This window comes from Collinsella aerofaciens (genome assembly GCF_009876115.1).
Lineage (GTDB): Bacteria > Actinomycetota > Coriobacteriia > Coriobacteriales > Coriobacteriaceae > Collinsella > Collinsella aerofaciens_N.
Genome location: NZ_WWSY01000003.1, coordinates 1 through 57671, shown reverse-complemented (window position 1 = coordinate 57671; position 57671 = coordinate 1). Strand labels below are relative to the sequence as shown.

Annotated in this window: 46 protein-coding genes; 34 read left to right on the top strand and 12 right to left on the bottom strand. The window is 59.3% G+C overall.

Features of this window, described 5'->3' with window-relative positions; genetic code table 11:
* Positions 1 to 186: 186 nt before the first annotated feature.
* Positions 187 to 819 (bottom strand): MOSC domain-containing protein, encoded by a 633-nt coding sequence (locus tag GT571_RS02920; protein WP_204987189.1) that lies wholly within the window; start codon positions 817 to 819, stop codon positions 187 to 189.
* A gap of 221 nt (positions 820 to 1040) precedes the next feature.
* On the opposite strand from GT571_RS02920, the gene GT571_RS02915 reads away from it, so the two are divergent.
* Complete coding sequence (locus tag GT571_RS02915; RefSeq protein WP_161155367.1) at positions 1041 to 2297, top strand: carboxylate--amine ligase; 1257 nt, start codon at positions 1041 to 1043, stop codon at positions 2295 to 2297.
* 84 nt (positions 2298 to 2381) lie between these two features.
* Positions 2382 to 3128 carry an aspartate/glutamate racemase family protein gene (locus GT571_RS02910; protein ID WP_192934617.1) on the top strand — a complete coding sequence of 249 codons (747 nt, stop codon included), beginning with the start codon at positions 2382 to 2384 and terminating at the stop codon, positions 3126 to 3128.
* Between the two features lie 124 nt (positions 3129 to 3252).
* Here the strand turns inward: GT571_RS02910 and GT571_RS02905 are convergent, their stop codons facing one another.
* The 5 genes from GT571_RS02905 to GT571_RS02885 form a co-directional block, all read right to left on the bottom strand.
* Positions 3253 to 3999: a CbiQ family ECF transporter T component gene (locus GT571_RS02905; RefSeq protein WP_161155363.1), complete on the bottom strand. Its 747-nt coding sequence runs from the start codon at positions 3997 to 3999 to the stop codon at positions 3253 to 3255.
* A complete protein-coding gene (locus tag GT571_RS02900; RefSeq protein ID WP_161155361.1) occupies positions 3992 to 5743 on the bottom strand; it encodes an ABC transporter ATP-binding protein in 1752 nt (583 codons plus the stop codon). Before GT571_RS02900 ends, GT571_RS02905 begins: the two co-directional genes overlap by 8 nt.
* 207 nt (positions 5744 to 5950) lie before the next feature.
* Positions 5951 to 6523 carry a hypothetical protein gene (locus tag GT571_RS02895; RefSeq protein ID WP_161155358.1) on the bottom strand — a complete coding sequence of 191 codons (573 nt, stop codon included), beginning with the start codon at positions 6521 to 6523 and terminating at the stop codon, positions 5951 to 5953.
* Positions 6524 to 6929: 406 nt separating this feature from the next.
* The gene (locus GT571_RS02890; protein ID WP_161155356.1) at positions 6930 to 8732 is read right to left on the bottom strand and encodes a C69 family dipeptidase; all 1803 of its coding nucleotides are present in this window, start codon (positions 8730 to 8732) and stop codon (positions 6930 to 6932) included.
* Between the two features lie 410 nt (positions 8733 to 9142).
* Complete coding sequence (locus GT571_RS02885; RefSeq protein WP_161155354.1) at positions 9143 to 10060, bottom strand: diacylglycerol/lipid kinase family protein; 918 nt, start codon at positions 10058 to 10060, stop codon at positions 9143 to 9145.
* 98 nt (positions 10061 to 10158) lie between these two features.
* Here GT571_RS02885 and rnd point away from each other — a divergent pair, with 98 nt between their 5' ends.
* The 9 genes from rnd (at position 10159) to GT571_RS02840 (ending at position 19342) form a co-directional block, all read left to right on the top strand.
* A complete protein-coding gene (gene rnd, locus GT571_RS02880) occupies positions 10159 to 11292 on the top strand; it encodes a ribonuclease D (RefSeq protein ID WP_118373026.1) in 1134 nt (377 codons plus the stop codon).
* A gap of 230 nt (positions 11293 to 11522) precedes the next feature.
* On the top strand, positions 11523 to 12227 hold the full coding sequence (locus GT571_RS02875) for a zinc metallopeptidase (protein WP_138112154.1): 705 nt from the start codon (positions 11523 to 11525) through the stop codon (positions 12225 to 12227).
* Between the two features lie 115 nt (positions 12228 to 12342).
* On the top strand, positions 12343 to 13794 hold the full coding sequence (xseA, locus tag GT571_RS02870) for an exodeoxyribonuclease VII large subunit (RefSeq protein ID WP_422110308.1): 1452 nt from the start codon (positions 12343 to 12345) through the stop codon (positions 13792 to 13794).
* A 42-nt stretch (positions 13795 to 13836) separates the two neighbouring features.
* Positions 13837 to 14103 carry an exodeoxyribonuclease VII small subunit gene (xseB, locus tag GT571_RS02865; RefSeq protein ID WP_006234311.1) on the top strand — a complete coding sequence of 89 codons (267 nt, stop codon included), beginning with the start codon at positions 13837 to 13839 and terminating at the stop codon, positions 14101 to 14103.
* A 49-nt stretch (positions 14104 to 14152) separates the two neighbouring features.
* Positions 14153 to 14488 carry a histidine triad nucleotide-binding protein gene (locus GT571_RS02860; RefSeq protein ID WP_035137921.1) on the top strand — a complete coding sequence of 112 codons (336 nt, stop codon included), beginning with the start codon at positions 14153 to 14155 and terminating at the stop codon, positions 14486 to 14488.
* 41 nt (positions 14489 to 14529) lie between these two features.
* Complete coding sequence (locus GT571_RS02855) at positions 14530 to 15420, top strand: LysR family transcriptional regulator (RefSeq protein ID WP_161155352.1); 891 nt, start codon at positions 14530 to 14532, stop codon at positions 15418 to 15420.
* Between the two features lie 119 nt (positions 15421 to 15539).
* Complete coding sequence (locus GT571_RS02850; RefSeq protein WP_161155350.1) at positions 15540 to 16700, top strand: MFS transporter; 1161 nt, start codon at positions 15540 to 15542, stop codon at positions 16698 to 16700.
* Positions 16701 to 16820: 120 nt separating this feature from the next.
* Positions 16821 to 17999 carry an acetate/propionate family kinase gene (locus GT571_RS02845; protein WP_006234305.1) on the top strand — a complete coding sequence of 393 codons (1179 nt, stop codon included), beginning with the start codon at positions 16821 to 16823 and terminating at the stop codon, positions 17997 to 17999.
* A 164-nt stretch (positions 18000 to 18163) separates the two neighbouring features.
* Positions 18164 to 19342 (top strand): acetate/propionate family kinase, encoded by a 1179-nt coding sequence (locus tag GT571_RS02840; RefSeq protein WP_118256462.1) that lies wholly within the window; start codon positions 18164 to 18166, stop codon positions 19340 to 19342.
* Between the two features lie 353 nt (positions 19343 to 19695).
* Here GT571_RS02840 and pta read toward each other — a convergent pair whose 3' ends face one another.
* Positions 19696 to 20676 (bottom strand): phosphate acetyltransferase, encoded by a 981-nt coding sequence (gene pta, locus GT571_RS02835; protein WP_161155348.1) that lies wholly within the window; start codon positions 20674 to 20676, stop codon positions 19696 to 19698.
* A 232-nt stretch (positions 20677 to 20908) separates the two neighbouring features.
* On the opposite strand from pta, the gene glf reads away from it, so the two are divergent.
* A complete protein-coding gene (glf, locus tag GT571_RS02830) occupies positions 20909 to 22111 on the top strand; it encodes a UDP-galactopyranose mutase (RefSeq protein WP_055252340.1) in 1203 nt (400 codons plus the stop codon).
* Positions 22104 to 23135 carry a glycosyltransferase family 2 protein gene (locus tag GT571_RS02825; RefSeq protein ID WP_161155346.1) on the top strand — a complete coding sequence of 344 codons (1032 nt, stop codon included), beginning with the start codon at positions 22104 to 22106 and terminating at the stop codon, positions 23133 to 23135. The genes glf and GT571_RS02825 overlap by 8 nt, the downstream gene beginning before the upstream one ends.
* 373 nt (positions 23136 to 23508) lie before the next feature.
* Here GT571_RS02825 and GT571_RS02820 read toward each other — a convergent pair whose 3' ends face one another.
* From GT571_RS02820 to GT571_RS02810, 3 genes are all read right to left on the bottom strand, one after another.
* Positions 23509 to 24510, bottom strand: coding sequence for a P1 family peptidase (locus GT571_RS02820; RefSeq protein ID WP_161155344.1), 1002 nt, complete (start codon positions 24508 to 24510; stop codon positions 23509 to 23511).
* 101 nt (positions 24511 to 24611) lie between these two features.
* Positions 24612 to 25193 carry a Maf family protein gene (locus GT571_RS02815; protein WP_161155342.1) on the bottom strand — a complete coding sequence of 194 codons (582 nt, stop codon included), beginning with the start codon at positions 25191 to 25193 and terminating at the stop codon, positions 24612 to 24614.
* Positions 25190 to 25732 (bottom strand): DJ-1 family glyoxalase III, encoded by a 543-nt coding sequence (locus tag GT571_RS02810; RefSeq protein WP_118935286.1) that lies wholly within the window; start codon positions 25730 to 25732, stop codon positions 25190 to 25192. The genes GT571_RS02815 and GT571_RS02810 overlap by 4 nt, the downstream gene beginning before the upstream one ends.
* 206 nt (positions 25733 to 25938) lie before the next feature.
* Between GT571_RS02810 and GT571_RS10245 the strand changes: the two genes are divergently transcribed.
* The 3 genes from GT571_RS10245 to GT571_RS02795 all read left to right on the top strand — a co-directional run bounded on the left by GT571_RS10245 (position 25939) and on the right by GT571_RS02795 (position 29764).
* Positions 25939 to 26232, top strand: coding sequence for a zinc-ribbon domain-containing protein (locus tag GT571_RS10245; RefSeq protein WP_161155340.1), 294 nt, complete (start codon positions 25939 to 25941; stop codon positions 26230 to 26232).
* Positions 26233 to 26412: 180 nt separating this feature from the next.
* Entirely contained in the window at positions 26413 to 28056 is a 1644-nt protein-coding gene (locus tag GT571_RS09975; protein ID WP_204987188.1) for a zinc ribbon domain-containing protein, read from the top strand.
* 4 nt (positions 28057 to 28060) lie between these two features.
* Positions 28061 to 29764, top strand: a complete 1704-nt coding sequence (locus GT571_RS02795) for a DUF6020 family protein (protein ID WP_161155338.1) — start codon at positions 28061 to 28063, stop codon at positions 29762 to 29764.
* Between the two features lie 48 nt (positions 29765 to 29812).
* On the opposite strand, the gene rlmD is transcribed toward GT571_RS02795, so the two are convergent.
* Positions 29813 to 31141, bottom strand: coding sequence for a 23S rRNA (uracil(1939)-C(5))-methyltransferase RlmD (rlmD, locus tag GT571_RS02790; protein ID WP_161155336.1), 1329 nt, complete (start codon positions 31139 to 31141; stop codon positions 29813 to 29815).
* A 98-nt stretch (positions 31142 to 31239) separates the two neighbouring features.
* Positions 31240 to 33636 carry a polyphosphate kinase 1 gene (gene ppk1, locus GT571_RS02785; RefSeq protein ID WP_161155334.1) on the bottom strand — a complete coding sequence of 799 codons (2397 nt, stop codon included), beginning with the start codon at positions 33634 to 33636 and terminating at the stop codon, positions 31240 to 31242.
* Positions 33637 to 34188: 552 nt separating this feature from the next.
* Between ppk1 and arcA (GT571_RS02780) the strand changes: the two genes are divergently transcribed.
* From arcA (GT571_RS02780) to murG, 18 genes are all read left to right on the top strand, one after another.
* Positions 34189 to 35430, top strand: coding sequence for an arginine deiminase (gene arcA, locus GT571_RS02780; protein WP_099431519.1), 1242 nt, complete (start codon positions 34189 to 34191; stop codon positions 35428 to 35430).
* A 149-nt stretch (positions 35431 to 35579) separates the two neighbouring features.
* Positions 35580 to 36704: an aminotransferase gene (locus GT571_RS02775; RefSeq protein WP_161155332.1), complete on the top strand. Its 1125-nt coding sequence runs from the start codon at positions 35580 to 35582 to the stop codon at positions 36702 to 36704.
* Positions 36705 to 37284: 580 nt separating this feature from the next.
* The gene (gene arcA, locus GT571_RS02770; protein WP_099431519.1) at positions 37285 to 38526 is read left to right on the top strand and encodes an arginine deiminase; all 1242 of its coding nucleotides are present in this window, start codon (positions 37285 to 37287) and stop codon (positions 38524 to 38526) included.
* A gap of 105 nt (positions 38527 to 38631) precedes the next feature.
* Positions 38632 to 39627, top strand: a complete 996-nt coding sequence (argF, locus tag GT571_RS02765; RefSeq protein WP_006234279.1) for an ornithine carbamoyltransferase — start codon at positions 38632 to 38634, stop codon at positions 39625 to 39627.
* Positions 39628 to 39765: 138 nt separating this feature from the next.
* On the top strand, positions 39766 to 41253 hold the full coding sequence (locus GT571_RS02760; RefSeq protein ID WP_372541154.1) for a YfcC family protein: 1488 nt from the start codon (positions 39766 to 39768) through the stop codon (positions 41251 to 41253).
* Positions 41254 to 41786: 533 nt separating this feature from the next.
* On the top strand, positions 41787 to 43268 hold the full coding sequence (locus GT571_RS02755) for a DUF1846 domain-containing protein (protein WP_161155330.1): 1482 nt from the start codon (positions 41787 to 41789) through the stop codon (positions 43266 to 43268).
* Positions 43269 to 43517: 249 nt separating this feature from the next.
* Entirely contained in the window at positions 43518 to 43856 is a 339-nt protein-coding gene (locus GT571_RS02750) for a helix-turn-helix domain-containing protein (protein ID WP_161155328.1), read from the top strand.
* A gap of 178 nt (positions 43857 to 44034) precedes the next feature.
* Positions 44035 to 45696 carry a CTP synthase gene (locus tag GT571_RS02745; RefSeq protein WP_161155326.1) on the top strand — a complete coding sequence of 554 codons (1662 nt, stop codon included), beginning with the start codon at positions 44035 to 44037 and terminating at the stop codon, positions 45694 to 45696.
* A gap of 2 nt (positions 45697 to 45698) precedes the next feature.
* Positions 45699 to 46640, top strand: coding sequence for a site-specific tyrosine recombinase XerD (xerD, locus tag GT571_RS02740; RefSeq protein WP_338400631.1), 942 nt, complete (start codon positions 45699 to 45701; stop codon positions 46638 to 46640).
* A gap of 462 nt (positions 46641 to 47102) precedes the next feature.
* Positions 47103 to 47537, top strand: a complete 435-nt coding sequence (locus GT571_RS02735; protein WP_161155324.1) for a division/cell wall cluster transcriptional repressor MraZ — start codon at positions 47103 to 47105, stop codon at positions 47535 to 47537.
* Between the two features lie 20 nt (positions 47538 to 47557).
* The gene (rsmH, locus tag GT571_RS02730) at positions 47558 to 48523 is read left to right on the top strand and encodes a 16S rRNA (cytosine(1402)-N(4))-methyltransferase RsmH (RefSeq protein ID WP_117636014.1); all 966 of its coding nucleotides are present in this window, start codon (positions 47558 to 47560) and stop codon (positions 48521 to 48523) included.
* A gap of 90 nt (positions 48524 to 48613) precedes the next feature.
* A complete protein-coding gene (locus GT571_RS02725) occupies positions 48614 to 49084 on the top strand; it encodes a hypothetical protein (protein WP_117840378.1) in 471 nt (156 codons plus the stop codon).
* 182 nt (positions 49085 to 49266) lie between these two features.
* A complete protein-coding gene (locus tag GT571_RS02720) occupies positions 49267 to 50967 on the top strand; it encodes a peptidoglycan D,D-transpeptidase FtsI family protein (RefSeq protein WP_338400630.1) in 1701 nt (566 codons plus the stop codon).
* 125 nt (positions 50968 to 51092) lie between these two features.
* A complete protein-coding gene (locus GT571_RS02715) occupies positions 51093 to 52517 on the top strand; it encodes a UDP-N-acetylmuramoyl-tripeptide--D-alanyl-D-alanine ligase (RefSeq protein WP_161155322.1) in 1425 nt (474 codons plus the stop codon).
* Between the two features lie 3 nt (positions 52518 to 52520).
* Positions 52521 to 53540 carry a phospho-N-acetylmuramoyl-pentapeptide-transferase gene (mraY, locus tag GT571_RS02710; protein ID WP_117746963.1) on the top strand — a complete coding sequence of 340 codons (1020 nt, stop codon included), beginning with the start codon at positions 52521 to 52523 and terminating at the stop codon, positions 53538 to 53540.
* A gap of 9 nt (positions 53541 to 53549) precedes the next feature.
* Entirely contained in the window at positions 53550 to 54956 is a 1407-nt protein-coding gene (murD, locus tag GT571_RS02705; protein WP_161155320.1) for a UDP-N-acetylmuramoyl-L-alanine--D-glutamate ligase, read from the top strand.
* 36 nt (positions 54957 to 54992) lie between these two features.
* The gene (gene ftsW / locus GT571_RS02700; protein ID WP_161155318.1) at positions 54993 to 56486 is read left to right on the top strand and encodes a putative lipid II flippase FtsW; all 1494 of its coding nucleotides are present in this window, start codon (positions 54993 to 54995) and stop codon (positions 56484 to 56486) included.
* Positions 56476 to 57591 carry an undecaprenyldiphospho-muramoylpentapeptide beta-N-acetylglucosaminyltransferase gene (gene murG, locus GT571_RS02695; protein ID WP_161155316.1) on the top strand — a complete coding sequence of 372 codons (1116 nt, stop codon included), beginning with the start codon at positions 56476 to 56478 and terminating at the stop codon, positions 57589 to 57591. Before ftsW ends, murG begins: the two co-directional genes overlap by 11 nt.
* The last annotated feature ends 80 nt before the right edge of the window (positions 57592 to 57671 follow it).

Below are 57671 nucleotides of genomic sequence, written 5' to 3'. Positions count from 1 at the left end.
CTACTGCTTTCGACCTCAACTTGAACCTTAAAGGTTCTAAAGGGTCAAGTTGAACTTGAGGCTTTGGCCTTGACCTGCGGGAATGGTGAATTGTTGAGAAACCATAGAGTTCAACTTTAACGTTACGGCACCCTGTTGCAACGGGATTCTTGGCTGTAAAAGCTATCTCAACGTGGGGTTTTGCAACTACAGGGTTCCTTCGCGACGAGCCTGCTCCACCTCTTTGAGTGCCTCGGCGGGAGTGAAGGAACAGGTGCCATCGCCGAGCTTGACCACCTGCATGTCGTCACCGATATGGACTTCTCCGCCCTGCAACACGACGCCAAAAATGCCCTCGTGGGGGAAGATGCAGTCGCCGGCGAGATAGTAGATGGCACAGCGGGTGTGGCAGACTTTGCCGATCTGGCTGATTTCGACGAGTACTTCGCTGCCGATCTTGAGCTGCGTTCCCAGGGGGAGCGAGAGCAGGTTGATGCCCTGGGTTGTGAAGTTCTCGCCAAAGTCGCCCTCGTGCACATCGAGCCCGCGCGCCTGCGCCGTCTGGATAGACTCTGCAGCTAAAAAGGAAACCTGGCGGTGCCAATGCCCGGCGTGCGCATCGGAGGCGAGGCCAAACTGCTCGATGACGGTGTCGTGCCCGTCGGCGACGGGTGACTTACGCGTGCCTTTGTGCTCCGACGTGTTGATTGAGACGATGCGGGCAGGCCCGTTGTAAGCGTCGTTAGCGGTGCGTAGGGGAGCTGCCGTCTGGGCACGATCCGCAAGTTCGCGCTTTGCGGCGTCAATGATGGGGCTGTTGATCGGATAAGCCTGGGGCACGGTGCATCTTTCGACGGGGCGGGCAACATGTTGAATCCTACAACAACGGTGGGTTCATTGCCCCGTTGTCGTACACCGGTGATTGCCGCCTTCGTGCTGGATAATTACGCCGATTGCCATAGATACGGTGGAGCTTTGGGTGCCGGCGGCTCGGCACGCTAGAATAAATCAGTTGCACAAAGACCGCCCGTCGTGTGGGCAGTTCATGATAGGAAGTTTCCATGGCATTGCAGTTTACAGAGCGCGAGTTTATTCCCGTGCTGCTCGGCGGCGACATCAACGCGTATTCGGTGGCGCGCGCCTTCTACGAGGAGTATCAGGTCAAGAGCCTGGTCTTTGGCAAGTATCAGACGGGCCCTGCGTATCGCAGCCAGATTATCGACTACACGCCTAACGTGGATATCGACACCATGCCCGTGATGCTTAAGACCGTCAACGGTATCGCTCGGGCACATGCCGACAAGACGATTGTCCTGATGGGCTGCGGCGATAACTATGTTGCCCTGGTGGCCCAGGCCAAGGATGCCAACGAGCTGGCGGATAACATCGTTGCGCCTTACGCGCCCTATAGCATGCTTGAGCAGTGCCAGAAGAAGGAGATCTTCTACGAGCTGTGCGAGAAGCACGGCGTGCCCTATCCGCATACGTTTACCTTTACTGCGCAGATGCTCAACACGCAAGGAGAGGCGCCTGCCGAGGTGCTTGACCAGATTGACTTCCCCTACCCGATGATCCTGAAGCCTTCCGACGGCATCATGTGGTGGCAGCATGAGTTCGAGGGTCAGAAGAAGGCTTATGAGATTGCCGACCGCGCCGAGCTGGAGCAGGTTATCCGCGATTCCTATGCCAGTGGCTACACCGATGACCTGATTTTGCAGGATCGCGTGCCCGGCAACGACGAGTACATGCGTGTGCTTACCAGCTATTCTGATCGCAACGGCAAGGTTCGCATGATGTGCCTGGGTCACGTGCTGCTCGAGGAGCATCAGCCCCACGGCGTCGGTAATCACGCCTGCATCATCACCGAGCCCAATGATGAGCTTATGAGTGGCGTGCGCAAGCTGCTCGAGGACCTTCACTTTGTGGGCTATTCCAACTTTGACGTCAAGTATGACGAGCGCGATGGCTCGTTTAAGTTCTTTGACTTCAACACCCGTCAGGGCCGCAGCAACTACTACGTAACCAACAGCGGCTTTAACGTTGCCAAGTACGTGGTGGACGAGTATGTGTTCAATCGCCCGTTTGAGCCGGAGTTTGTGACGGCGCAGGACGAGGCGCTGTGGATGGTCGTTCCCATGGGCGTCGTCGACAAGTACGTCAAGGCTCCCGAGCTGCGTGCGAAGGTACATCGTCTTGCCAAGGAGGGCAAGGGCGCCGATCCCTCGTTTATGAAGGGAGACTTTGTCTTTAACCGCTGGTTGCGCATGTGGCACACCAAGCTGCGTCACTATAAGCTGTTCAAGACGTATTACAAGTAGACGAGCGTGGCGCCCGTCCGGTATGTATCGGGCGGGCGCGGGTATGATACGCGCAATTGCGTGGGCGTCACCAAGGAGGCGGCGATGGAAAAGCTGGGAGTTATCGGCGGCATGGGCGCCGAGGCCACGTCGTATTACTACGACCAGGTAGTACGCCATACGGCGGCTACGTGCGACCAGGAGCATATCGACATGGTGGTGCTTTCCAAGTCGACCATGCCCGACCGCACGCTGGCCATCAAGACCGGTGAGCATACCGAGCTGCTGGCGACCATGAAGGAGTGCGCCCAAGCGCTCGAGTCGCTGGGCTGCTCGCACATAGCGATTCCCTGCAACACGTCACACTACTTCTACGACCAGATCCAGTCGTTTACGAAGGTGCCGATTATCCACATGCCGCGCGAGTCGGTGCGCTATGCTCTGGCCGGCGCGGTGATGGGGGAGTGCGAGTTCGACCCAAACCTGAGCATGCCGGCCGAGCCGGTGCGCAAGATCGGCATCATGGGCACCGACGGTACCGTGAGCGCAGACGTCTATGGGCGCGAATGCGAGACCGCGGGCGTTGAGGTCGTCTATCCCAGTGAAAAGCGTCAGGCCGATGTGATGTCGCTCATCTACGACGATGTGAAGGCCGGGCGCGAGCCCGATATGGATAAGTTCGACCGCGTGATGTGGGAGTTCGCCCGTAGCGGCTGCGACCGCGTCATCCTGGCCTGCACGGAGCTTTCGGTGTTGCAGAAGTATCGCGAGATGCCCGAGATCACCCTCGATGCGATGGATGTCCTGGTACGCGAGTCCATTATTCGCAGCGGCGTCCCCTACCGCCTCTAGTTCTTCCGCCTGCCAAAAAGGGACAGATTTATTTTGGTAGGTTTTATCTGGGAAAACAGTAAGGCCTCGGCTCGTTTGGTGCGAGCCGAGGCCTTTTGCATTTGCCGGTTGCTGCCAGCGATTGCTAGAACAGGAAGCCGATGGCGATAAGGGCGATACTGACGATAAGTACGGCGATATCCAGGCTTTTGATGGGGTAACGCTTATACGAACTCGCACGCGTGCGCAGGTAGAAGCCGCGCTGCTCGGCGGCAAGCGCGGTGGCATCGGTCTTGCCCACGCTCGAAATAAGCAGTGGCACGCACAGCGGCAGCATGAGCTTGAGTTTCTTGACGGGATTCTTAGTGTCGTATTCGACGCCGCGTGCAGTCTGCGCCTCCATGATGGCGTTCATTTCCTGACCAAATACCGGCACAAAGCGCAGTGCCGTGGTAAAGGTGAAGGCATAGCGATATGGCACGCGCAGCACCTCGACGCAGGCGTTGGCGAGGTCGTTGAGCTTGGTCACCATAAGCATGAGGATGAGCGGCAGCGCCACGCCCAACAGGCGTAGGCAGGCCTTCGATCCGGTAATGAGGCCCGTGTCGGTGATGAAGCCCCACACTATGTTGCCGTCGCGCATAAAGGCCAGCTGAAGCACCAGCATGATAAGCGCGAGCGGAATCAGCAGCTTGAGTAGCGAGAGCAGACGGTCGACGACGCCGGCGTAGGCGCCCAGTGCAAGGGTGAGTGCCAAAAAGCCCAACAGCGCCACGTAGGTATCGGACAGGAAGATGCCGATGATGATGGCGGCGGCAAGGCCCAGTTTGACGACCGGGTTCAAGCGGTGCAGCAGTGTATCGCCCGGCATATAGTCGATGACGTTAACCACGGTGGACCATCTCCTCGGTAATGCGAACGATATCGGTGACCTCGCTCACCTGTGCAAAGGCGGGAGAGACGGAGGATGCCAGACGACGAGAAAGCTCTATGACCTGAGGTGGCTCAACGTAGGCTTGCTGCATGAGCTCGATGTTCGAGAACAGCTCGTGCGTGCGGCCGCGCTCGAGGATGCGGCCGTCGGCCATCACCACGATGCGCTCGGCAAAGTCGGATACGACTTCCATGTCGTGGCAGACCATGATGACGGCGCAGCCGCGCTCGGCCATGGTGCGCACGGTTTCCATGACGGTCATGCACTCACGGTAGTCAAGGCCGCTCGTGGGCTCGTCGAGCACCACGATTTTGGGCTCTACGACCACGACGGAGGCGAGTGCCACCATCTGGCGCTGACCGCGCGAGAGCGAGAAGGGCGCCTCGTCGGCCGGCAAGCCAAAGCGGTCGATGACGAGCTGGGCGCGACGCAGCGCCTCGGCTCGGTCGATGCCGGCAAGCTCCAGGCCAAAGGCGACCTCGTCGAGTACGGTGTCCTTGCAGATCTGGCGGTCGGGGTTTTGGAAGAGGGTTGCGACTTCGCGGGCGATGCGGCTCGTGGGAACGGCTGCGGTATCCAGTCCCGTGACGCGCACGCTGCCCGAGGCAGGCTTAAGCAGGCCTGTGAGCAGCTTAGTGAGCGTGGTCTTGCCGGCGCCGTTTTGGCCGACGATGCCCACGAGCTCACCGGGATAGAGGGTCAGGTTGAGGTCGTGGACGGCGGCGCCGCCATTGGGATAGGCAAACTCAACGTGATTGAAGGTGAGCACGGGCTCGGCGTCCTTGGCGTGCGGGCGCAACGACGGTGCGTGCGGTGAGCCGGCGGGTGCCTGAATGTCGCTGCTTACGTGTGCGGGGTCGACGATGCCCGTAATCAGGCGCTCGGCCTCATCAACATCCAAACAGGGAGTGCCGCTGGCTAGGCCATCGGCTTCGAGGCTGTTAAAAATGCGCGTGACACGCGGGCAATCGACGCCGATGGCGCGGAGCTCATCGGCGTGCGCGAAGACCTCGTGCGGCTCGCCCTGTAGCGCGATTTCGCCATGATTGAGCACGAGCACGCGGTTGCAATACTCCGAAAGCAGGGCGACTTTTTGCTCAACGACGACGATGGTGATGCCGAGTGCACGGTTGGCCTCACGCAGGGTCTCGAAGACCAGCGTGGAGCTGGCGGGGTCGAGTGCCGCGGTGGGTTCGTCGAGCACGAGCACGCGCGGACGCATGGCGAGGATGGCGGCGATGGCAACCTTTTGCTTTTGGCCGCCCGAAAGCGTGGCGATCTCGCGGTCGCGCAGGTCGCTGATGCCGACGGTCTCGAGCGTCTCGCTTATACGTTGCTCGATCTGGTCGTGGGGAACGCCAAAGTTCTCCAGGCCAAAAAGCATCTCGTCCTCGACGACCGAGGCAACCATTTGTGTGTCGATGTCCTGCAACACGCTGCCGACGATTTGCGACACATCGGTGAGCGAAACTTCACAGGTGTCGTTGCCATCGACAGTGACGGAGCCAAAGAACGTGCCGGTGTAATGGTGGGGTACGGCTCCCGACAGGCAGGCGGCAAGTGTGGACTTGCCGGCGCCCGAAGGCCCGATAATGCCGATAAAATCTCCCCTGTTCACGCCGAGCGAGATATGCTTAAGCACCTGCTCTGTCTGCGTGCCATAGGAGAACGAGACATCGTCGACGTTGATGATCGTTTCCATGGATACCTTTCATAGTCATCGGAGTTTCTTGAATGACGAACCATATAAGAACGTCCATGAACCCGTTGTTTGGGACAGTCTTTGGTGGTGAAGCACGGAGACGGCTTTACGAGGGGCCCAGGTTGGCGCGAAAGAGGAGTGAAGCGTACTTGGGTACGCGAGTGACGAATGAACGCCAAGATGGGGTGGTTCGTAAAGCCGAGCGGGTTAGTTGAGCTTCAGGGCCTTCTGGATGGGCAGGTAGAGAGCGCCGACCAGGATGGCGTTAAAGACGGCGGTCGTGGCGACGACGGGCAGCATGGCAGCGGCGAGTTCGCCCACCACGCCGAGCATGGCCATCTTGATGACCATGAAGATGGCGCCCGAGACAAAGGTGGTCACGAACGTTGCGACGATGGCGACGGCGGGCTTAACCTGGCCGTCCTTGGCAGCAGCGTTGACAATGACGGCCATGAGCATGGCGGCGATGCCCTCGGCGGCAAAATCGACGAACGGCGAGGTGGTGGTGATCTGGATCACGGCGGCCGAGATCAGGCCGATAACGAGCGCCTGACCGATGTTGGGGCGCACGACCAGGATGGTGAGGCAGAAGGCCGAGATAATGAACTCGGGGCTGATCATGCCGCCCGAGATGCCGGAGATGGCCTTGCCGACGGTGAAGTTGAGGATGAAGCCGGCGGCAAGCAGGATGGCGAGCAAGACGAGGGCGCGGACGTCGAGTTTGCCGCGGTCGGCGGTCTGGACGGTGCGGGGCTGGGCGGCGGTGGTGTTCTGAGACATGGTGAAAATCCTTTCGGAGGGGAAGTGCAAGAGAAGAAAGCGGAGGCGCGTGATGCGAATGCGATCGGGCTCGAGATAGAAAAAGGCCCCCGGTCGAAACCGGAGGCCTTTCAATCACCTAGAGCGCAAAAACAGGCGTGAGGGACTCACTGTCGACCGATCGTATTCGCATCACGCCACCACCAGTTGTTGAGAGACTTCATCGTGTTCTTCATGTCGGTGGCTCCTTTCGTGATGCCGTGGCGCGGTCGCACCTTGTTGCTGTTGCGCTGCACTATAACACAGCAAAGTGTTTGCAGGAAATCTTTTTTGAAAAGATTTCGGCGATGTTTCCCGCCGGTCGGATGACAGGCGAGGAGGGCAAGACCGCTCGCACTGTCTTGCCCTCCCTTAGAGCGTGAGGGCCTTAGGCCTTCTTGCGACGATAGAGCACGAAGCCGCAGACACCGATGATGACGACGGCACCAACGGCCATGGCGGCCATGTTGTTGCCCTCGGACTTCTCCTCGGTGGCCTCTTTCTTCTCGACCTCGGGCTCGGCTACGTCCTCATCGGAGAGTGCCTCGTCGGCGTAGGTGATGGACTCGACCAGGCAGTCGTTGTCGGCATCGTAGTCACTCGGGACGAACTCCTCGTAGAAGTCGCCCTCCTTGAGGTAGTCACGCATCTCCTCGAGCATGGCCTTGCATTTGAGGTAGGTGTTTTTGGTGGCAGCCTTGCCGGCCTTGTTGGCCAGGGCGGTGCGGGCCTCGGTGCCCTCGGCGGCCTGCATGGCCTCGTCGACGGTCAGGTTCTGCTCGATGAGCTCCTTCTGCAGGGCGTCGAGGTAGGCGCGGACGCCGGAAGCGCAGTGGTCGCGGTTCTCATAGGCGAGCGTGTTGATGTCCATGAGGACGTAGTTGATGGAGTTCTTGGGCTCCTCGTTGTTCACGACGTCTTCCTCTTCGCAGTGGTCGAAGGAGACATCCTGATCGCTAAAGTAGGGGCTGACCTCGGTGAGCAGTGCGGAGTAGAGGGGGATGGCGACGGAGAACTCGGCGTTGGAGAGCATCTCCCACTGGATGGTCGCGATCTCGGGATCCATGCCCTGACGGATCTGGAAGGTGTGGATCTCGGTGTTGCGGTTGGAGCCGATGGCGTAGGCGCCGTCGGTGTTGGCGTTGAGGCCGGCAACATTTTCGCCGCGGGCGGCGAAGCTGCGGATCATCTCAAAGGTGTTCCAGTCGGACTTGCCGGGCTGGAAGAACAGCGGCTGCATCTCGTGGACCAGGGCGCCGGTCGTGGCGCGAGCCTCTTCGCCCTCGTCCTTAACGATCTCGTAGTCGGTGCCTTCGGCAAGCGGAGCCATGAAGTAATCGCGTCCCTGGACATAGCGCGACCACTGGTGCATACCGGCCTCGCTAATCTCCTCGCCGTAGGTCTTGGCGACGTCGAACTTGCCGTCGGTGTACTCGGCAAAGCCTTTCTCCTTAGGCATGGACTCGATGCCCTCGGAGTGGAGGCAGTTCTCGGTGTCGTCGAGGTCGACGTCATAGGTGAGGTTGCCGATGTTGGGGTTGAGCGAGGCGATGTCGTCGGCGAGCTTCATGGCAATCCACTGATGGCCGGAAAGCGCGGCGAACAGCCAGGTCTCGGTGCTGTCGGCGATGATGATCTGGTCGTTGGAGCAGACGCCCTGCTCGTCGATCAGGCTGCCGAGGAGCTCGACACCCTCGCGGGCCGTGGCGCTCTCGCCCAGAATGACGCTGGCGTAGTTGTACTCGCCGATGCCGGTCTCCTCGGTGACGGGATCGGCCTCTTCGGCCTTCTCGTTATAGGAGGTGCTCAGCGTGGCAGAGCAGGAAACGCCCTTCTCGTTGATGCCAGCCTCGGAATATGCGTCGTAGCGATCTTCCCACTGCGAGGGGTTGTCGCGAACGAAAGTGTAGCGGTAGGTTGCACCCTTGGACTTGTACTCAAAACCGGACTCGACCGATGTGTACTCGTTGCCGTCCTTGTGTGCGGGCTCAATGCCAAAGTGCTTGACATAGCGTGGACCGAAGTCCTCGGAACGGCCGTAGTACGTGTTGCCGTCTGCCGTGAGCTTGCTGCCCATGTAGATCTGGGTGCAGGCGAGTGCCGAGGTCGGCATGGCCATGATGGCTGCTGCTCCAAACGCAAGGCCGCAGCCGAGCTTCTTGAGCGTGTTGACGGGATGAGTAAACCTCATAATCCCTCCCAACTGTTGAGACCCCGCAAAGCCATGTGGAATCTCAGCTAATAAATACATCTATTAGCCTATAGGAAGTCTAAAGAGTATTCATCTATTTCGATGAAATACTCGATGAGCGTCCTAAAATATGCGATGAGCGGATAAGAATACTCATTATGTAGCTTTACTTAAATAAAGACACCCTGCAATTACTGTATCTGAATAAAGCGCCTTGCACGGGGCGCAAAGAAAAATCCCCCGCTGTTTGGCAAATGCATAAACAACGGGGGAGACGATAATTGGATGAATATCATACCAATGTGGAATTACTTCTTCCGGCGGTGGATCACGTTAATCGCATAGCCGATGAGCATGGCCAGAACGATGACGATAAAGCCGAGCAGGGGATTGTCGTTCATGGGGTCCTCCTATTTTCCGAGTGGGGAGAATTCGTCGACGATGAGGTCGAGGCATTGCGGAAGCGCGCGGGCTCCAAAGACGCCCGAGTTGCTGGAGATGATTTCGCCATCGAACTGCATGCCCAGCGACGGGGTGCAGGTGATCTTGGCTTCTTTGGTCTGGATGATCTTGAACTGCGGACGGCCGAGCACCTTGCCGGCGGGGTCGAGTGCGGCGGTGATCACGGTCGGGAGCAGCTGCACGGTTTTTACGGGCTCGATGACCGCGATGTCGACCATGCCGTCGTTCATGCGGCAATCGGGGAACAGGTTGATGTCGTTTTGGATGACCGAGGTGTTGCCGGCCATGCAGCAGATGCCATCGAGCTCCTCGACAATGCCGTCATGCTCAATCGTAAAGTGCGCCACCGTGGGGTTGGGTGTGGCGAGCGCCGACAGGAAATAGGCGATCTCGCCGATATCGTTTTTGGTGGGGGCGGCCTTCATCATGATCTCGGCGTCGTAGCCCGAGCCGGCGATGATAATAAAGCCGTGGCGCTTTTCGTTGCCGTTCTCGTCGAGCCAAAAGAGCTCACCCATATCCGCCTTGACGGTGCGGCCGACGCGGCAGGCCTTGGCGAGTGCCGCGGCCTCAGGGGCATTGCCGATGTTGTTGAAGAACAGGCAGGCCGTGCCGGAGGGGAAGACGAGCGTGGGGACGCCGCATTCGCGCATTTGGTCGAGCACGTTGGAGACGGTGCCGTCGCCGCCCGAAATCACCACGCGATCAAACTCGCGCACGTCTGCCACGGCGTCCTCGGGTTCCATGCCATCGCCGATAAAACGCATCACGACCTCGTCGCCACCCTGTGCAAGGGCGTGCGTGAATGCGAAGATTTCATCTGAGCTGGGGCCCGATGCCGGGTTGTGGATGATAAGGCAGCGCATACTTACGTTCCCGTTCTGTGACTAACCGAGTATAGTTGTAGGGCAATGCCGATATCCTACCCGTGTTTTTCGGGCCTAACCTTATTCGATGGGTTGATATGTACATTTCCACACATCAGGCTCTACTCGACTTTTGCCAGCGCGCCCGCGAGTTCGAGGCGATTGCCGTCGATACCGAGTTTTTGCGCGAGCGCACGTTCCACCCGCGCCTGTGCTTGGTCCAGATTGCCACCCCCGCCGAGAGCGTCGCGGTCGATCCTCTGGTGATCGACGACCTGTCGCCGCTCGCCGAGCTTATGGGCGATGAGAGCGTGACCAAGGTCTTCCACGCCTGCTCACAGGATATGGAGGTTATGCTCCATACCGTGGGCGTGCTGCCGCGTCCCATTTTTGACACGCAGGTGGCCGCCGCCTTTTTGGGCGAGCGCCAGCAGATTTCCTACGGCGCGCTCGTGCAGACGTTTTGCGGCGTCTCATTGCCCAAGACCGAGTCACTGACCGATTGGTCGCGCCGTCCGCTGACCGATAAGCAGATTGAGTACGCAATCGATGACGTCAAGTATCTGATCGTTGCCTATACCGAGATGATGAGCCGCCTACGCGAGCTGGGTCGTGTGGATTGGGTGCTCGATGAGCTGCGCCCGCTGGCCGACGAGTCGCACTACCGCGCCGACCGCCATGAGGCATTCCGCAAGGTCAAGCGCATTAACTCGTGCAGCCGCCATCAGCTGGGCATTGCGCGCGAGCTCGCCGCCTGGCGCGAGGACCGCGCCGAGCGCCGCAACATCCCACGCAAGTGGGTCATGTCCGACGATACGCTGCTGGCGCTCGTCAAGCGCAATCCCGTGCGCGTTGAGGAGTTCCGCAGCATCCGCGGCACCGACCAGCTGGGGGAGCGCGATGTGGACGGCGCGCTCATGGCCATCAAGCGCGGCGCGAGCTGCCCGCACGATCGCCTGCCGCTCATGGTGCGCGGACATCGCCAGATCTCGCCGGAGCTGGAGAGCGTGACGGATCTTATGTATGCGCTTATTCGCTTGGTTGCCGAGCGCTCGGGCGTTGCGACCTCGGTTATCGCCTCGCGCGATGACTTGGCCGATTACATCGAGCATCCTGAGCAAAGCCCCCTGCGCGAAGGCTGGCGTTTTGAGCTTGTGGGCTCGCGCCTGGACGATCTGCTGTCGGGCAATATGGGGTTGACGGTGAAGGACGGCAAAATCGAGCTTTTATAGTTACGCGGTTTTACCAAACCGCGTAACAGCTCGACGCTGCAAACGGCCGAGAGCGGCAATCTGACGTTCAATCGTCGTTTGCGTACCAAAGTACGCGTCGCTTCTCTTTCACGTCACCTTGCTCGCCCTCGGCCGTTTTCGCTGACAATGCCTAAACATCGATGCTGACTTGCCTGCTGGGCGAGTGGGTAGAATGCCTCCGACGTGTAACTCGATTCGGAGGAATTCGCATGCCCTATTACTATGGTTACGGCTTTGGCATCGACCCGCTGTACCTGCTGGTTGTTCTTGTTTGTACAGTGCTTGGCCTTGCTGCGCAGAGCTATATCAACTCGACGTACAAGACCTGGTCCAAGGTTCGCTCGGACGGCGATACGGGTGCCACGGTTGCTCGCCGCATGCTCGACGCCAACGGCTGCAATGCCGTGGGCATCAAGGGCGTTGCCGGCGAGCTCACCGATCATTACAACCCGCAGGACAACAACCTGTATCTGTCGGATGCCAACCGTTCTGGCGGGTCGGTCGCAAGCGTTGCCGTCGCCTGCCACGAGGCGGGCCATGCCGCGCAGCGTCAAAGCGGTTACGCCATGATGAAGGTACGCACCGCTTTGGTCCCCGTCGTCAACTTTACCCAGAACACCTGGACGATCGTGCTGCTCATGGGCCTGTTTATGAACATAGCAGGGCTCACGACCCTCGCGCTGGTCTTCTTCTCGTTTAGCGTGCTGTTCCAGCTGGTTACGCTGCCGGTCGAGATCGATGCCAGTCGCCGCGCCGTGGCGTATATCGAGCAGTCGGGCATGAGTTCCAAGCAGGTCAACGGTGCCAAGAAGGTGCTGACGGCAGCCGCGCTCACCTACGTGGCTGCGGCGCTCACCTCGATTATTCAGTTGCTCTATCTTATGGCTCGCTACAACAGAAACTCCAACCGATAACAAATGGGACCGACGGGCGCCGTGGGGATTTGTGTCCCTGCGGCGCTGTACTATGTGTTGAACTTGAATTTGCGCAGGGCCGGAGCTCATGCGCACGACGACGAAAGGGGGCTGCGTGGCAGGCTGGAATCTGACCGGCAATACCGTTTCCGCCGAGTTCGACGGATCGGACGAGCAGGAGCGCAAAGAGCTCAGCGTGAGCCAAGCGGTGGAGATCGCCGCCGGCGCGCTCGATGCCATTCCGCAGCTGAGCGTTTTGGGTGAGGTCACTGGTTTCCGCGGTCCCAATGCCCGAAGCGGCCACTGCTACTTCCAAATCAAGGACGACTCGGCGGCCGTCGACTGCATCATCTGGAAGGGCGCCTACCTTAAGCGTACCTTCGATCTGCGTGATGGCATGCAGGTGAGCTTTAAGGGCAGCTTCAATCTCTACAAGCCCACGGGCCGCATGAGCTTCGTCGCCCGCTCGTTTTCGCTGGCGGGGGAAGGCTTGCTGCGTCAGCAGGTGGCTCAGTTGGCCGAAAAGCTGCGTCGCGAGGGCCTGGTGGACGAGGCACGCAAACGTCGCATTCCGGTGTTTTGCTCGCGCGTGGCAGTCGTCACCTCGCTTTCGGGTGCCGTAATCGACGACGTCAAGCGCACCTTGCGTCGCCGTAACCCGCTCGTCGAGCTTGTCTGCGTGGGCGCAAAGGTCCAGGGCGAGGGTGCGCCGGCGGAGCTTATTGAAGGCTTGCGCCGCGCCGCTGCCATTACGCCGGCGCCCGATTGCATTTTGCTCGTGCGTGGCGGCGGTTCCTTCGAGGACCTCATGACCTTTAACGACGAGGAGCTTGCCCGCGCGGTGGCGGCTTGTCCTGTGCCCGTGGTGACCGGCATTGGGCATGAGCCCGATACCTCGGTTTGCGATATGGTGAGCGACCGCCGCGCCTCTACGCCCACGGCGGCGGCAGAATCGGTGGCGCCGGCTATGACGGAATTGGCCGATGTGCTCGAGGCGCGCCATCAACGTCTGGGCGCCGCGATGGCTTCGATGATCGGGTCGGATCAGGTCGATCTGGAAATGCTCGACCAGCGCGGTCGTCGTGCCTGGGACACCTATACGGCTCGTCTGGGCGATGCGCTCGATGCGGCCGCGTGCCGCCCGTGCCTCAACGACCCAACGTTTATGGTCGAGCGTCGCGAGTCTGAGCTTGCCTTAACGGCCGATCGTCTGTCCGGCGCCATAACGCGTTCGGTTGGGGCCTTCCGCTCCAACTTCGAGCGTCTGCCCGAGCGCTTGATTGCAAGCACCTCGGGGCTCGATGGCAAGCGCCATGCGCTCACGCTCGCGAGTTCCCGTCTGGAGCATCAGGGACGTACGATGCTCAGCAAACCCGCGTCCGACCTGGGCCGTGCGGCAGCCTCGCTCGATGCCCTGTCGCCGCTCAAGGTGCTTGCCCGCGGTTACTCCATCGCGTACAGCGATGATGGTGTGGCTACGAGCGCCAGGACCTTTAAGCCCGGCGACGCCATTCGTGTGCGCATGGCAGACGGCAACGTGGCGGCAACGGTCGATACGGTCGAGTAAGCCGCGTTTCATAGCGATAAACCTTTAGGAAAGGAAACAGATATGGCAGAGAAGACCCCGGTCGAGCAGCTTACGTACAAGCAGGCCTCGCAGGAGCTGGAGCTCATCATCCGCAGCCTGGAGTCGGGCGATATGGAGCTCGAGGAGTCGCTCGAGAGCTATACCCGCGGCGTCGAGCTCCTCAAGAGCCTGCGCACCCGCCTGTCCGATGCCGAGCAGAAGGTCTCGGTGCTCCTTAAGGACGTCGACGGCAACGACGTGCTCGCCGACGGCGAAGCCGCCAACACCGACGACAACCTCTCGTTCTAACCATTCCGACCAAATATAATTACCTTGGTCTGTGAGAAAGGAACCAACCATGTGCGATTGCATCTTCTGCAAAATTGCCAACCACGAGATCCCCTCGACCGTTGTCTATGAGGACGACCAGGTCATCGCCTTCGATGACCTCAACCCCCAGGCGCCGGTCCACACGCTCGTGATCCCCAAGAAGCACTACAGTGACATCGCCGACAACGTACCTGCCGAGACCATGGGCGCCATGGCCCACGCCATCCAGGAGGTCGCCAAGGCCAAGGGTCTGGAGGACGGCTTCCGCGTCATCTCCAACAAGGGCGTCAACGCCGGCCAGACCGTCATGCACTTCCACATGCACGTCCTCGGCGGTAAGAACCTGGGCGAGAACCTCATCTGAGGACGCGTAGCCCGTCGACTTGGCTGCCTTTGGAGTAATCTATGCAGCTTTCTCAACTCGAATACCTTCAAGCGGTAGCGAACTATGGCGGCGTGCGCAAAGCAGCTCGCGCCGTTCATGTGAGTCCGCAGGCCGTTTCGTCGGCAATCAAAAAGTTGGAATCTGAGTATCAGATTGTTTTGCTCGACCGATCGGCGGGGGAGGCTGTTTTGTCTCCGGCGGGCAGAGAATTTGCGCGTCGTGCACGCGTGATCCTGGCACAAGTCGACGATCTCAAAAAGTACGCTCAATCGAGGGACGACGGCGTCTCGCCCGATGGTCACTTTCGTCTTTACGCCCCCTGCCTTCATGGGCGGGGGCGTCTTTTTGCCGAAAACTGGTATGACTCGTTTGAACGCTCGTACTCTCAGATTCACCTTGATGTGTGGCATCAGCCAACGGCTACATGCTTTGAATCACTTATACTTGGAATTTCGGACGCGGCTATCTCATTCGAGGAACCACGGGACAGCGTCCTTTCTTCAAAATATTTGGGTGAAAAGGAGCTCAAGGTTCTTTCATGCCCAGCGGGTCATCAATCTGTTGACGCTATGACCGTTCGTGAGTTACTGGGCGGCAGGCTCGCTGTTCCCATTAATTTGTCACCCTGTCTCAATGCAATCAATCAATGCCCCGAAGCTCAGCTGGTTAATTTCCGTTTCCGCGATGTCGAATATGGAAACAGGGCGCAGACTGAGTTTCTTCAAGCCGGGGGATTGATATTGAGTTTGTCTGGGTCCTCTCTCGCATCGGATGGGTCAGAAGTGAGTGAGTACTCCATTGAAGGTTCGCGTGATGTAACCTTGCCTATCTACTTTTGCTATCGGCAAAATTCCTGGACTGATCGACACCAGACGGTTTTTCTGCACCTATTGCGTCATCTTGCTTCGTGAAATTAATTGGCTTCGAGACGTCAAGTGATTATTGACGCCTTGTAACACATAGCTGACAGCTTTGCCCTCATGCTTTTCCAAGATTCCGATTTAGATTGCTGACTCTTGGAGGGCGGAACATGAAAAACCGTACGGTTTTGCTTTATATGACGTTCGTTTTTCTGTCGAACTTCAGCACCATTTTGTATTTTTTGACGGTTTACCTTGAGTTCGTCGGGCTTTCGATGGTAGCGATTTCTAGCATGATGATTGCATATCAAGTGAGCAAGTTCATCCTTGAAGTTCCCACTGGCTATATTGCGGATAGGTTTGGACGAAAGACTAGCGGTCTCGTTGGCGTTGTGGGAATGCTTGGATACTACGCCGCCCTGCTTCTCGTCCGTTCTCCTCTGCTTTTAATCGGCGCGTTTGCTCTCAAAGGTTTTGCCGTTGCATGCGTGAGCGGATCCATAGAAGCGATTTACATTGACAGCGTCTCTCAGGACCAGCTCGTAAGACTTAATGTCGTTGAGCGATTTGTTTTCTATGCCTCTTATGCCATCTCCGCTTGTGTGGGCGGCTTCATTTCGTCTGTCGGTGCATACCTCATTGGTCTTTCGGCAGATATCATCGCAATGGTGTTGACGTTGGTTGTCGTTATCTGCATTCCTGAGATGCGAAGAGGGGGCACTGCGGCGACACCTGAGCGTGGAATGAGCCCGAAGATGATCGGTGCTGCTATTACGGGTAATGGCGTTCTTCGGTCAGCGTTCATCATGGACTGTTCTCAGGCATTTGCCTTCGTCGCTCTGGAAGACTTTTTCTCACTGTTGCTTGCGGGCCGCGGAATGAATGCCGTCGCTTCGGGCGTGACCATTGCGGTCCAGCTCCTTGCCTCCGCCTCCATAGGGTTTATTGTGCCCAGTGTGATTGCTCGTGTCGACAAGGGCCGTTTTGCGCGTATTTGCGGCATCATTCGCTTAGCATTGACAGCTTTGTTTTTGATTCCCCTTACTCCGGCTAATTTGCTGCCCGTGTTCTATGTACTGCAGACGGTTGCGTACTCATTGTTTGCCCCAATCAAATACTCAGTTTTCCAAAATGCTGCCGATTCAGCGATGCGCTGTTCGCTGATTTCGGTTCAAAGCCAGATGGTGGCGGTGGGTGCCGTTCTTTTCTATCTGCTCAACGCTGTGTTGAGTAGCGTTGCGGGCATTCGTGTCGTATTGCTTGTTGCGCTCGGGATTTCTTCCCTGGTGTATATCCCCGCGCTATTTCGTCTTACAAGTCAAAGGCCGTGAGTATTTGGGCACCGATAACTTATATATCAACGCAATAAACCCGAGCGCGAGGGCGTTTGGGTTTATTATTGAAGCGTATGTAACCTGGCGGCGCCACACCGCCTGTTAGTAGGGAGACACATGAACGTTCTGGTCGTCAACGCAGGATCTTCGACCCTTAAGTATCAGGTCATCGATACCAAGTCCCACAAGGTGTCCGCAAAGGGCTCCTGCGAGCGCGTCTGCTTTACCGGCGGTACCTTCACCCACGCTGCCAACGGCTCCAAGAAGGTGACCGAGAACATCGAGTTCCCCGACCACAAGGTCGCCATCGAGGTCGTCCTGAAGGACCTTGAGGCCAACGGCGTCAAGATCGAGGGCATCGGCCACCGTATCGTTCAGGGCGGTTGGTACTTCGGCGATTCCTCCCTCGTCGACGAGGACGTCCTCGCCAAGATCCGCGAGGTTGCCCCGCTCGCCCCGCTGCACAACAACCCCGAGGCCAACGTTATTGAGTACTGCCTGGAGCAGTATCCCGACCTGCCCAACGTCACGGTCTACGACACTGCTTTCCACTTCAATATGCCCGAGGTCGCCAAGACCTACGCCCTGCCCAAGGACGTCTGCGACAAGCTGCACATCCGTAAGTACGGCGCCCACGGCACCAGCTACCGCTACATCTCCAAGAAGGTTGCCGAGATGACCAACGGCGAGGCTCGCAAGGTCGTCGTGTGCCACATCGGTTCCGGCGCTTCCCTGTGCGCCATCGAGGACGGCAAGTGCATGGACACCACCATGGGCCTGACGCCGCTCGACGGTGTCATGATGGGCACCCGCTGCGGCTCCATCGACCCTGCTACCGTGTGCTACCTGCAGCGCGAAGGCGGCTACACCTTCGACGAGGTCGACGAGATGATGAACAAGAAGTCCGGCCTTTTGGCTGTGACCGGCGGCAAGACCAACGACTGCCGCAATGTCGAGGAGCTCGCCGCTGCCGGCGACCCCGAGGCCCAGCTCGCCTTCGATATGTTTGTCTACAAGATTGCCGCCAAGGCCGCCGAGATGGCCACTTCCATGTGCGGCATGGACACCCTGGTCTTTACCGCCGGCATCGGCGAGCACGCTCCGGCTGTCCGCGCTGGCGTGGCCGATCGTCTGGCCTTTATGGGCGTTAAGATGGACCATGCCCGCAACGCCCTGCGCGGCGACGGCGCTTGGTGCCTGTCCGCCAAGGATTCCAAGGTCAAGATTTTCGTCATCCCCACGGACGAGGAGTTCATGATCGCTTCCGACGTCGAGCGCATCGTCAACGGCAAGTAATTGATGCAAGGGGAGGGGACTGGATGGCCTTGTGCCGTTCAGCCCCCTTTTACGCTCTTTGGGCGAAGAGTTTAATAGATATTTATTGGATTCTGATAACTTCTTATTAAGGGTACGGCCGCCTTATAGGTTTGCCGACCGTACTGTAATCACGAAGGAGTCTCATGAACGTACTTGTTGTCAACGCCGGCAGCTCGAGCCTTAAATATCAGCTTTTGGATACCGATACCCGCGAGGTTTTCGCCAAGGGTAACTGCGAGCGTATCGGCTCGGAGATGGGCATCTTTGGCCACTCCGAGAACGGTGGTGCCAAGCAGACCGAGGAGATTCCTTTCCCTGATCATCGCTGCGCCATTGCGCGCGTGCTCGAGGAGCTCGAGAAGACCGACTTTACGATCGATGGCATCGGCCACCGTATCGTTCAGGGTGGCTGGCACTTCGATGATTCCGCGGTCGTCGACGATGAGGTCATGGCTAAGATCCTTGAGGTGGCCCCGCTCGCCCCGCTGCACAATTACGGCGAGGCCGCGGCAATCGAATATTGCCGCGAGAAGTATCCGGAGCTGCCCAACGTGGCTGTTTTCGACACCTCGTTCCACATGACCATGCCCGAGGTCGCCTACACCTACGCCCTGCCCAAGGACGTGTGCGACAAGTACCACGTGCGCAAGTACGGCGCCCACGGTACGAGCCACCGCTACGAGTGGATGATGGCCAAAGAGATCCTGGGCTCGCGCTGCCACCGCCTGCTCTCGTGCCATTTGGGCAACGGCGCTTCGCTTGCCGCCATCGAGGACGGTGTGTGCCGCGACACCACGATGGGCCTCACGCCGCTTGACGGTCTGATGATGGGTACCCGTTGCGGTTCCATCGACCCAGCCACCGTGTGTTACCTCCAGCGCGAGGGCGGCTACAGCTACCAGGAAGTCGACGACATGATGAACAAGCAATCCGGTCTGCTTGCCATCTCGGGCATCTCCAACGATGCCCGTGACATCCGTACGCGCGCCTCCGAGGGCGACGAGCGCTGCCTGCTCGCCTTCGATATGTTCGCATACAAGGCCATGCAGCAGGCCGGTTCCATGATTGCCTCCATGGCGGGCGTGGATACCATCACCTTTACCGCCGGCATCGGCGAGAATGACTGGTCGATCCGCAAGGCCTTCTGCGACTGCTTTGAGTGGCTGGGTGTGCGCATCGACAACAACAAGAACCGCGAGGCCGTGGGCAACGGCCCGCAGGTCATCAGCGCCGCCGGCTCTTCCGTCACGGTCATGGTCATCCCCACCGACGAGGAATACATGATCGCTCACGACGTCGAACGCCTGACCAAGAACAACTAACGTATTCGTCTGTAATTGACAAAAAGGCCTCCAGAGCAACAGCTCCGGAGGCCTTTTTACTAGCAGGCGGAAATTCCAGTCCCAAAGTGATCGTCACCAGCAACGCCTGCTCTTTCAGCAATGACACCCATTCGTTCAGGATTCTCAGCCCCAGCTCGTAGCCAAGCAGCCGCCCACTCCAGATGCCCTGAATGCTTCGTAGCAGTAGAAGGCCGTACGGGCTAACCCCTGAAAACACTCCGCAGACCAGAAACGCCCTCGTTCGTAGCTCCGGAGGAGCAGAACGGGGGCGTTTCATTGGTCGAGGACGTTTTCAGGGGTTAGCCCGTACGGTCTTCGGGCGAGTGCGTCCGCTACTCAGCCATCTGAGCCTGGACGGCGGTGATGGCCACGACACCCACGATGTCGTCGGCGGAGCAGCCGCGCGACAGGTCGTTGACCGGCTTGGCGATGCCCTGCAGGATGGGGCCGTAGGCGTCGGCGCCGGCGAAGCGCTGGACCAGCTTGTAGCCGATGTTGCCGGCCTCGAGGTCGGGGAACACGAGCACGTTGGCCTTACCGGCGACGGAGGAGCCGGGAGCCTTGAGCTGGGCGACGGTGGGGACGATGGCGGCATCGAGCTGCAGGTCGCCATCGATGGCGAGCTCGGGAGCCTTCTCCCTGCAGAACTTCACGGCCTCCTGGACCTTCTTGGCGACCTCGCCACCGGCGGAGCCCATGGTGGAGTAGGAGAGCATGGCCACGTGCGGCTCAACATTGCCCATGAAGGTGGACCAGGAGTGGGCCGAGGCGATGGCGATCTCGGAGAGCTCGTCGGAGGACGGGTTGATGTTGAGGCCGCAGTCGGCGAAGATCAGCGTGCCGTCGGTACCGAACTGCGGGGTGTCGGTGCACATCACGAAGAAGGCCGAGACCAGCTTGGTGCCCGGGGCGGTCTTGAGGATCTGAAGCGCGGGGCGCAGGGTGTCGGCGGTGGAGTGGCAGGCGCCGGAGACCAGGCCGTCGGCGTCGCCCATCTTGACCATCATGGTGCCAAAGTAGGTGGCGTCCATCACCTGGGCGCGAGCCTGCTCGATGGTAACGCCCTTCTTGGCGCGGAGCTCGGCAAACTTCTGTGCGTACTCCTCGTGCTTCTCGGCGTTGCGCGGATCGATGACGGTGGCGCCGGGGACGTTGATCTCGTTGGGATCGCCCAGGATGACGATGTTGGCCAGGCCCTCCTCGATGATTTTGTTAGCCGCGACGATGGTGCGCGGATCCTCGCCCTCGGGCAGGACGATGGTCTTAAGGTCGGCCTTGGCGGCAGACTTCATACGGTTTAGGAAATCGCTCATGATACTCCTTACAAGCGTTTCGCTAAGCTCCAGGCCCTCGGCTGTACACGAATAAACCCGCTGCTAGCGGGTTTACCTTTCAATAATGTACGCCGCGGTGCTTGAGCTTTCCTTGTGTGGCAAGCTCATTATAGGACGCATTAGCGCTATAATCGCTCTGATAAATATGTCTCGACGTATGTTCGAGAAAAAGCCCAGTTAAAAAGCGTGTGGCTTTTGACAAGGAGTATCGATGCAGATTACCTCAGGCCTGCCTGAAGGCTTTAATGCCGGTGCGTACGACATGATCGTTGTCGGCGCCGGTTATGCCGGTGCCGTTTGCGCCCGCCGTCTTGCCGAAACTATCGGCTATCGTGTTGCCGTTTTGGAGCGTCGCGGCCACATCGCGGGTAATGCCTACGACTGCACTGACGAGGCCGGAATCCTGGTCCACGAGTACGGTCCGCACATCTATCACACTTTTAATGAGCGCGTCCATAACTTCCTGTCGCGCTTTACCAAGTGGACGGACTACCAGCACAAGGTGCTCGCCAACATCAACGGCACCCTTATGCCCGTGCCCTTTAACCATGCGAGCCTCAAGCTCGCCTTTGGCGATGAGCGCGGCGAGGAACTGTACCAAAAGCTCGTGGAGACCTTTGGCAAGGACGTCAAGGTGCCCATTATGGAGCTGCGCAAGAAGAACGACCCGGATCTTGCCGAGGTCGCCGATTATGTCTATGAGAACGTCTTTTTGCATTACACCATGAAGCAGTGGGGCCAGACGCCCGACCAGATCGACCCCTCGATCACCGGCCGCGTCCCCGTCTTTGTGGGCGATGACGATCGCTACTTCCCGCAGGCTCCTTTCCAGGGTATGCCGCAGGACGGCTATACCGCGCTGTTCGAGCATATGCTCGATCACGATTTGATCGACGTATTCTGTGACGTAGACGCCCGTGACCTCTTTGAAATCGACGAGACCACCGTCAAGATCGACGGCAAGGTCTATGGTGGCGAGATCGTCTACACCGGTCCACTCGACGAGCTGTTCAACCTCGACCTGGGCGCGCTGCCGTACCGCACGCTCGATATGAAGTTCGAGACGCTCGATATGGACCAGTTCCAGCCCGTGGGCACCGTCAACTACACCACGAGCGAGGACTATACGCGCATCACCGAGTTCAAGAACATGACCGGTCAGGTTTTGCCCGGCAAGACCACCATCATGAAGGAGTACTCCAAGGCCTATACGCCCGGCTCGGGCGAGACGCCGTACTACGCTATCCTGGAGCCCGAGAACCGTGAGCTCTACGAGCGCTATCTTGAGCGCGTCCAGAACCTGACGAACTTCCACCCGGTGGGTCGTCTGGCCGAGTATCGTTACTACGATATGGACGCCGTGACCAATTCCGCCCTCGATCTTTCGGATGAGATTATCGCCTGCCATGCATAAAGTCATAACATTCGGTATTCCCTCATATAACGCCGCCAAGGATATGGACCATTGCATCACCTCCATCTTGGAGGGGAGCAATTACGCCACCGATATCGAGATCATCGTAGTAGACGACGGCTCCAAGGACGAGACGGCCGTCAAGGCCGACGAGTGGGAGGCCCGTTATCCCGGAATCATCCGCGCGGTGCACCAGGAGAATGGCGGCCACGGTATCGCCGTCCTCTCGGGCCTGCGCGAGGCGCATGGCACGTACTACAAGGTCGTTGACTCGGATGACTGGCTCGACGGTGCGGCGCTTTCGACCATGCTGTCGATTCTGCGTGGCTTTGAGGAGCGCGACCAGCGCGTCGACCTGTTTATCTCGAACTACGTGTACGAGAAGGTTTACGAGGGCACACATACCGCTATTGGCTACAAGTTTGCCCTGCCGCGCAAAAAGATTTTCTCTTGGGACCAGATCGGACACTTCCGTCCCGATCAGAACCTGCTCATGCACAGCCTGTGCTATCGCACCGATGTGCTGCGCGAGTCCAATCTGCCTATGCCGGCACACACGTTCTACGTGGATAATATCTACGCATACGTACCGCTGCCGCGCTGCAAGACCATGTACTACGCCGACATCGACCTCTATCGCTACTTTATCGGTCGCGAGGGCCAGAGCGTCAATGAGGCCACGATGGTCAAGCGCCTGGGTCAACAGTTCCGCGTAACGCGCATCATGATGGAATCGTTCCACCTGTACCAGGACGTTGAGTCCTCGCGCCTGCGTTCGTACATGATGGGCTACTTCACCATGATGATGGCGATTTGCTCGGTGCTCACCAAGCTTTCCGAGGAAGATTGTGCCGATGAGCGCCTGAAGACGCTGTGGAAGGACCTGAAAGAGTACGACGAGCGCATGTATCGTCGCGCTCGCTACGGCGTGGTCGGATTCTTTACCAACCTGCGTGGACGGGCCGGAGACAAAACCACACTCGGCCTATACCATCTTGCCTCAAAGATCTTTAAATTCAACTAGCTGCTGAGTAATCGCTGCTGATAGGTTGACTGGGCCCCTTGGCCTTTAGTTTGCTACTGCGAACAGTCCTGCTCGCACGGAAAGCACATTAAGTGCTTTCCGGCTCATGCGGAACTTGTATCAAACTAAAGGCCAAGGGGCCTTTGCTATAAGAATCGATTGTCAGGCTACCTGAATTTGAAGATCTTGGACGCGCGGTACACAGGGGCCTGGGCTGAAAGGGATCTTGTTGAGTAGGTTGCCCGGTGGAGCTTGGTTATGTTTGTCGCGAGTTCCGCACGAGCCGAAGAGCACTTAATGTGCTCTACGTGCGAGCCAGGACTGTAGAGCAGCAAACATAACCAAGCCCCACCGGGCAACCGGTCAGGTTAGGTTACTTTGCGGCGCCGGGGATGCCGTGGGAGGTTTTGGCGGTTTTGGCTCCGTTTACGATGGCGGTCTGTAGGGCCCTTACGGCGAGCATGCCCAGTAGGTCTAGGGGTACGGCGGCGCTTGTCTGAGTGTCTAGTTTGCCGCTGGCGAGGGTGTAGATGGTGTCGCCGTCGTTCGTGGTGTGCGTGGGGCGGATGGCGTGCGCATAGGCGTCTGCGGCCATCTGGGAGACCTTGGTGGCCTGGGCCTTGGTGAGCTCAACGTTGGTGACGATGCAGCTGATGGTGGTGTTGGTGCGGTCGAGCGGCATCTGCATAGAGCCGGCGGCGGCAAAGGCTGCGAGCTCCATGTCGACGATCTGGTCGCTATCTGCTGCAGCGCGCATACCAGCGACCCATTCACCGGTGGAGGGGTCGACGACATTGCCGCAGGCGTTGACCGAGACCACGGCACCCACCTTAACAGGGCCGAGCGCCACGGCGGCAGCGCCAAGGCCGGCCTTCATGCAGGTGGCGGGGCCCATGAGTTTGCCCACGGTGGCACCGGTGCCGGCACCTACATTGCCCTGCTCGAGCGTGGTGGGGGTGTTGTCGAGTGCCTCGCGCGCGGCGGAGATGCCAGCCTCAATGTCGGGGCGTACGGTGGGGTCGCCAAAGGCGAGGTCGAAGATGCAGCTGGAGCACACGATGGGCACCTGCGTGGGGCCGACGGGAAGGCCGATACCGCGGCTCTCAAGCTCGCGGGCGACGCCGCTTGCGGCCTCCAGACCAAAGGCCGATCCGCCCGAAAGGCAGACGGCGTGGACCTTGTCCACGGTGTTCTCGGGACGCAGCAGGTCGGTCTCGCGCGATGCCGGGGCACCGCCGCGAACGTCAACACCGCCGGTGGCGCCCTCGGGTGCCACGATTACGGTGCAACCGGTGCCGGCCTCCTCGTCCGTATAGTTGCCAAAGCAAAAGCCATCGACATCGCAAACGTCAATGGCCTCAAGCAGTGTATCCATGTTTTACTCCTATCGGTTTTCCGCCGGGCCTTATGCCCGGTCGGGATCCGTACGGTACGCCGAAATTGTAGGCGCTGGGGGATACCCAGCGCCAGATGCAATTACGATACTTTTTGAATCTCGCGCGCGACGCGAGCGATGGGCAGGCCCACCACGTTGTAGAAGTCGCCCGAAATATCATGCACGAGCATGCGCCCGCCGACGCCCTGGATGCCGTAGGCGCCGGCTTTGTCCATGGGCTCGCCTGAGGTGACGTAGCGCTCAATCTGCTCGTCGGTGAGCTCATAGAACGTTACGTCGGTCACATCGACAAACGACAGGCTCTCGGCGGCGTGCGGGGCTGTGGCGTCTCCGGCTCTGACGATGCAGACGCCGGTTGCGACCTGGTGCGTGCGCCCCGAGAGCTCGTGGAGCATGGTGCGGGCTTCGTCCTCGTTTGCCGGCTTACCCAAAATCTTGCCATCGAAGGTGACGATGGTGTCGGCCGCGATGGTCAGCTCATTGGGCTCGGCGTGCTCGGCGGCAACGGCGGCAGCCTTCGCGCGAGCTAAGCGCTCGACAAGCGTAAGTGGGGCCTCGTCATCAAAAGGAGTCTCGTCGATGTCAGCGGGAATGACGCGGATGTCGTAGCCCGCTTCGCGCATCAACTCGATGCGGCGCGGTGATTGCGAAGCCAAAATCATAGCTGAATGCCCTCGGCAACCTTCTCGACAGCCTTGTCGCCGGCGAGCGTACGCAGCAGCTCAAGCGCAAAGGGGAGCGACTGGGCCATGCCGCTGGCGGTGATGATGTTGCCGTCGTGCGTGACCTTGTCGCCGGTATAGGCGCCCTCGGGGAAGCTCTTCTCAAAGCCGGGGAAGCACGTGGCATGGCGTCCCTCGAGCAGGTCGAGCTCGCCCAGGATAAACGGGGCGGCGCAGATGGCGGCAACATGCTTGGTCGCGGCGAACTCACAGACTACGTCGCAGACGCGCTGGTCGGCGCGCAGGTTGGTGGCGCCGGGCAGACCGCCGGGCAGCACGACGCAGTCATACTCGTCAAAGTTAATCTCGTCAAAGAGTGCGTCGCAGGTTACGGGAATCTGCAGCGAGCTTACGACCTCGCGCGTGGGCATGATCGAGACGAGCGTGGCACGCACGCCGCCGCGACGCATGACATCGACCATGGTCAGGCATTCAATCGTTTCAAAGCCATCGGCGGCAAGAACGGCAACGCTGGGCATAAGGGTTCCTTTCATAGGGCGGCATACAATTAGCCGTCTTATACCCCGAAGACCCCCGCTTGCCACGCACCATTCCCCAATGATTTAAATCCCCGCCCCAGAAAATCATGCAGGGTGGATGGGTGTTGCGCACTAGGAGGGGCTTGCGGCGCGGCGATAAAATCTCGGCATCCGTCATCTTTCGCTACATGAGGAGCTGATGTGCGATGATTAGTGTATTCGATCTTCTCGTTTTGCTCGTTGTATTTGGCGGCGTCGCGGCTGTCGCCTTTGCTGTTATCTTGAACAAGGAATCGTCGAATAAGCCTCAGCCTCCTCAGTCCAATCCGTACCAGCAAATGCCTCCTATACAGCAGGTCCCGCCGGCACAGCAGGTGTCAACCATGGTCGATGATGCTCAGCCAGTTGAGCCCGCTCATTTTTGCGCACAGTGTGGCTCAATGTTGGAAGCAAACGCATCCTTCTGCCAAAACTGCGGCGCTCCGGTCAACCACCGGTGATTTTTCTGGGACGGGGATTAAATAATCATTGGGGACCGAATGATTATTTAATCCCCGTCCCATTTTCATCAGGCGTTACCGACTTTTTTGCACGCTGAGAATTGTTGCGCAACACATTTTGATTTTTCGGGCTTAGCGTAGTCTCAGGTCATACTCACCTCTCAATCGAAAGGGGCAACCATGCCAAGAACGAGAAAAATGAAATGGGGGATGCTCCTTACGGCCGGCCTTGCACTGGCTGCCAGTCTTGTCGTGGCGCCGCTCGGTGCCTACGCTGCCGACGTTCCCACGCCCGAGCTCAAGGACACGTATGAGCTTGAGAATTCGATATATGTAAACCGTTCGCCCTCTGGAAGGTATGTGCTGTACGGGGATACATCTGAAGAAAAGTTCTATTTACTAGACACCGAGGATTGGTCTCGCACCATAGTGGATATTGATTCCGAGAGTGATGACTATAAAAATGCATACTGCTTTTCAGCCGACGAAAAGACCTTTTACTGTTTCAATAGAGCGAACGATTCCGTAATTGCATATGATCTGTCCAATGACAAGTCAGAAGAATATCCGCTGGGCTCCGCGGTTCCATCTGACGTGCTTGATGACGATGATGGCGATGTCAGGCTTCAAATATCTAAGGACAATAAATCACTGTTTATAACATCCCTAGTATATGATTCGCGTTCAGAGGATTATTACGCGGTTTTTAGCGTAGTTGATTTTGAGAACAGCAATACAACGACTAAATACGAATTTACGTCATCCGATGACTACTCTTTGGATGGCCCTGCTTGGATTTCTAATGACGGCAAATACGGCTACGTTATACGAGATTATTGCGGCGACGATTACGATTCACATTCGTACTACGACGTGGTAACGCTCGACCTGAAGGACAAGGAAGCCGTCAACACGTCTGAATTTGACAGGGCGGGCAATACGGTTGTCGTTAACGATGACGGCGCTGCTGTCGGTTCGAGCTGCTATGTCTCGAAAAAAGGCGACGCAACCTCTATCTACTACAGCAACCTGGAACATAACTCGCTTAATCAGGACGGATCGCTCGTTCTTGGCTTGTATAACGAAAACTGTGATGGACTTGGCTCCAGCTCTTCTGAGCTCGAAAGCCTTGAAATGATTGTCGTCGATAACAAGACAGGCGAAACAAAATGGAGGACTAAGTACCCTAATGATCTCCCCTTTATGAGTGAAGATGAATATGGTGCTCTATCGAATGACGGCAGGTTTGCATTGGCCAATGGTTCGGACGACAACGATAACAATCTGTTGTATCTGATCGATACAAAGACGGGCGCTCATTCTCAGATCAATTTGAGGGGTTCGCTGGAATACGACCGCGTAGGCGACGACGGCTACTTGGGATCTGCGTGGTTCTCGAAGGACTGCTCATTGATTTATGCCGTTCAAGATAATAAGGATGACGGCTTTAGGATCGATGTCTACAAGAGTGGCATCTCCCAGCAATCCCTTTTGGCCGATTCGCAAAAGGAAGACAGCTCATCCTCGTTCAACCCAATTATCATTGTCGTTGTAGTTGCGATTCTTCTTGCTGCGGGCGTTGGCGGCTTCTTTGTCATTCGCATGCGCAAACACTCTAAGGCATATGGGGCGGTTGCGAATAACACCGCATATACAGCGTCTCAGCAGACGATGCCGCAGAATTTCGTCGGACAGCAGGCTCAGGCCCAGCCGCAGCAGGCTCCTGCGCCCTCGGATGCGCCGCGATTCTGTAGCTCGTGCGGAAGCCCGCTTACGCCCGATTCTCAATTCTGCCCACATTGCGGCGCACCGGTAAAGCACTAAGCGCATGCCGGTGGAGCGATTAAAACAGAATCGCGACATGCTGATGGTCGCGGGCATCTTGGCGGTGCTCGCGACCATTGCGGATATGTTTCGCGATACTGTGGGATTCTCTTGCAACCCTATCTACTTGGTCCATGTCTTGGGGTATATCGCCTTTTTCTGCGCAGCGTTTATGCTTGGCGACTATCTGATCGATCGGTTCCTGGTGGGACGCAAAGGTGCTGTTGACGTCCCTCGGCAAGACCATGCTGGATGGTTTGATAGCTTGTGCGACATGGCGTTCTCTGGCATCCCGAAGACGTACGCATTCGGCGGAATCATAAAACTGGGCGCAATCATCTACGCCTGTTGGGCCCCGCTGCTGGTCTTGCTGTTCCCGGGCGTGATCTGGTGGGATACTCGCCAGCAACTCTTACAGTACAACGGACTGCCCAACGCGTTGTCGGAGGGCGCCGTTACCGATCACCATCCAATACTTGATACCTATCTGTACGGATGGTTTACCGACCTGGGCCGTATGCTGGGAAGCGTTGATGCTGGGGTGTACGCCTTCTGCCTGGTACAGGCGTTTCTGACGGCGTGTGCCTTGGCGTGCTGCCTTGTTTTGGTACGCCGCATGGGCGGCGGACGTGGCGTTTGCCTGGCACTGCTAGCGCTTCTGTGCCTGTATTGGCACCTTCCCATTTATGCCTCGGCCGTGGCGAAGGATTCCACCTCCCTGCCGTTTTTCCTGCTGTTCTCGGTTGCTTCCATTGAGGTCATGCGTTCGAAGAGGCAACTCCTGAGGGCTCCCGGTTTCCTTGCTGTATACGTTGCACTTCTGCTTCTGGTTTCGCTGACGCGTAAGACCGGCCTGATTCTCGTGCTGATTGTCCTGGTTGTCGTGTTCTTCAAGGTAACGGATCGGCGCGGGCGAGTTGTCGTTGCGGCAATGGCAGTCGGCGCTTCTCTGTTTATGACGGTCCTTATGCCCAGGGCCGTGCTTCCAGCTTTGGGGTGCGAGCCGGGTGGCAAGCAGGAGGTCTACGGTCTCATGTTTCAGCAGTCCGCGTTGCTGATGCGTGACCACGGGGACGAGCTTCCGGAATGGCAGCGTCAAGAGATCGAGCGCGCCATCGGGGAGGATGGTAAGAACAACTACACGTGGTTTTTAACCGACTCCGTTAAAGACCCCACGTTTGGTAAGGCCGACGAGCTCGATTTTGCAGCCTATTTTGGCGCGTGGGCAGCGGGGTTCCTGCAACATCCACTTTGTTATCTTAAGGCGTATCTGGGAGTGCAGATTGGCTGGTATGCCATGCCGGTGGCGGGAAGCGAGGCCCTGTCGCCCTATGTGACTCCTGTCGACGGGCACAACGTGAGCCATGTGTTTCCCCGCTCGCGGGACCTGGGATTGAGCTGGTCCGATGCGACCTTGGGCCGCAGTGTCGAGTCGCTCGTCGCATGGTTTCAGTCGACGCCGGTCGGCATGCTTGTCGGCGCCAAGGCGTTTTGGTCAACCTGGGGTATGGCTTTTCTGCTGTTGGAGATAAAACGTCGTGCGCCCCAGAAACTCTATCTGATGGCACCGCTTGTCGCGGCAAACCTTGTCCTTTGGATCTCGCCGACGTCATACACGACCGAGTCGATGCGCTACCTTCTGCCGTTGTTGTTCTGGCTGCCCGTGAGTGCAGCGATGACTTTTGCCAGCGTTGCATCGACCGAATAAAGCGGGCCCGTGTGCAGTTACGCACGCGGGCCCGCTCTCATCATGCGGTTAGTTGCGCTTGAGGTGGATGACGGTTTCGCAGTGGAAGGTTTGCGGGAATAGGTCGACCGGCGTGATCTTGACGGGGGAGAAGGTGCCCTCCTCGACAAAGCGTTTGAGGTCGCGGGCCAGAGTTGCCGGGTCGCAGCTCACGTAGGCGACATCGCGGGCGCTCGTGCTCGCGATGAGGTCGATCGCCTCAGGGGCGAGGCCCGCACGCGGCGGGTCGACCACCAAGACGTCGGCGTCCTGATCGGGGAACTCGCGCACCGCGTCGCCGCCGATGACGTCGACGTTATCGAGCTTGTTGATCTCCAGGTTGCGACGCAGGTCGCGCACGGCCGGGCCATAGGCTTCGACGGCGGCGACAAAATCACAGCGGCGGGCGAGCGGCAGGGTAAAGGTGCCGGCACCGCAGTACAGGTCCACGGCCAGTTCGTCTTCCTGCGGGTCGAGGGCGTCCATAACGAGCTCAATCAAAATCTCGGCGCCCTTGGTATTGACTTGGAAAAACGACGGAGCAGACAAACGCATCTGGCCTTCGGCGATATTCTCGGTCCAGGAGCCCTCACCGGCGAGCATCTCCACCTTAGAGACGCGGCGGGCCTTCTTCTCGCCCTTGCTCATGACGCGCACTACGCTCGTGGGGTGTGCGGCGTCTGCCAGAACGCGCGAGACCTGTGAGCGCGGAAAGGAACCCGTGGGCGTCCAGAGCGCGACCTCGAGCGCTTTGGTGCGGCGCGATGCGCGAATGCCCACGCGCTCGAGGCCCAGGTCGTGGCTGCCGCTCAGATAGTTGAGCGCGCCGACGACCGATTTGAGCGCCTTGGGAAAACGCTTATCGAACAGCGGGCACGAATCGACGGTCACGATCTTGCTGGGGTCGACGCCGTGCATGCCAAGGCGAACGCGGCCGTTAACGACGGTCGGCTCGAGTTCGATTTTGTTGCGGTAGCCCCAGTCGTCCTTGGTGTGGCGGATGGGCTGTACCAACTCATCGACCTGCTCAGGAGCGAACTTGCCAATGCGCTCGAGCGTGGAGCGCAGGTTTTGCTCCTTGGCGGCGAGCTGTGCCGTGCGTGAGAGATTACCCCACGAGCAGCCGCCGCAGATGCCAACGAAGGGGCAGGGAGGCTGGATGCGATCGGGGCTTGGCTCCAGAATCTCGGTGGTGCGGGCGCGCATGAACGACTTGCCGTCCTGTACGACCTCGGCCTCGACGGTGTCGCCTGCCACGGCACCCTGCACAAAGACGGCTTTGCCGTTGTCGGCGTGCGCCAGCCCGTCGGCGCCGTAGGTCATCGATTCTATAGTGAGCTTCATATTCCTGCCTGTCATTCGTGTTGTTGTTCGCACCATGGTAGCAGGGAAAAGCGCCCCGCATCCGAGGCTTTCCTCGAATGCGGGGCGCTTCTACAAACTGCTTCTACAAACAACTATTTCGTCTTGCCGGTAATGAGCGTCTTAAGACCCAGGCCGATCAGGCCCAGTCCCATGCGCACACGACCGGGGCGATGGCGCTCGATGGCCTTGGTCTTGCCAGCGGGCTTCTCGCGGCGGGCGCTCGTCTCGGGTGCGGGCTTGGTGACCTGCGGCTCGGGCTGAGGTGCAGGTGCAGGCTCGGGCTCAATGACGGTCGCCTGGACCTTCTGGACCTCGGGTGTGGCCGCTTGCGGTTCAGGAGCAGGGGCGGGCTTTGCCTCGGCGGCGGGCTCGGCGTTGCGATAGGCACGCTCCAGCAGGGCTTCCTGCGAGTTGAAAGGTTTCTCACCCTCTGCACGCTCCACGGGGACCCAGGTGCCGTCGCTCGTGAGGCTGCGGGCCTTCACGTTGTCGCGCAGCTGCATGCCCATGTACTCGTGCACCAGGGCGCGGCAGGTGGGGTCGAGCACGGGGAAAGCGATCTCCACGCGGTGCTCGGTGTTGCGCGTCATCATGTCGGCCGAGCTCAGATAGATCATGTCCGAGTCCACGCCAAAGGCGTAAACGCGCGCATGCTCCAAAAAGCGTCCGACGATAGAACGGACATGCACGTTCTCAGTCTTGCCCGGAACGCCCGGCTTGAGGCACGAGATGCCGCGGATAATCATGTCCACGCGGACTCCTGCGCACGATGCCTCGGCGATCTTGTCGATGACCTCGCGGTCGGTGAGCGAGTTGAGCTTAAAGAACACACGGGCGGGCTCGCCAGCGAGGGCGCGCTGGATCTCGCGATCCAGGCCGCGCATGATGAGCGGCTTCAGGCCGACCGGCGCCACGCCCAGGAAGCGGTAATCGCCGCGCAGGTTGCCCAGCGACAGGTTGCGGAAGAACAAGTTGGCGTCCTCGCCGATGCCGGGATGGGCGGTCATGAGCATAAAGTCGCTGTAGAGTTTGGCCGTCTTCTCGTTAAAGTTGCCGGTGCCCAACAGCGTCAGGCGTGTAAGCGCCATGCCCTCGCGATAGGTGAGCTGGCAGATCTTGGAGTGGCACTTAAAGCCTTCGGAGCCGTAGATGACGGTGCAGCCTGCCTCTTCCAGGCGCTCGGCCCACTCGATGTTGTTCTGCTCGTCGAAGCGGGCGCGGAGCTCCATGAGCACCGTAACCTCTTTGCCGTTCTCGGCGGCATCGATCAGCGACTCGCACAGGCGGCTCTGCTTGGCCACGCGGTAGAGCGTGATGCGCAGCGAGATGCACTCGGGGTCGTAGGCGGCCTCGTGCACCAGATCCAGGAAGGGGTTCATGGCCTCATAGGGATAAAAGAGCAGCTTGTCGTGCTGAAGTACCTGCTCGCGGATGGAGCGGGCCATATCGATGGTGGGGTTGGGCTGCGGCTTAAACGGCGTAAAGAGCAGCTCGTTGCGCAGATGCTCGGGAATCTTGCCCTCGATGCCAAAGACATAGCCCAGGTCGAGCGGGATATCGCAGGTAAAGACCGAGCGACGCGAGAGCTCGAGCGCTTTGCGGATGGTCTTGAGCGTTGCTTTTTCGAGTGAGCCCGAGACGGCGAGCACTACCGGCTGCAGGCGCAGGCGCTTCTTGAGGATGCGCTTCATATGCTGGCGGTAGTCCTCTTCCTCCTCGACGCCCTCGCCGTCCGGATCGATGTCGGCGTTGCGGGTGACGCGGATGAGTGCGCGGTCGAGCGGCTTATAGGAGCCAAAGCAACTGTCCAGGCAGGCGAGGATGACGTCCTCGAGCAGAATGTAGGAGTAGGTGCCGGTGGGCGAGGGGATCTCGACCACGCGGTTCATCGAGGCGGGAATCTCGATCAGGCCCAGCAGACTTTCCTCGTCGGTGACGCCGTCCAGGCCGCAGGCCAGGTAGAGCGCGCCGTTGCGCAGGTTGGGGAAGGGGTGGCGCGGGTCGATCACCAGCGGTGAGATGACCGGCGACACGTAGGCCTGGAAGTAACGGGTGACAAAGGTGCGTTCCTCGGGCGTAAGCGAATCGACACGCGCGCGGTGAACGCCCAGGGTGTCGAGCTTGCCTTCGATGCTCTTAAAGATGGACTCCCAACGGGTAAGGAGCCCGGGCAGCTCTGCCATGACAGCATCGACCTGTTCGGAGGCGGTCATATTGCTCTTGTTGTCGACGGGTTGCTTTTTGAGCTCGGCCAGGTCGGACAGGCCACCCACGCGCACCATGAGGAACTCATCGAGGTTTGACTCGAAGATCGAGACGAACTTAAGGCGCTCGAACAGCGGCACGGACTCATCAAAAGCCTCGTCGAGCACGCGGTTGTCAAAGCGCAGCCAGCTGAGCTCTCGGTTCTGCGTGTACGAGAAGTCGCGCGGCGGTTTGCGCAGCTTTGCGGCGGCTTGCTTTTTTTCGATTTTGCTCGGCATATTCATCTGTCCGTTCAGTCCCCGCAGGGGACGGTAGCCTAACACTATTCTCTATTGTCTCAATTTAGTCGACTTGCGGCACGGACGTATTGTGCGAACGGTATCTTTACCTACTTCTAACGCTGACGAGCCGAAGCACTAACGTCCGGTGCTTTGAGTAAGCGATTTATATCCTCACTCAACTGGTGAGAATGTATGAATAAGAATGATAGCAAGCTGAATATAATCGAATGTAGGTCGAATCGAGGGCAAGCATCATTTATATGCAGAAAACCGTTTTCGCTATGCATTTTTGAATCATGGATAACTTTGAGTGTTTCGTCTTGAATTACTAGAAAAAAATAACGTTTACCTAGGAAAATCTGCTTTACGAAACTGAAGTGCATCATGGGGGAATCATATGCGATATACCGTTCATCGCACTTTGCTGACCGTTCGGGGGCGAGGTGGAATTGCGGGTGGTTTTTGGATATAACTAGTGCTGTCAGCAAGCAGCGTCCCATACGGAGGGGCGCTGATACATTCGGCCAGTAAGGCCCGAAAGAAAGGTAGGAGGCCATGACGAAAGGTCTGCACGTGCCTTCCGAGATCGGCAAGCTCAGGAAGGTCTGCCTGCACCGTCCCGGCGACGAGCTCCTCAACCTGCCGCCCGACGAGCTCGAGCGACTCCTGTTCGACGACGTCCCGTTCCTGGAGGTCGCGCAGCAGGAGCACGACACCTTCGCCCAGATCCTGAGGGACCAGGGCGTGGAGGTCCTCTACCTGGAGAACCTCGTCGCCGAGGTGTTCGACCAGGTCCCCGGCGCCCGCGCCGAGTTCACCGACCAGTACATCGCCGAGGCCGGCATCCGCGGCCAGCACATGCCGCAGATCGTCCGCGAGAAGCTGGACTCCATCGAGGACAACCTCGAGTTCGTCAAGAAGACCATGGCCGGCATGACCAAGGCCGAGATCGACATGCCCCTCACGGCGTCCACGACCCTCGACTCCCTGGTCAACTCCGAGTCCGAGTCCGACCTGATCATCGACCCGATGCCCAACCTCTACTTCACCCGCGACCCGTTCGCGGTCGTCGGCGAGGGCGTCAACCTCAACCGCATGTACTCGGTCACCCGCAACCGCGAGACCCTGTACGGCAAGTACGTCTTCAAGTACCACCCCGACTACAAGGACGTCTCGCTGTACTTCCGCCGCGACTGCCAGTTCCACACCGAGGGCGGCGACGTGCTGAACATCAACGAGAAGACCCTCGCCGTCGGCATCTCCCAGCGCACCCAGGCCGCCGCTATCGACGTCATGGCCCAGAACATCTTCTGGAACTCCGACTCCAAGGTCGAGCGCATCCTGGCCTTCGACATCCCGGTCTCGCGCGCCTTCATGCACCTCGACACGGTCTTCACCCAGATCGACGTCGATAAGTTCACGATCCACCCCGCCATCATGGGCACCCTGCGCGTCTACGAGCTGACCGCCGGCAAGAACCCGGGCGACGTGAACATCCGCCTGATCGAGGACACCCTCGAGCACGTCCTGGAGGACGCCACCGGCGTCGACCAGGTCAAGCTGATCCCCTGCGGCGGCGGCGACCCGATCGCGGCCTCCCGCGAGCAGTGGAACGACGGCTCCAACACCCTGTGCGTCGAGCCCGGCAAGATCTGCGTCTACGCCCGCAACACCGTCACCAACGACGTGCTGTACAAGGAGGGCCTGGACCTTCTCGTCGTGCCCTCCGCCGAGCTCTCCCGCGGCCGCGGCGGCCCGCGCTGCATGAGCATGCCCTTCTGGCGCGAGGACCTCTAAGGTCTTCAAGGACCCATACAGGTCTTAATACATACATCTAGCTGCCATTAGATGTCTCCCATTGGGGCGGTGCGGGTATTCGCACCGCCCCATTCTTGTATTAGGAACGTCAGCACGATTGGATGACTGCTTTTGTAAGGAGCTTGGCCATGGATATCAAGACAATTGGCGTTGAGGAATGGCTCAACGTTTGGGAGAAGAGCGCTACGTGGGATATCGCCCAGTCGACGATCTCCTCGCTTACCATGGGCGAGCTGCGTGCGCTCGACGAGCAGGATGGCGCTACGTTCTATGAGCGCCTGGACCGCGAGAAGATGAACTACGGCTGGATCGAGGGTTCGCCCGACTTTAAGGCTGAGGTCGCCAAACTGTATCGCCGCGAGGTCAATCCCGACCACATCCTGCAGACCAACGGCTGCACGGGTGCGAACCTCAACGCCATTATGGCCGTGGTCGAGCCCGGCGACCATGTGATTGCCGAGTGGCCTACCTATGCGCCGCTCTACGAGATTCCGCGCACGCTGGGCGCCGAGGTCGAGTACTGGGAGCTTCGCGTGGAGCTCGGCTGGAAGCCCGATATCGAGGAGCTCAAGCGTCTAGTTCGCCCCACCACCAAGCTCATCTGCATCAACAACGCATCGAACCCCATCGGCACGGTGCTCGATGCCGATACACTCGGCCAGATTGCCGAGATCGCCCGCTCGGTGGGCGCCTATGTGCTGTGCGACGAGGTGTACCTGCCGCTTGAGAACACCGAGGCCTTTATGTCGATGGCCGATGTGTACGAGAAGGCCATTGTCACCAACTCGGTCTCCAAGACCTATTCGACGCCTGCGGCACGCGTGGGCTGGGTCGTGGCAGACGAAGAGGTATCCAACCGTATCCGCACTTATCGCGATTACACCATGATCTGCGGCGGCGTGTTCAACGACGCCCTGGCGACCTATGTGCTCGAGCACAAGGACAAGATTCTCGAGCGCAACCGCAAGATCGTGTTTGGCAATCGCGATATCGCGCAGGCTTGGATCGATACGCGGCACCGCGTTTCCTGGACGGCGCCGCAGGGCGTGTCCACCTCGTTTATCCAGCTGGATATTCCCGAGGACGATGAGGAGTTCTGCAAGCGCCTGCTGGTCGAGAGGGGAGTGCTGTTGGTTCCCGGCAGCCGCTTTGAGCTTCCCTGCGGCGCGCGCCTGGGTTACTGCGCGAGCGAGGACGTTCTTCGCGAGGGCCTGAGGCTTCTGGGCGAGGCGCTGACCGAGTTCGATCGCTAGCCATTTGAGGCTTTCGAGGGCCTAAACCTTACTGGGCCCTCGATGTACCGAATGTAGACCCGCTCCCTTTGGGGGAGCGGGTCTGTTTATCTTTACCGCCGAAAAAGTCAAGTTGTTACAAATAGGGACGCAAAACAGACGGGGTATCCGAGGGGCCGTATACTGAGCTTCCGGTGAACGGTATCCAACGTCTGGTAAACGGTAGCCTGGTTGCTAAAAATGAATAGGACGAACTTTTTTCTGAATAAAAATCAAAATGGTTGAGACATAGCAAGAATTGCGAATTCTATTCATACCTTTGCGTGAAATATGCAAATTGAGGGTGGTTCAAGAAAGATTAGTTCCAATTGATTTTCCGGTTAAAAAGGCGTTTAAGCACGTAGATACACTTTATTAAGTCAAAGTGTACCATGCGTGAAGTATATGTGTATGCCGTTCACCCCGTATAAAAAACCGTTCGGGGGCAAGGTGGAAGTATGGGCTGATTTTGGATATAAATATGTCGTCAGCAATAACGCCTCACACGGAGGGGCGCTAACGAATCGGCCCTAACAAGGGCCCGAAAGAAAGGTAGGAGGCCATGACGAAAGGTCTGCACGTGCCTTCCGAGATCGGCAAGCTCAGGAAGGTCTGCCTGCACCGTCCCGGCGACGAGCTCCTCAACCTGCCGCCCGACGAGCTCGAGCGACTCCTGTTCGACGACGTCCCGTTCCTGGAGGTCGCGCAGCAGGAGCACGACACCTTCGCCCAGATCCTGAGGGACCAGGGCGTGGAGGTCCTCTACCTCGAGAACCTCGTCGCGGAGGTGTTCGACCAGGTCCCCGGCGCCCGCGCCGAGTTCACCGACCAGTACATCGCCGAGGCCGGCATCCGCGGCCAGCACATGCCGCAGATCGTCCGCGAGAAGCTGGACTCCATCGAGGACAACCTCGAGTTCGTCAAGAAGACCATGGCCGGCATGACCAAGGCCGAGATCGACATGCCCCTCACGGCGTCCACGACCCTCGACTCCCTGGTCAACTCCGAGTCCGAGTCCGACCTGATCATCGACCCGATGCCCAACCTCTACTTCACCCGCGACCCGTTCGCGGTCGTCGGCGAGGGCGTCAACCTCAACCGCATGTACTCGGTCACCCGCAACCGCGAGACCCTGTACGGCAAGTACGTCTTCAAGTACCACCCCGACTACAAGGACGTCTCGCTGTACTTCCGCCGCGACTGCCAGTTCCACACCGAGGGCGGCGACGTGCTGAACATCAACGAGAAGACCCTCGCCGTCGGCATCTCCCAGCGCACCCAGGCCGCCGCGATCGACGTCATGGCCCAGAACATCTTCTGGAACTCCGACTCCAAGGTCGAGCGCATCCTGGCCTTCGACATCCCGGTCTCGCGCGCCTTCATGCACCTCGACACGGTCTTCACCCAGATCGACGTCGATAAGTTCACGATCCACCCCGCCATCATGGGCACCCTGCGCGTCTACGAGCTGACCGCCGGCAAGAACCCGGGCGACGTGAACATCCGCCTGATCGAGGACACCCTCGAGCACGTCCTGGAGGACGCCACCGGCGTCGACCAGGTCAAGCTGATCCCCTGCGGCGGCGGCGACCCGATCGCGGCCTCCCGCGAGCAGTGGAACGACGGCTCCAACACCCTGTGCGTCGAGCCCGGCAAGATCTGCGTCTACGCCCGCAACACCGTCACCAACGACGTGCTGTACAAGGAGGGCCTGGACCTTCTCGTCGTGCCCTCCGCCGAGCTCTCCCGCGGCCGCGGCGGCCCGCGCTGCATGAGCATGCCCTTCTGGCGCGAGGACCTCTAAGTCTTTCCGTTTCCGGTGCGGTCCCCCTACAACCGCACCGGTTTCGCCCGTCAAACGGGCACCGCTACTATTTACGTAATTCATTTTTTCGAAAGGAAACGAACCATGGGTGTTAACCTCTCCGGCCGTAGCTTCCTCAAGCTCCTCGACCTCACCACCGAGGAGATCGAGTACCTGCTCAAGCTCTCCAAGAACTTCAAGGACATGAAGCGCGCTGGCGTTCCGCACCGTTATCTCGAGGGCAAGAACATCGTTCTGCTCTTCCAGAAGACCTCCACTCGTACCCGCTGCGCCTTCGAGGTCGGCGGCATGGATCTTGGCATGGGCGTCACCTACCTCGATCCCGGTTCGTCCCAGATGGGCAAGAAGGAGTCCATCGAGGACACCGCCCGCGTTCTCGGCCGCATGTATGACGGCATCGAGTTCCGTGGCTTTGCCCAGGACGACGTCGAGGAGCTCGCTGCTAAGTCTGGCGTGCCCGTATGGAATGGCCTGACCACCGAGTGGCACCCCACCCAGATGCTCGCCGACATCCTGACCGTCCAGGAGAACTTCAATTACGACATCAAGGGCAAGACCCTCGTCTTCATGGGCGACTGCAAGAACAACGTTGCTCGCTCCCTCATGGTCGTCTGCTCCAAGCTCGGCATGAACTTCGTGGCCTGCGGCCCCGAGGAGTGCATGCCCGCTGACGACGTCATCGAGGCCTGCAAGCCCATCGCCGAGGCCAACGGCTGCACCATCAAGCTGACCACCGACGTCAAGGACGGCGTCACCGGTGCCGATGTTATCTACACCGACGTGTGGGTCTCCATGGGCGAGCCCGACGAGGTCTGGGCCGAGCGCATCGCTCAGCTCACCCCGTATCGTGTTACCTCCGAGGTCATGGCTATGGCCAACCCGGGCGCCATCTTCCTGCACTGCCTGCCCAGCTTCCACGACACCAACACCACGATTGGCGCCGAGAAGTGCGAGCAGTTCGGCATCACCGAGCAGGAGGTCACCGACGAGGTCTTCGAGAGCCCCGCTTCCAAGGTCTTCGACGAGGCCGAGAACCGCATGCACACCATCAAGGCTGTCATGTACGCCACGCTCAAGTAAGAGCGTCTAGCATCTCGCTCGGGGTGTATTGCTGCACACCCCGAGCGGTTTTATCTGGTAATAATCTCGCATCAAGCGGCAGGCACGGCACGGAAGAGCCGCTTCGGGCGAGATCAGTAAATGATTTATGAAGGGGGGATGAGAACTATGACTGAGACCGCTAAGAAAAAGCGCGGTATGCCTTCATCGTTCACCATTCTTCTTGCTCTGCTGGCAATTGTCGCAGTGATTACCGTTATCGTCTCCGGCACGTCCGGCGGCGCGGTTACTGCCGCCCGTCTGAGCGATTTCTGCACCGCCCCGATCCTGGGCTTCGCTGACGCTCTGCCCGTCTGCCTCTTCGTTATGATCCTGGGCGGCTTCCTCGGCATGATGACCGAGACCGGCGCCCTGGACAACGGCATCGCCGTTCTGGTGCAGAAGCTTAAGGGCAACGAGATTATGCTCATTCCCGTGCTGATGCTCATCTTCTCCCTCGGTGGTACCACCTATGGTATGTGCGAGGAGACCGTTCCCTTCTACGCCCTGCTCGCCGCTACCATGATGGCCGCTGGCTTTGACCCCATGGTCGGCGCCGCTACCGTCCTGCTCGGCGCTGGCTGCGGCTGCCTCGGCTCCACGGTTAACCCGTTCGCCGTCGGCGCTGCCGTCGACGCTCTGACCGGCGTTGACATTGCCGTGAATCAGTCCATCATCATCGGCCTCGGTGCCGTCCTGTGGATTGTCACTACCGCTATGTCCATCGTCTTCGTGATGAACTATGCCAAGAAGGTCAAGGCTGACAAGGGTTCCACCATCCTGTCGATGCAGGAGCTCAAGGACGCCGAAGAGGCTCACGGCAAGGCTGCTTCCGAGGTTCACAAGGAGGTCAAGCTCACCGGTCGTCAGAAGGGTGTTCTGATCGCCTTCGCTTTCACCTTCGTCGTCATGATCGTCGGCTTCATCCCGCTGGCTGACCTCAACGAGGGCGTCGCCAACTTCTTTGACGCTGGCGCTGTCTACGATGCCGACGGTAACACCGTCGTCCAGGGCTGGTCTGCCCTGATTACCGGCCTGCCCATTGGCCAGTGGTACTTCGACGAGGCTTCCACCTGGTTCTTCCTCATGGCCGTCCTGATCGGTATCATCGGTGGCCTGTCCGAGAAGCAGATCGTTAACACCTTCATCACCGGTGCTGCCGACATGATGTCCGTTGTTCTCGTCATCGCCCTCGCCCGTGGTATCTCCGTCCTCATGGCTAACACCGGCCTCGACGTCTACGTCCTCGACGCTGCCGCCAATGCTCTGGCTGGCCTGTCCGGCGTGATTTTCGCTCCCATGAGCTTCCTGGTCTACTTCGGCCTGTCCTTCCTGATCCCCTCGACCTCTGGTATGGCTACCGTCTCCATGCCCATCATGGGACCGCTGGCTGTTAAGCTCGGCTTCTCGCCCGAGGTCATGGTCATGATCTTCTCCGCCGCCATCGGTGTCGTGAACCTGTTCACCCCGACCTCCGGCGCCATCATGGGTGGTCTCGCCCTGGCCAAGATCGAGTGGACGACCTGGCTCAAGTTTGCCCTTAAACTCATCGTCGCGCTCTCCGTCGTCTGCGCCATCATCCTGACCGTCGCCTGCGTGTTGATCTAAGTACCCAACGGGTACCCCACGGAAACCTTGACGATCCTGTAAAGGATCACCTGGTCATCGTCTGTCCGGTGGGGTCAACCCACCGGTAGACTCCTACCTTTAGCCCCCTCCCGTTCCGTGCGCGGGAGGGGGCGCTCTTGTGTTCCGGCGTTTTACCAAACGCCGGAACCACTCGACGCTGCGCGCCGCCCAGGACGACAATTTGTCATTCAAAAGGCAAGGCATGACCAAAAGGTCTATGCCTTGCCTTTTTCATGCCAACTTGTACGTCCTGGGCGGCGCTCGCTGACTTATGCTCAACCTGCGACGTTTCCATTATTGATACAAAGGCCTGGTTTGTTTGAACCAAAAAAGGGGAAGTTGCGGTGGAATAGTTCCTGTTTGTGTGTCCTGAGGGGCTAAGCAGGAACTATTCCACCGCAACTTATCGAGCGCGTGTTTGGTTGGTGCCTGTTGATGGCCTGGGCTTCGGGGAGGGTCTGCTCCGTTATAATCGCCTAAGACATTAAATGGAAACGGGACGGGAGCCATATATGCGCCAGGGTTTCGACAACGCGAAGTATATCGAGCTGCAGGCTGCTCACATTAAGGAGCGCATCTCGCAGTTTGGCGGCAAGCTGTATTTGGAGTTTGGCGGCAAGCTGTTTGACGACTATCACGCGAGCCGCGTGCTGCCAGGTTTTGAACCGGATAGCAAGTTTCGCATGCTCAAGAGCATTGCCGATGACGTTGAGGTCATCATCGCGATCAACGCGAACCACATCGAGAAGAATAAGGCCCGTGGCGACCTGGGCATTACCTATGACGAGGACGTCTTGCGCCTGGTCGACCTGTTCCGCGGCAATGGTTTTGCTGTCGCGGCCGTGGTCATCACCCAGTACGCCGGCCAGCCCGCCGCCGATGTGTTCCGCAATCGCCTGAACGCGCTCGGCATTCCCGCCAAGCTGCACTATCCCATCGAGGGCTATCCCCACGACGTCGATCTGATCGTGTCCGACGACGGCTACGGCAAGAACGAGTTTGTCGAGACCACTCGTCCGCTCGTCGTGGTCACCGCTCCCGGCCCCGGCTCGGGCAAGCTCGCCACCTGCCTGTCACAGCTCTATCACGAGCACAAGCACGGCACCGCCGCCGGCTACGCCAAGTTCGAGACCTTCCCGGTCTGGAACCTTCCCCTCACGCATCCGGTCAACATCGCCTACGAGGCGGCAACGGCAGATCTCGACGACGCCAACATCATCGACTCCTTCCACTTGGAGGCCTATAACAAGACTACGGTTAACTACAACCGCGACGTCGAGGCCTTCCCGGTGGTCCGTGCCCTGATGGAAAAGATCCTGGGCAAGAGTCCCTACCAGAGCCCCACGGACATGGGCGTAAATATGGTCGGCTTTGCCATCACCGATGATGATGCCTGCCGTGATGCCTCCAAGATGGAGATCGTCCGCCGCTACTTTTCTGCGGTCGAGGCCGTGCGCCGCACCGGCGTGGGCGATGAGCAGGTTGATCGTCTCGAGCTCATTATGAAAAAGGCCGGTATCGACAAGAATTACTCGCCGGCACGCTCGGCCGCCCTTACCAGGGAGCAGCTGACGGGTGGCCCCGTAGGCGCCATGGTCATGCCCGACGGCTCCGTGGTGACCGGCAAGACTTCCACGCGCCTGGGCGCCGCGAGCTCGCTCATCATGAATGCACTTAAGCATGTTTCGGGCGTTGACCTTGAGCTCGAGGTCATTAGCGATGAGGCGATTGAGCCTATCAGCAAGCTCAAGACACATTTCTTGGGTAGCAAGAATCCACGCCTGCACACCGACGAGACGCTTATGGCGCTCTCGATCACCTCGGCAACGAGCGAGACGGCGGCCCGCGTCCTTTCGGGCCTGGAGCAGCTGCGCGGCTGCGATGCCTTCTTTAGCGTGATCATCTCGCCGACGGACGAGACGGTGTTGCGCAAGCTGGGCATCAACGTGTGCTGCGAGCCCAAGTTCGAGCGCCGCGGTTTCTTCCACCGCTAAGCCTGGATAAATTGGTCCGAAAGGGGTGCATCGGGTATACATTCGGTGTGCCCCTTTTATCAACAAAGCTACCGTTTAACCTAAAATTAGCCCGTTTACCTGCCTATAAGCGATTTGGACGGTATACAATAACCCTAATTGTTTCATCCTTTTGCGGGGATGCCGCATGATGGATGTTGCCGGCCATCATGGGGTGTGCCGGTCGCGCACGGTGCAGGTGATGGCCGTGCTCGGTTTGAGGAGGCTGCCATGGCTGGCAAGGGTCGTGCGAGTGTCAACGATATGAAGCGTGTCGAGGTGCAGGTGCTGATGGAGATTGCACAGCTGTCCGAAGACAACGGCGGATTTTATGGCTTTTCGCGCAAGACGCTTGCCGAGCGCGTGGGGGTGTCTCCGTATCGCGCCCGCGCGGCAATAGAGCGCTTGGAATCCGAAGACATCATCGAGGTCGTCTCGCGCTACAGCGACGACGGCGGCCAGCTCGCAAATGGTATTTGTCTCACGGAGCGTGGCGAATGGTATCTAGAAGGCATCCGTGCCGGTATGCTCATGAAGGACTTGATCGAGGATGAAGTCGCCGATCGATAACAGCGTGCATTCATAGTGGAAGCGACGCCGTCTGGGCAACCGGACGGCGTTTTGTTTCGAGATGGAGAAATACGATTGCGCGTAAGAAAAAATGCGTACGGCGCGCGTCGCGAGTATTACAATGAAGACCCGTAAGATGTGTATGGACAACTTCTACGGGAAGCGCAGGTAACTCAATATGACCAAGCATGTGTTCGTGACCGGCGGCGTGGTTTCGTCTCTGGGCAAGGGTATTACCGCGGCCTCGCTGGGCCGTCTGCTCAAGTCGCGTGGCTACAAAGTAACGATGCAAAAGGCCGACCCGTATCTGAACGTCGACCCCGGCACCATGAGCCCGTTCCAGCATGGCGAGGTCTTTGTGACCGAGGACGGCTACGAGTCCGATCTGGACCTGGGCCACTACGAGCGCTTTATTGACGAGAACCTGACCCGCGATTCCAACTTTACGACTGGTGCCATCTATAAGAGCCTGATCGCCCGCGAACGTCGCGGTGACTTTTTGGGCGGCACCGTGCAGGTGATTCCGCACGTCACGAACGCCATTAAGGATAAGTTCCGTCGTATTGAGGAGCAGACCGGCTCCGACGTGGTCATCACTGAGTTGGGCGGCACCATCGGCGACATCGAGTCGCAGCCGTTTGTCGAGGCCATTCGTCAGTATCGCAAGGAGGCCGGCCCCGAGAACGTCTGCTACATCCACGTGTCGCTCGTTCCCTATATCGCCGCCGCCCACGAGGTCAAGACCAAGCCGACGCAGCACTCCGTCAAGGAGCTCCGCAGCTTTGGTATCCAGCCCGATATTATCGTTCTGCGCTCCGACCACCATATCGACGATGCCATCCGCGGCAAGATCGCAAGCTTCTGCGACGTCGACACCGACTGTGTCTTTACCAACGAGGACTGCGCGAGCATCTACGATGTTCCGCAGCTGCTTGCCGAGCAGGACTTTGACCTGCGCATTTGCGAGCGCCTGGGTCTGGACCCGCGTGAGCGCGACATGAGCGAGTGGAACGAGTTCCTGCGCAAGCAGAATCACGCCAACCATCACGCCGACAAGGTGAAGATCGCCGTCGTGGGCAAGTATACGCAGCTGCCCGATGCCTACCTGTCGGTTATCGAGGCCCTGCACCACGCGGGCGTGTTCTACGATCGCCATGTTGACGTGCAGCTGGTTGATGGCGAGAGCCTCGACGAGCAGAACGTCTCCGAGGTCCTGGGCGACGCCTCGGGCATCCTGGTCCCCGGCGGCTTTGGCAAGCGCGCCCTGGAGGGCAAGATCCTCGCGGCCGAGTTTGCCCGCGAGCACAAGATTCCGTATCTGGGCATTTGCCTGGGTATGCAGGTTGCCGTGTGCGAGTTCGCCCGCAACGTCGTCGGCCTTGCCGGCGCCAGCTCTTCCGAGTTCGATCCGGACGGCCCGTATAGTGTTATCGACCTGATGAGCTCGCAGGAGGACGTGACCGAGAAGGGCGGCACCATGCGTCTGGGTGCCTATCCGTGCAAGCTTGCTGCCGATTCCCTCGCGCGCGAGGCCTATGGCGAGGAGCTCGTCTACGAGCGTCACCGTCACCGTTTTGAGTTCAACAACGCCTTCCGTGACCAGCTCGAGGACGCCGGTCTGGTTATCTCGGGTCTTTCGCCCGACGAGCGTCTGGTCGAGATGGTCGAGCTGCCGCGCGACGTACATCCGTGGTATGTGGCCACCCAGGCTCATCCCGAGTTCAAGAGCCGTCCGACCAACCCGCAGCCGCTGTTCCGCGAGTTCGTGCGCGCCTCGATCGGCCAGCACGAGGGCGTCGACCGTCTGCAGGTGACGCCCAAGAACCTCGCTACGGACTAAGGGTGCCGGAGAACCAAGAACATACCGAAGCTACTCCCTCGTCGCTCGCTGTGGTGGCGGGGGAGTATCTCGATTACCTTGCGGTCGAGCGGGGTTTGGCGCGCAATACGATTGCGGCCTACCGTCGTGACCTGACGACGTACTGCGCCTATCTGGAGCGGGCGGGCATTGTGTCTTTTGAAGAGGTGAGCCGTCAGGTCGTGGAGGGCTTTGTTGCCGATCGCCGCGACGGAGGCTATTCCGACGCCTCGGTGGAGCGCGCGCTTGCTGCCGTGAAGGGCCTGCATGCCTTTTTGGTGCGCGATGGGGCCGTGGCCCAAAACCCGACAGCGGCGTTGCGCCTGCCCAAAAAGGCAGATCGCCTGCCGGAATACCTTTCGGTGGAGGATGTCTCGGCACTGCTCGATCAAGACTTTCCCGAGGGCGAGATGGGACTGCGCGATCATGCCATCTTGGAAGTGCTTTACGGTTGCGGCCTGCGCGTGAGTGAGCTGGTTGGGCTCGATGTGGGCGATATCCATATTGATGACGGGTTTGTCCTGGTGCGCGGTAAGGGCTCCAAGGAGCGTCTGGCCCCGTTGGTGGGAAGCGCGGCTCGCGCCTTGACACACTATATAGGTGACGGGCGCACGCTCCTGGCCGCGCATGCTCACGGGACGGAGACCTCGGCGGTCTTTTTAAATAAGAACGGACGTCGCCTGTCGCGCCAGGCCGTACATGCGATATGCGAGCGGTATGGGCGCCAGGTGGGGCTGGTTGGGCTCCATCCCCACACCCTGCGCCACTCCTTTGCCACCCACATGCTCGCGGGCGGTGCCGACCTGCGTGTGCTGCAGGAGATTTTGGGCCATGCCGATATTTCGACCACGCAGGTCTACACGCATGTCGACCGCACGCAACTGACCGAGGTCTATCTGGCGGCGCATCCGCTGGCACATCGCTAGCACCTCGCTGACCTGCATATTTATAAATATTAAAGGGGACGGGCCCCAGATTGCCGAGACGCACTTTTGCGCACATGGGCAATCTGGGGCCCGTCCCATTTTTCGCCAGACACCGACGCGGTGGTGGGCCGTGTGTACCGTGGGTGGGGGAGTTTGGGGGCGATGTGAACGGTGTGTAAAGGGACGTAAAAATCGCCTCAAGGTCAACTTGAAGGTTGAGGTTCGCGGGCGTGGTTCTACAGGTGGCATCCCGCCTTTGCTGCAAACACAACATATTGTGTTTTCGAACATATGCTCGGGGGTGTTTTACAACATATTGGGGGTGGAGTGGTGGGGTGGGATGGGGGAAGGGGTGGGGAAAGGTGTTGAAAAATGGGGCGGTTCCCCATATTATTGATGACGTCGACAGGCGGGGTGGTTCCCCGCGTACGTGCCATCTGAGTAACCGAGGGGAGGGCGCACATGGGAATGACGGGTGCATACGAGCGCAATCTCGATGCAAAAGGTCGTCTGTCCCTGCCTGCACCCCTTCGTGAGGAGCTTGGAGAGCACGTTCGCGTGTTTAAAGCCCTGGATGTCGATGCTCTGTACGTGTTCTCTGCCGAGGCCTTCGATAAGTGGGTCGAAGGACTCTTCGCGGGTCGTGAGGACCACGAGGGTTTTAACCCGCGTGACATCAACGACCAGAAGCTCATGAGGGCGATCAACAAGCGCACCACGTCGATGGATGTGGACAGCGCGGGTCGTATCGGTCTTTCTGAGTCTCTCCGCAAGCAGGCGAACCTCGACCGCGAGGTCACAGTTGTGGGCAACTACGACCACCTTGAGGTTTGGGACCGCGCTACGGCCGATGAGGACGATGATGACGAGGCCCTGCTGGACCTCTTCTTCTCGTAAGGGCAAGGCACGAGTAACGGATGGAGCGTGGGATCTTGACACAAGAATATCGGCATGAACCTGTCATGCTCGGCGAAGTGCTTGAGTCGCTGCAGCTCAAGAGCGGCTCCGTCGTCTGCGACTGCACCCTTGGCGGTGCCGGCCATTCGGTAAAGATGGCCGCGCAGGTGGGGGAGACCGGCCTTTTGCTCGGCGTCGATCAGGACGACATGGCCCTCGAGGCCGCTGGTGCCCGTCTGGACCGCGAGGTTCCCGGCGTACCGCACCAGCTGCTGAAGGGCAACTTCGGCGACTTGGACGAGCTGCTTTGCTCGGCCGAGGTGCCCGGGGTCGATGGCTTCCTGTTCGACTTGGGCGTTTCGTCGCCGCAACTCGATATCCCTGGCAGGGGCTTTTCGTACAACGAGGACGCCCCATTGGACATGCGGATGGATCCGGGTAACAACACCTTAAACGCAGCTGAGGTCATCAATACCTATAACGAACACGACCTCGCCCGGATTCTACGCGTCTACGGCGAAGAGAAGTTTGCCTCGCAGATCGCGCGCGAGATCGTGCGCCGCCGCGAGCATGAGCCGATCGAAACCACCGGCCAGTTTGTCGAGATCATCAAGGCTGGTATCCCCGCTGCCGCTCGTCGGCATGGCGGACACCCAGCCAAGAAAAGTTTCCAGGCCATTCGCATCGAGGTCAATCACGAACTCGATGTGCTCGAGCGAGGGCTAGACGCCGCCACAAGGTGGCTCAACCCGGGCGGACGCATCTGCGTCATCTCGTATCACTCGCTCGAGGACCGTATCGTAAAGAACCACTTTAAGGAGATGAGCCAGGGGTGCACGTGTCCGCCGGAGATTCCGGTGTGCGTGTGCGGCAACGTGCCGATACTCAAGGTCATCACCCGCAAACCCCTGGTTGCCCAACCCGATGAGGTTGCGCGCAACCCTCGGGCGAGATCAGCCAAGATCCGCGTGGCGCAGCGTCTGTAGACGCGACCGCGCGATATTGGACCTCCCGCTCGCACCATAAACGAAGCTTAAACACACTACCAACGTACTCGGGATGGGAGGCGGCATATCATGGGCTACAACACTTCAAACGCAGCACTCGCCTATGATATGAGCGCCATGCCCGCCTATCGTGAGACGCCGCAGGCCCCCGTTGCTCCCCGCGAGCAGCGCACGCCGCGCTTTGATGTCTACACGGGCGCGGGCCGTCAGGCAAACCAGGCGGTAAGCCCGGTTTTCATGAGCGTTCTTAAAACGTTTTGCATCATTGCGGCCATCTTCATGACGATCGGTGTCGCCCGTGTGGCGCTCGCCGGCGTTACGGCCCAGGTGCTCAACAGCAATGCCGCGCTTACCAACACGCTCGAGAAGGCGACCGATGAGAGCTCCGACCTGGAGGTCATGCATTCGGTCTATGGTGCCGACACGCGCATTCGCGACCTTGCGGGCGCTTATGGCATGGTGGAGCCCAGCGAGAGCGTTACACTTGATTTTTCGCAGGATGCAGCCGCGGGCGCTAGCTCGACCGCGACCGCTCAGTAACAAGACGGTAGCTGAGTATGACAAATGACTATCGCCGCGGTTCCGACGGGGGTCGCGGTTCTGGACGTCCCTCATCGCGGGGACGTTCTGGTTATCAAGGAACGGGTCGGCCATCTTACAACGCGAGGCCGTCCTATGGCAACGACCCCGCGTCGCGTCTCCGTAGCTCGAGTGGTCCTCAAATGCATAACACCAGACCGCGCAAGAGCTCGTCGACCGAATGGCTCACGGGCACGCCGCTGCCTCGTCGCAAAGCCGTCATGGGCTTCATTGGGTTTGGCTTGGGCTTGGGCGTCCTTCGCCTTGCCGACTATCAAATCGTGGAAGCCGATAAGTTACGCGACCGTGCCGATGCGCGTCGCTTGCTTGCGCAGACGCTGTATGCCAAGCGCGGTACCATCTACGACCGTAACGGCAACGTGCTGACGTCGTCGGTCGAATGCCGCAACATCGCCGTGAATCCTCAGCTTATCGAGGATGTTGACAAGACGGTCTCGGCACTGGTCAAAGCTACGGGCATCGATAAGAAAACCTGTCGTGATCTCGTTATGTCCGATGGCACCTGGGTGTATATCAAACGCCAGGTGGACGAGGACGATGCTGCGGCGCTGGAGAAGAAGAATCTGCCCGGCGTGCTCTTTGAGCAGGCCATGAAGCGCGTATATCCTTATGGCAACCTGGCATCGCAGGTGCTTGGCGTGGTAAACGTGGACAACGACGGTCTGACGGGCCTTGAGAAGCAGTACAACAAGCTTTTGACCGGAACGAACGGTTCACTGGTGCGCGAGCGGGCGAGGGACGGTAGCTATATCGCGGGCGGCGCCTATAAAAAGGTGGCGGCGGTTGACGGCGTGGACATCGTGACGACACTCGATGTCAATATCCAGCGTGCCGCCGAGGACGCCCTGGCCGAGGCTGTCGAAAAGACCAAGGCCAAGAATGGCTCGGCCCTGGTCACCGATCCCACGACGGGCGAGATTCTGGCGGCATGCTCGTATCCGACATATGACCAGACCGATCTGGAAAACGCCAAGACCGAGGACATGAACTTGCGTCTGGTTACCGATGCCTACGAGCCCGGCTCGGTCTTTAAGACACTCGTGGCCGGTGCCGGTTTCGACTTGGGCGCCGTGCGTTCGAGCACGTCGTTTGAGGTGCCGGCGAGCATTAAGGTTGGCGACGACACCGTTACCGACGCCGATAAGCGCGACTACACCATGACCATGGACGTGCGCGAGATGATGCGCCGTTCGTCCAATGTGGGCTTTGTCCTGGTGGGACGCAAGATCGGCGCCGATGATTTTGCCACCTATGTGGACAAGTGGGGCATCGGTCATAGCTCCGGTGTCGATTTTCCGGGTGAGAGTCTGGGTATCGTCAAGGAGCGCGACCAGTACGACGGCGCCACGCTGGGCTCGATGAGCTTTGGCCAGGCGCTGTCTGTCTCGCCGATTGAGGTCGCACGTGCCGTGGGCGGCATCGCGAACGGCGGCGTGATGATGACTCCGCACTTCTATAAGTCCAGCAAGGGCGATGAGAAGGACTGGGGCGAAGGCGAGCGTGCGATATCGGACGACGCTGCCGCCCAGGTGGCATCGTGCATGCAGACGGTCGTGTCCGAAGGCACGGGCGTTGGCGGTGCGGTCGATGGCTATGACGTGGCGGGCAAGACCGGTACGGCCGAGCGTGCTGACGATAACGGCGGTTACCTCAAGGAGAACTATATGTCGTCCTTTATGGGCTTTGCACCGGCACAATCGCCCAAGGTGCTGTGCTATATCACACTCGATGGAACGCCGAGCGGCTCGGATGCCGCCGCGGTGCCATTCCAGTCGATTATGGCCAACGCGCTCGACGTGCTGGGTATTCCGCGCACGAAGTAGGGGGTTAGAATCTTGAGCGTGGTCTGCCGTTTGATCTGAAGGGTGTTCACATGCCCTGCACCACGCGCGCATGGCACTGGGATACAATACGCCGATAGCATTATTAGGTTTACAGGGGAGCTGCAATGATAGAGATCGCCGTCAACAACCTCGCGGCCTCAACGGGGGCCCGAACCGTGACGGAAGAAGTCGATCGGGTATGCCGCGGGTGCGTTATCGACTCGCGTCAGGTCGAGGAGGGGACGATCTTTGTCGCCTTCCCCGGCGAAAAGGTCGACGGCAATGATTTTGCCTCCCGTGCCATCGAGTCGGGTGCCGGTGCCGTCGTGATGACGCGCGAGCCCGATGCCGAGCTGGTTTCGCTGGCGCAGGACAAGGGATGCGCCATCTTGATGACCGACGACCCCGAGGAGTTCTTGCTGCGCCTGGCGCATGTATATCGCTTGGAGCTTGGCTGCCTGGTCGTCGGCATTACCGGTTCGATTGGCAAGACGACGACCAAGGACGTGCTCGCCGCCGTGCTCGCCAAGCGTTATCGCGTCTGGGCCACCAAAGGCAATTTCAACAACCTGATTGGCATGCCGCTCACGGTGCTTTCTGCTCCGGCCGATACCGAGGTTCTGGTGCTCGAGATGGGCATGAACCATTTTCATGAGATTGAGCGCCTGTCCCAGTCTGCCAACCCCAATCTTGCCATCGTGAGCAAGATCGGAACCTCCCACATCGGTATTCTGGGCAGCCGCGAGAACATCGCCCGCGCCAAGTCCGAGATTGTCCAGGGCATGTGCGCCGCCGGCGACTTCTCGCCGTTGCTGGTTTTGGGCGGCGAGGACGACTTTACGCCGTTTATTCGCGATACGTTCGCCCAGCCTGCGGGTATTGACGTGATGATGGCCGGCGTCTCGGACGACGACGAGATCCGCGCGCGCGACATTCGCGTCGACGACGAGGGCCATCCGGTCTTTACGCTCGACTTTGGTCAGGGCGACACGGTCGATACCATGCTGGCCATTCCCGGCGTGCAGTCCGTGCCCAATGCCGTCAAGGCCGCCGCGGTCGCCTATCGTCTGGGCGTGACGCCCGAGCAGATCGATGCTGCCTTTAGGGGTCTTACGATCACCGGCCACCGTCAGGAGATCAAGCGCGCCAAGAGCGGAGCACGCATCATCGACGACTCCTATAACGCCAGTGCCGAGTCTATGGCTGCCGGCCTCGATTTGCTGTGCTCGCTTTCGTGTGACGGTTCGCGCATGGCGATCTTGGGCGAGATGGGCGAGATGGGCGACGAGGCTCCCCGCATGCATGAGCTCGTGGGCGCCTATGCCGCCGCCAAGAAGCTCGACATGCTCGCGTGCGTCGGTGGTGAGCTGGCTCAGCTCATGGCCGATGCCGCACGCATGATGGGCATGGATGAGGACCGCATCCAGGTGTTTTCCGATTATCAACAGGTGCTCGACCGCATGGGCGGCGCGCTTGAAAATCATGATGTTGTACTGGTCAAGGGTTCCCGTTTTGTTGAGCTCGACCGCTTTGTGGAAGGTGTGTGCTAGCCCATGTTCGGCAATCCCTCGTATCCTACGTATCAGGCCTTTTTGGGACTTGGCATCGCTGCCGCCATTGCGCTGCTGCTTATGCCGTGGTGGATCAAGCTGCTGAAGGTCGAGGGTATCGGCCAGCAGGTCCGAGCCGACGGCCCCAAGCGTCATTTGATTAAACAGGGTACGCCGACCATGGGCGGCGTCATCATCCTTGTCGCGATCTCGCTGACCTGCCTGTTGATGGGCAAGCTCACCACCGAGCTCGTGCTCGTGCTGCTTGCCACGCTGGCCACCGGCGTTTTGGGTCTCATCGACGACCTGACCTCCGTCACGCATGGTCGCTCGCTCGGCCTGACGCCTCACGCCAAGATGATCGGTCTGACCATCATCTGCGTCACTTTTACCGTGCTCGCAGTCAATTGGTGCGGCGTCGCCCCCGAGATTCGTTTTCCCGGCGGCCTGACGATTGACCTCGGTGTTCTTTCGACCACCATCTGCGGCCTTTCGTTCCCGTGGCTCTACATTGTATTTTGCTGGCTGATGATCGCTGGTCTCTCCAATGCCGTGAACCTGACCGATGGTCTGGATGGCCTTGCCGGCGGCACTTCCATGATCGCCATGCTCGCCATGGCCGCTATGGCGTTTTTGCACGGTGACGTGAACCTGTCCATCTTCTGCACGGCGTGTGCCGGTGCCTGCCTGGGCTTTTTGTGGTTCAACTGCTACCCGGCGAGCATCTTTATGGGTGATACCGGCTCGCTTGCCCTGGGTGCCGCGTTTGCCTGCACCTCCATCATGACCAACACCGAAGTCGTTTCCCTCATCATCGGCGGTCTGTTTATCGTCGAGACCCTGTCGGTCATGATCCAGGTTGTCTATTTCCACTTTACGCACAAGCGCGTCTTCCTTATGGCGCCCATTCATCATCATTTCGAAAAGAAGGGCTGGGCCGAGACCAAGGTCGTTATCCGTTTTTGGATTATCGCCGCGGCCTTTGGCGCCGTTGGCCTCGCCCTGTTCTTCCAGTTGGGATAGTGGTCTTTCATGCCTCTTGCTGATGTCTTTAGCCTGCTCGTTTTGGGGCAGGGTAAATCCGGTCTCGATGTCGCCCGTTGGGCGCTGGCTCACCCCGAGCGCGTGAGCGCCACGACCGTATATGGCGGTGGTACCTCCGAGCCCAATGACGCCACGCGTGCGCTCGAGGCGCAGGGCGCGTCGTTTGTCTACGGCACCGAGCAGGTCGAGGGTGCCTATGACGTGTGCGTGACATGCCCGGGTATCTCGGAGTTCTCGGCCTTCTTTAAGGCTGGGCGTGAGCATACCGCTCAGATTATGGGCGAGCCCGAGTTTGCCTACCGCCTGTCTCCCCAAAATTGGATCGCCATCACGGGCACCAACGGCAAGACAACTACCACGTCGCTGACCGATTATCTGCTCAAGGCCGCCGGTGAAGCCAGCGTGGCCGTCGGCAATATCGGCGAGCCGCCGGTGAACGAGATCGACGGCCGTGCACACAATGAGTGGTTTGTGGCCGAGCTGTCGAGTTACCAGATTGCTACGACCGCCGAGCTTCATCCTCGCGTGGCGGTGCTACTTAACATCACGCCCGACCACCTGGGCTGGCACAAGAGCCACAAGAACTATGCGCTTGCCAAGATCAAGTTGTTCGAGAATATGGTCGACGACGACCTCGTGGTTATCGACGTCGAGGATGCCGGCATCCATGAGTTCGATGAGTACATCTACACGCCGGGTCGCCGCATCTGCAAGGTCGCTTTTGACGAGCCCGAGGGTGCAGACGCCGCCTTTGTGCGCGACGGCAAGATGGTCGTCCGCCTGAAGGGCGTCGAGACTCAGCTTGTCGCCACGTCCGAGCTCAAGATCTCGGGCCATCACAATGTCATCAATGCCCTATGTGCCGCCACGGCTGCCCTGGCCGTCGGTGCCGATCCCGAGGGCGTTTGCCGCGGCTTGGCATCGTTCCAGCCACTCGAACACCGCGTGGAACCCTGCGGCGAGATCGATGGCGTGCGCTACGTCAACGATTCCAAGGCAACGAACACCGATGCAGTCGAAAAGGCTCTGACGGCGTTTCCCGATGACGACGTGATCTTGCTGCTCGGCGGTCACGATAAGGGTACGCCGCTTGCGGACTTTGCCCGCGTCGTTATGGACAACGTGCGCTCGGTCGTTTGCTTTGGCGATGCGCGCGAGCGCTTTACTGCCGCTATGGACGAGGCCGATGTCGATGGCGATGTGGATATCGCCCAGGCGGATGACCTACGCGACGCCGTGGACGTCGCCCGTTCGCTGTCGAGCCGTGGTGACGTGATCTTACTTTCTCCTGCCTGCTCTTCGTTCGATGAGTTCTCGGGCTATGAGGAGCGCGGCCGCGTGTTTAAGGACTATGTGGCCCAGCTTGCCGCTGCGGCGAAATCGCAAATGGAATAGGGGTTGCCGGTGAGAGAGGAGAGCCCCCGACAAGGTATGAGGAGGCCCGACTCGGACCGTGCTTCCTCGCGGCGCAGCACACCGTGTTCCGGTCGCGGCGGGCAGACGTTTAGTGAACGCTATATCGCCGGCGTTCCCGCCCGTATCATGCGCCCCCGTTTGATATTTATGGCCTGCCTGTTTACCTTGGTGTGCTTTGGCCTGTTGATGGTGTACTCGGCTTCTTCGGTCGAGGCACTGCACGAGAATGGCTCGGCGACGTTTTTTCTGGGTCGACAGGCCGCGTTTGCCGTGGTCGGTGTTCTGGCGCTGATTGCCATCGTGCGCGTTTTGCCGGACAGCTGGTTTGGGGAGGATGTGCTCAGGATCTTCCTTATCGGCATGATAGGGCTACTGTTTCTGGTGTTCTTGGTGGGCAGCGGCAGTCGTGGCGCCACGCGCTGGCTCAACATCGCCGGTATTCAGTTCCAGCCTTCCGAGTTTTTAAAGCCATTTGCCATTGCGTATTCGGCCATCATGCTTGATCGCTTCTTTTCGCCCGGTGGCAACATCAACGAATTCCTTCGCAAGATGGGCATCTACCTGGGCATTTCGCTCTTTCTGATCTTTATCCAGCCCGATTTCGGTACTGTCCTGATCATCCTGTTGACCCTCATGTGCATGGCGTTGTTTGCGGGTCTCGACCCCAGATTTATCATCGGCGTGCTAATCTTCGGCATCCTCGTGATCGTGATTGCGCTTGTCGCAGAGCCGTACCGTATGGTGCGTATTCAGGTTGCCTTGAACCCTTGGGCCGACGAGTATGGTGACGGCTATCAGGCCACGCTTGCCATCATGGCCTTTGCCTCGGGCGGTCTGTTCGGCCGTGGCATCGGCAACTCAACCATGAAGTACTCGTATCTGCCCGAGGCACACAACGACTACATCTTGGCCATCATTGGCGAGGAAGTCGGTTTTGTCGGAACCGTGCTGTTCTTCTTGGTGTTTGCGATGCTGATCTACTCGGCGTTTCGCATTGCCGAGCAGGCGACCGATCGTCGGGGCGCGCTCATGGCGTCTGGCTCCGCGGTCATTCTCGCGGTGCAGTTTTTGATTAACGCGCTGGGCATCCTCAACGTGTTTCCCATGACGGGCAAACCGTTGCCGTTTATTAGCTACGGCGGTTCGTCGATTATTGTGTCGCTCATGCTTGCCGGTCTGATCCTGCGCGTTTCGTACGAGAGCGCCCGCCGCGATGAGTATGACCGCCGCCGTGAGAGCTTTGCCGTTATGGATGAGAGTACCGCCGGCGTGCCCCACGTGCGCGGCGAGCGATCTTCGCGTAACGGCTTTACCGTTCTGGATGGCTCTGCGACCGAGCCGGCAGCCCGTCCGCGTCAGCGAACGGCGCCGCAAGGTCGTCCGCAGCGCCCAACTCCTCGCAATGCGGGCGGCGGATATAATCGAATCGATTTGAATTCGGACCCGTCGGCGCGTCTGCGCACTGACGACCAGGGACCGCGTGTACGAAGGGACTACCATGACCGATAAGATGACCGTTGCTGTTGCAGCCGGCGGCACGGCAGGACACATCAACCCTGCGCTCGCCTTGGCCGAAGAGCTGCGTGACCGTGGCCACCACGTTGTGTTCGTGGGCCAGTCGCGCAAGCTCGAGGGTCGTCTGGTCCCCGAGGCTGGGTTTGATTTTGTGCCCATTACGGTCACGGGCTTCGACCGCTCCCGTCCTTGGACGGCGCTGACCTCGCTGTGGCGTGTCAACAAGGCCAAGCGTGCGATTGCCAGTCATTTCTCAAAGGTCGGCAAGCCCGATGCCGCCATCGGTTTTGGTGCCTATGTCGAGGTTCCGTTGCTGGGGTGGTGCAAGGGCGCAGGCGTTCCGTATCTGCTGCATGAGCAGAACTCTGTTCCGGGCCTGGCCAACAAGATGATGAACTCCCACGCCGCCCGCGTGTGCATCTCGGTGCCGGCAGCGCGTTCGGTCTTTGAGCGCGAAGGTGACCCTGACCACGTGCTCATGACCGGCAACCCCGTACGTCGCTCGGTGATCGAGGGCGATCGCACTCGCGGCCGCAAGGCACTTGGCGTTCCCGAGGACGCTACGCTGCTGCTCGTCTTTGGCGGTTCACTTGGCGCCCAGCACCTCAACGAGCGCGTGGCTTCGCTCAAAAACGAGCTGCTTTCGCGCAAGAACCTCTATGTGTTGCATTCGACGGGTGCCGACGGCTTTGAGGAGACCGAGCGCGCTTTGGCGCTGACGCCCGAGGAGGCGAAGCGTTACCGCGTCCAGCCTTACATCGACAACATGGGCGACATGCTGGCTGCTGCCGATTTGGTGCTATCGCGTTCGGGCGCATCGAGCGTGGCCGAGATCGCTGCGCTCGCCGTGCCCTCGGTGCTCGTGCCGTACCCGCATGCGACGGCCGACCACCAAACCACCAATGCCCGTTATCTGGTCGACGCCGGGGCCGGCGTGCTCTGCGCCGATGCCGATATCGACGGTTCTGCCTTTGCCGATGAGCTGCTGCACCTGGTCGATGACGCGGCAGAGCGCGACGTCATGCGTCAGGCGGCGCGTGGTCTGGCTCAGGATAGAGCCGCCGCTCTTCTGGCGGATGCGGTAGAGGGTTTGCGTTAGTTAGGTTGATTTCCGATCTCAGCCGAACACATTGAGCAAATAGGCCGTTCCCGCACCTAGCCGAACGCCCCCGCTGCCCC

Bases quoted from the DNA above. Each gene is read 5' to 3' on its own strand.
- GT571_RS02915 (WP_161155367.1), top strand. From the start codon at position 1,041: ATGGCATTGCAGTTTACAGAGCGCGAGTTTATTCCCGTGCTGCTCGGC.
- GT571_RS02910 (WP_192934617.1), top strand. From the start codon at position 2,382: ATGGAAAAGCTGGGAGTTATCGGCGGCATGGGCGCCGAGGCCACGTCG.
- GT571_RS02900 (WP_161155361.1), bottom strand. From the start codon at position 5,743: ATGGAAACGATCATCAACGTCGACGATGTCTCGTTCTCCTATGGCACG.
- GT571_RS02895 (WP_161155358.1), bottom strand. From the start codon at position 6,523: ATGTCTCAGAACACCACCGCCGCCCAGCCCCGCACCGTCCAGACCGCC.
- GT571_RS02890 (WP_161155356.1), bottom strand. From the start codon at position 8,732: ATGAGGTTTACTCATCCCGTCAACACGCTCAAGAAGCTCGGCTGCGGC.
- GT571_RS02885 (WP_161155354.1), bottom strand. From the start codon at position 10,060: ATGCGCTGCCTTATCATCCACAACCCGGCATCGGGCCCCAGCTCAGAT.
- rnd (WP_118373026.1), top strand. From the start codon at position 10,159: ATGTACATTTCCACACATCAGGCTCTACTCGACTTTTGCCAGCGCGCC.
- GT571_RS02875 (WP_138112154.1), top strand. From the start codon at position 11,523: ATGCCCTATTACTATGGTTACGGCTTTGGCATCGACCCGCTGTACCTG.
- xseB (WP_006234311.1), top strand. From the start codon at position 13,837: ATGGCAGAGAAGACCCCGGTCGAGCAGCTTACGTACAAGCAGGCCTCG.
- GT571_RS02860 (WP_035137921.1), top strand. From the start codon at position 14,153: ATGTGCGATTGCATCTTCTGCAAAATTGCCAACCACGAGATCCCCTCG.
- GT571_RS02855 (WP_161155352.1), top strand. From the start codon at position 14,530: ATGCAGCTTTCTCAACTCGAATACCTTCAAGCGGTAGCGAACTATGGC.
- GT571_RS02850 (WP_161155350.1), top strand. From the start codon at position 15,540: ATGAAAAACCGTACGGTTTTGCTTTATATGACGTTCGTTTTTCTGTCG.
- GT571_RS02845 (WP_006234305.1), top strand. From the start codon at position 16,821: ATGAACGTTCTGGTCGTCAACGCAGGATCTTCGACCCTTAAGTATCAG.
- GT571_RS02840 (WP_118256462.1), top strand. From the start codon at position 18,164: ATGAACGTACTTGTTGTCAACGCCGGCAGCTCGAGCCTTAAATATCAG.
- pta (WP_161155348.1), bottom strand. From the start codon at position 20,676: ATGAGCGATTTCCTAAACCGTATGAAGTCTGCCGCCAAGGCCGACCTT.
- glf (WP_055252340.1), top strand. From the start codon at position 20,909: ATGCAGATTACCTCAGGCCTGCCTGAAGGCTTTAATGCCGGTGCGTAC.
- GT571_RS02825 (WP_161155346.1), top strand. From the start codon at position 22,104: ATGCATAAAGTCATAACATTCGGTATTCCCTCATATAACGCCGCCAAG.
- GT571_RS02820 (WP_161155344.1), bottom strand. From the start codon at position 24,510: ATGGATACACTGCTTGAGGCCATTGACGTTTGCGATGTCGATGGCTTT.
- GT571_RS02815 (WP_161155342.1), bottom strand. From the start codon at position 25,193: ATGATTTTGGCTTCGCAATCACCGCGCCGCATCGAGTTGATGCGCGAA.
- GT571_RS02810 (WP_118935286.1), bottom strand. From the start codon at position 25,732: ATGCCCAGCGTTGCCGTTCTTGCCGCCGATGGCTTTGAAACGATTGAA.
- GT571_RS10245 (WP_161155340.1), top strand. From the start codon at position 25,939: ATGATTAGTGTATTCGATCTTCTCGTTTTGCTCGTTGTATTTGGCGGC.
- GT571_RS09975 (WP_204987188.1), top strand. From the start codon at position 26,413: ATGCCAAGAACGAGAAAAATGAAATGGGGGATGCTCCTTACGGCCGGC.
- GT571_RS02795 (WP_161155338.1), top strand. From the start codon at position 28,061: ATGCCGGTGGAGCGATTAAAACAGAATCGCGACATGCTGATGGTCGCG.
- rlmD (WP_161155336.1), bottom strand. From the start codon at position 31,141: ATGACAGGCAGGAATATGAAGCTCACTATAGAATCGATGACCTACGGC.
- ppk1 (WP_161155334.1), bottom strand. From the start codon at position 33,636: ATGAATATGCCGAGCAAAATCGAAAAAAAGCAAGCCGCCGCAAAGCTG.
- arcA (WP_099431519.1), top strand. From the start codon at position 34,189: ATGACGAAAGGTCTGCACGTGCCTTCCGAGATCGGCAAGCTCAGGAAG.
- GT571_RS02775 (WP_161155332.1), top strand. From the start codon at position 35,580: ATGGATATCAAGACAATTGGCGTTGAGGAATGGCTCAACGTTTGGGAG.
- arcA (WP_099431519.1), top strand. From the start codon at position 37,285: ATGACGAAAGGTCTGCACGTGCCTTCCGAGATCGGCAAGCTCAGGAAG.
- argF (WP_006234279.1), top strand. From the start codon at position 38,632: ATGGGTGTTAACCTCTCCGGCCGTAGCTTCCTCAAGCTCCTCGACCTC.
- GT571_RS02760 (WP_372541154.1), top strand. From the start codon at position 39,766: ATGAGAACTATGACTGAGACCGCTAAGAAAAAGCGCGGTATGCCTTCA.
- GT571_RS02755 (WP_161155330.1), top strand. From the start codon at position 41,787: ATGCGCCAGGGTTTCGACAACGCGAAGTATATCGAGCTGCAGGCTGCT.
- GT571_RS02750 (WP_161155328.1), top strand. From the start codon at position 43,518: ATGGCTGGCAAGGGTCGTGCGAGTGTCAACGATATGAAGCGTGTCGAG.
- GT571_RS02745 (WP_161155326.1), top strand. From the start codon at position 44,035: ATGACCAAGCATGTGTTCGTGACCGGCGGCGTGGTTTCGTCTCTGGGC.
- GT571_RS02735 (WP_161155324.1), top strand. From the start codon at position 47,103: ATGGGAATGACGGGTGCATACGAGCGCAATCTCGATGCAAAAGGTCGT.
- rsmH (WP_117636014.1), top strand. From the start codon at position 47,558: ATGGAGCGTGGGATCTTGACACAAGAATATCGGCATGAACCTGTCATG.
- GT571_RS02725 (WP_117840378.1), top strand. From the start codon at position 48,614: ATGGGCTACAACACTTCAAACGCAGCACTCGCCTATGATATGAGCGCC.
- GT571_RS02720 (WP_338400630.1), top strand. From the start codon at position 49,267: ATGCATAACACCAGACCGCGCAAGAGCTCGTCGACCGAATGGCTCACG.
- GT571_RS02715 (WP_161155322.1), top strand. From the start codon at position 51,093: ATGATAGAGATCGCCGTCAACAACCTCGCGGCCTCAACGGGGGCCCGA.
- mraY (WP_117746963.1), top strand. From the start codon at position 52,521: ATGTTCGGCAATCCCTCGTATCCTACGTATCAGGCCTTTTTGGGACTT.
- murD (WP_161155320.1), top strand. From the start codon at position 53,550: ATGCCTCTTGCTGATGTCTTTAGCCTGCTCGTTTTGGGGCAGGGTAAA.
- ftsW (WP_161155318.1), top strand. From the start codon at position 54,993: ATGAGGAGGCCCGACTCGGACCGTGCTTCCTCGCGGCGCAGCACACCG.
- murG (WP_161155316.1), top strand. From the start codon at position 56,476: ATGACCGATAAGATGACCGTTGCTGTTGCAGCCGGCGGCACGGCAGGA.